The sequence below is a fragment of the Microbispora cellulosiformans genome (assembly GCF_008728085.1).
GTDB lineage: Bacteria > Actinomycetota > Actinomycetes > Streptosporangiales > Streptosporangiaceae > Microbispora > Microbispora amethystogenes.
In genome coordinates this window covers 1-57,289 of record NZ_VYTZ01000006.1, presented here as the reverse complement: position 1 = coordinate 57,289, position 57,289 = coordinate 1, and the positions used below count along the sequence as shown (strand labels likewise).

The following is a 57,289-nucleotide window of genomic DNA, read 5'->3' as shown; positions in this document are numbered from 1 at the left end:
GTGCGCCGGGCGCTCGCCGACCGGCTCGACCGCACGATCGTCGTGGTGTCGAGCAAGAGCGGCGGCACGGTCGAGACCGACAGCCACCGGCGCGTCTACGAGCAGGCGTTCCGCGACGCGGGCATCGACCCGGCCGAGCGGATCGTGGTCGTCACCGACCCGGGCTCGCCGCTGGAGCGGACGGCCAACGAGGCCGGCTATCCGGTGGTCCTCGCCGACCCGAACGTCGGCGGCCGCTACAGCGCGCTCACCGCGTTCGGCCTGGTGCCGAGCGCCCTGGCGGGCGCCGACGTGACGAAGCTGCTCGACGACGCCGCCGCCGTCGCGCCGCTGCTCGCCCAGGACGAGGGCAACCCCGGCCTCGACCTCGGCGCGCTTCTCGGCGCGCAGGCCCTGCGCGGGCGCGACAAGCTGATCCTGCGGGACGCGATGTCCGACATCACCGGCCTGCCCGACTGGATCGAGCAGCTCATCGCCGAGTCGACCGGCAAGGAGGGCAAGGGCGTCCTGCCCGTCGTCGGCGCCGAGGCGGCCGAGGCCGACGACCAGTTCCTCGTCTCGATCGGCCCCGACAGCGGCACGACCGTCGACGGGCCGCTCGGCGCGCAGTTCCTGGTCTGGGAGTACGCCACGGCGGTCGCGGGCCGGGTGCTCGGGATCAACCCGTTCGACCAGCCGAACGTCGCGGAGTCGAAGGAGAACACGACCCGGCTCCTGGAGGAGGCCGGAGACGGCCCCCTGCCGACCGGCACGCCGATGCTCACCGACGGTCCGGTCGAGGTGTACGGCGACGTCCCCGGCGACCTGAAGAATCTCGCCGACGTCCTCACCTGGCTGCTGCGTTCGATCCCTGAGCGTGGCTACCTGGCGATCATGGCCTACCTCGACCGCGAGGCCGCGTTCGACGCGGCGGTCGTCGGCGAGGCGTCCTTCGAGGAGATGACCGAGACGTGGGCCGGCGCCGACGTCGCCACCCTCCGGGCGCTGCTCGACTACCGGACCGACCACGCCGTCACGTTCGGCTGGGGACCGCGCTTCCTGCACTCGACCGGCCAGTACCACAAGGGCGGGCCGTCGGAGGGCGTGTTCCTGCAGGTCACCGGGGCCGTGACGGACGACGTCGAGGTGCCGGGCAAGCCGTACACGCTGGGCAGGCTCCAGCTCGCGCAGGCGCTGGGCGACCTGGGGGCCCTGACCTCCCGCGGCAGGCCGGCCGTGCGCCTGCACCTGACCGACCGCGTCGCCGGAGTCAGGCACCTGCTCTCCGTCGCCGAGGAGCTCTGACCATGCGATGCGCTACCGGCGACGGGCCCGTCCCCCGGGAGGAGACATGACGGAGCAGCAGGCGCCCCGGGCCGAGGACGACCGCGCGGCGCAGACCGAGGCGGCCTCCGCCGGACAGCAGAGCCAGGCTGTCGACCAGGTCCACGACGTGGCGCTGCCGGTGGCGGAGCACGCGGCGGTGACCGCCGCGCAGGCCGCCACCACCACCGCCACGACCGACCTGACCACCGAGGCCAACCCTCTGCGCGACCCGCGCGACCGGCGGCTGCCGCGGGTCGCCGGGCCCTGCGTGCTGGTGCTGTTCGGCGTCACCGGAGACCTCGCCAAGCGCAAGCTGCTGCCGGCGATCTACGACCTGGGAAACCGGGGGCTGCTGCCCCCGGGCTTCTCCCTGGTCGGCTTCGCCCGCCGCGACTGGGCGCACGAGGACTTCGCGCAGGTCACGTACGAGGCGGTCAAGGAGCACGCGCGGACGCCGTTCCGCGAGGAGGTCTGGAAGCAGCTCAGTGAGGGCATCCACTTCTGCCCCGGCGAGTTCGGCGACGACGGCGCCTTCGACGTGCTCTCCATGATGCTCAAGGAGATCGACGAGACCCGGGGCACGGGCGGCAACTACGCCTTCTACCTGTCGGTGCCGCCGAAGTTCTTCCCGGTCGTCGTCGAGCAGCTCAAGCGGACCGACCTCGCCAAGGCCCCCGACGGGTCCTGGCGCCGGGTGGTCATCGAGAAGCCGTTCGGGCACGACCTGAAGAGCGCCCGCGAGCTCAACGAGATCACCAGCGCGGTGTTCCCGGAGAGCTCGGTCTTCCGGATCGACCACTACCTCGGCAAGGAGACCGTCCAGAACATCCTGGCGCTCCGGTTCGCCAACACGCTGTACGAGCCGATCTGGAACCGCGGCTACGTCGACCACGTGCAGATCACGATGGCCGAGGACATCGGCATCGGCGGCCGGGCCGGCTACTACGACGGCATCGGCGCGGCCCGCGACGTGATCCAGAACCACCTGCTGCAGCTCCTGGCGCTCGTCGCGATGGAGGACCCCACGTCCTTCGACGCCGACGCCCTCCGCCGGGAGAAGGAGAAGGTGCTGCGGGCGGTCAGGCTGCCCTCCGACCTGTCCACCGGCACGGCCCGCGGGCAGTACGACGGCGGGTGGCAGGGCGGCGAACCCGTCGTCGGCTACCTTGAGGAGCAGGGCATCTCGCCCGACTCCACCACCGAGACGTACGCCGCGGTGAAGCTGGAGGTGGCCAACCGCCGGTGGGCGGGGGTGCCGTTCTACCTGCGCACCGGCAAGCGGCTCAGCCGCCGGATGACCGAGGTGGCGGTGGTCTTCCAGCGGGCGCCGCACCTGCCGTTCAGCCAGGACGACACCGAGATACTCGGTCACAACGCGCTGGTCATCCGGGTGCAGCCGGACGAGGGCATCACGGTGCGTTTCGGCTCGAAGGTGCCCGGCACGGCGATGGAGGTCAGGGACGTCAACATGGACTTCGCCTACGGCGAGTCGTTCATGGAGTCGTCCCCCGAGGCGTACGAGCGGCTGCTGCTCGACGTGCTCATCGGCGACCCGCCGCTGTTCCCGCACCAGCGAGAGGTGGAGCTGTCCTGGAGCATCCTCGACCCGATCGAGGAGTTCTGGGCCTCCCAGGGCAGGCCGGAGGGGTACGAGTCGGGCTCCTGGGGCCCCGCCTCGGCCGATGCGATGCTGGCCAGGGACGGACGCGCCTGGAGGCGGCTGTGACGACGTTCAACCTGACCGAGACGACCGCGTCGAAGATCTCTTCGACGCTGACCCGGCTGCGGCACCAGATGGGCGCGCCCGCCGTCGGCATGGTGCTGACGCTCGTCGTGGTGGTCGACGAGGCCGGGCAGTACGACGCCCTGCGCGCGGCCACCGACGCGGCGCGCGAGCACCCCTCGCGCATCCTGATCGTGATCAACCGCGACTCGGCCGAGCCCAACCGGCTGGACGCCGAGATCCGGGTCGGCGAGTCGGCGCCGGGCGAGGTCGTGCTGCTGCGCCTGTACGGCGAGCTGACCGAGCACGGCGACTCGGTGATCATGCCGCTGCTCCTCACCGACACGCCGGTGGTGGCGTGGTGGCCGGGCGGCTGCCCCGAGGTTCCCGCGAAGGACCCCATCGGGCACCTGGCCAACCGCCGGATCACCGACGCCAAGTCGGCGCAGGACGCCGTGGCCGCCGTCGCCTCCCGGGACGCCAGCTACGTCCCGGGCGACACGGACCTCGCCTGGACCCGGCTGACGCCGTGGCGGAGCCTCCTGGCCGCCGCCTTCGACCAGCCGGTCGGGAAGATCGAGCGAGGCGTCGTGGAGGCCTCTCCGGGCAACCCCAGCGCGCCGCTGCTGGCGGCCTGGCTCTGCGACCGCCTGGAGGCGCCGATCGAGGTCACCGACTCCGGCGGCCCCGGGCTGACCGGGGTGCGGCTGCTGATCGAGGGCGGCGGCGAGATGACGGTGAGCCGGGGCGACGCCCGCCTGGCCACGCTGTCGCGGCCGGGCCACCCGGACCGCAGGGTCGCCCTCGCCCGCCGCCCGACCTCGGAGCTGCTCGCCGAGGAGCTGCGCCGGCTCGACCCGGACGACATCTACGCCGCCACGATCCGCCGTCTGGCCCGGACGAACGAGCAGGCGGATCGTCACGCGAAGAAGGGCGGGCGGTCGTGACCGCCGTCCCCGGGGTCATCGTCCACCGCGACGCCGCGGTCCTGGCTCAGGCCGTGTCCGCCCGCCTCATCACGAGGCTGGTGGACACGCAGGCCGCCCGCGGCTCGGCGCACCTGGTGCTGACCGGTGGCACCGTCGGGATCGCGACGCTCGCGGCGCTGGCGGCCACGGCCGCGCACGACGCGATCGACTGGCGGGCGCTCGACATCTGGTGGGGGGACGAGCGGTTCCTGCCGACCGGCCACCCGGAGCGCAACGAGACGGGCGCGCGTGAGGCGCTGCTCGACCACGTCGACGTGGACCCGGAGCGGGTGCACGTCATGCCCGGCCCCGACTCGGGAATGACCGCCGAGGAGGCGGCCGACGCGTACGCGGTGGAGCTCGCCAAGGCGGCCAGGCCGGAGGACCACGGGCCGGTGCCGTCGTTCGACGTGCTGCTGCTGGGCATGGGACCGGACGGCCACGTCGCCTCGCTGTTCCCGGACAAGCCCGCGGTGTACGAGGAGGAGCGCTCGGTGGTGGCCGTGCACGGCTCCCCCAAGCCTCCCCCGACCCGGTTGTCGCTGACGTTCCCCGCGCTCAGGGCCGCCAGGGAGACCTGGGTCGTGGTGGCCGGCGAGGACAAGGCGCAGGCCGTCCACCTCGCGCTTTCCGGCGCGGGGCCGTTCCAGGTACCGGCGGCCGGGGCGCGCGGGCGGCAGCGCACGCTGTTCCTGCTCGACCGCGCCGCCGCCGCCAAGATCCCGCCCGGCCTCGGCCGGATCGCCTCACCCTGAATCCTGGTCCGCGAAAGGACGGCCGGGCCGGGCATCACGCCCCGCCCGGCCGCTTCTTTTTGCGGCGACCCACAAGCCGGGGGCTCGCTGAGCCGCCTCGCGGGATGTTCCTGACCGCCACCTCGATTGGTAATCTCACGGGGTGGCAGGGTTCGGTGAGGTCGGCGCGACGGGCGCGTCCGCCCTGCGTGACGGCGGCACACGGCGATGACGGCTCCCAGCCCACAGGGTCCGCACGGCTCGCCGGGTCCACATGGCTCGCAAGGTCCGCCGACACCGAGGGGCGGCCGGACCCAGGAGGAGATCCGCCGCAGCAACCTCGGCGCCCTGCTGCGGCACGTCCACCTGAACGGCCCCGTCTCCCGCTCCGCGCTCGCCGGCCGGATGGGGCTGAACCGCAGCACGATCATGGCGTTGACCGCCGAACTCACCGCCGCCGGCCTGGTCCGCGAGGAGCTTCCCGCCGACACCCGCCGGGCGGGCCGGCCGTCGCTGGTGGTGCGGCCCGAGTCGGGCCGGGTGTACGTGCTGGCCTTCGACGTCCGGGTGGACCGGCTGGTCGCCGCCAGGGTGGGGCTCGGCGGGGTCATCCTCGACCGCAGGGAGGCGGTCAGGCGGCGGCGGGCCGACGCCGACCTCGACGACGTGGTCGGCGTGCTGGCGGAGTTCGGCCGGGAACTGCGCCGCGAGACCGACCCGGGCTCGGTGTGCGCCGGTGTCGGCGCGGCCTATTGCGGCATGATCCGGCCTGCCGACGGGACGGTCCGGTACGGGCCCTACATGGGCTGGGTCGACCAGGCGTTCGGCGACGAGCTCGCGGCCGGGCTCGGGCTGCCGGTCTCGGTGGGCAACGAGGCCCACCTGGGCGCGCTGGCCGAGCACGAGCGCGGGGCCGGCGTGGGCTTCGACAACCTCGTCTACCTGCACGGCGACGTCGGGGTGGGCGGCGGGATCATCGTCGGCGGCAGGCTGCTCGGCGGTGACGGCGGCTACGGCTGCGAGCTCGGGCACATGGTGATCAATCCGTACGACGGGCGGCCCTGCATGTGCGGCTCGCGCGGCTGCCTGGAGGCGGAGGTCGGCGAGCACGCCCTGATCGACGCCGCCGGCCGGTCCGGCGAGCTCACCGGCCGCGAGGGGGTGCGGGCCGTGGTGGCGGCGGCCGGGCGCGGCGACGAGGCGGCCGCGGAGGCGCTGAGAAAGATCGGCGACTGGCTGGGCATCGGGGTGGCCAACCTGATCAACCTCTTCAACCCCGGCCTGGTGATCTTCGGTGGCATGCTCAGGGACGTCTACCCCGGCTCCGCCGAGCACGTCCGCCGCCGGGTGGAGGCCAACGTGCTGCTCATCTCGCGGGAGCGGGTGCGGCTGCGCGTCTCGGCCCTCGGGGACGACGCGACGCTGATCGGCGCCGCCGAACTGGCCTTCTCCTCCCTCATGGCAGGCCCCCTGGAAGCGCTCGCCCACATGCGATGACCCCGGGTCGTCTCGTCTCAGTCCTCGGCGGACCGTGCGGCGTCGAGGGCCTCACGTGCCTCGTCGGCGTGGAGGCGGGCCGAGCGGGCGGCGCGTTCCGCGCCCGTCTCCTCGCGCCGGGCGACGTCGAGCCGGTGGGAGGCGGCGTCCAGCTTGTCCTTCGCCTTGGCGAGTCTGGCCGTCAGCGTCTCCACCTTCTCCACGCGCCGCTCGTGCTCGCGTACGGCCTCGGCGCGCTCGGCCGCCCAGCCGGCACGGCTCCGCTCCGCCTCGGCCGCCGCCTCCTCGGCCTCGGCGAGCGCGCGTCCGAGGTCGTCGACCCGTCGCTCGCGTTCCGCCTTCGCGCGCCGCCGTTCCGCGTCCCGGCTCTCACCCGCGGCCTTCCCGCGCGCCTTCGCGGCGGCGGCGGGCTCTTCCCCTCCGGCCGAGGGCGCGGGGCGTACGACGGGGGCCGGGGTGAAGCCGCTGTAGCTGAGGGGGCGGGTCAGCCTGCCCCGGCGCACCTGCTCGGCCGCGTCCTCGTCCACCACGGCGGCGTCGAGGGTCTGTTCGATCTCCAGGGCGGCCCCCGGAGCCAGCGGACGCCCGGCCGCCTCGGCGTTCTCCCGTACGGACCGGACGGCGCGGGCGACGAGCCGGGTGCGTTCGCGGCCGGCCTCCGCGAGCGCCTCGGCGTCCTGGGTCCGCCACGCCTCGCGCAGCCGCCGTCCGAGGTCGAGCAGCGGGTCGAGCAGCCCCTCCCGCCGGGCGGCCTGGTTGACCGCCCAGGCGACGACGGCCGGCCTGCGCAGCCCCTTGATCTGCTTGGCCAGCGCGGCGTCACCGGCGGCCCTCGTCTCCTTCGCCAGCGCGTCCCGGGCCGTGGTGAACTCCTCGGGCACCATGCCGTAGAGCCGGTCCGCCGCCTCGTCGAGGTCCACAGACCACCTCTACCTCAGTTCCCTCCTGCATTCAAAGGTGCCGGCCTCCGGTGCGAGGCGTCCGTCCGGTCGGCGGGACGGACGCCTCTCACCGGGAGTGTCAGTACGGCCAGCCGGGAACGTTCAGCCGGACGCGGTAGAGGCCGAAGTTGCCGGTGTTCCCGCCGCGGGAGGGCGTGCCCGAGGTGATGTACAGCGTCTGGCCGTCGGGGCCGCCGAAGGCGACGTTGGTGGTGTTCTGCCCGGCGGAGATGGTGCCGAGCTGGACGCCGGACGGCGCGTACACGTGGATCTTGCCGTCGTTGAAGGAGGCCTGGTAGAGGTTGCCGGCGCAGTCGATGGTCACGCCGTCCGAACCGTTCAGGGACGCGAAGTCGGAACGGGCGCCGACGCTGCCGTCGGAGTTGACGGGCCACTTGTAGATCTTGCCCGTGCCGTTGCCGCCGACGTAGAGCGTCTTGCCGTCAGGGGAGAGCGCGACGCCGTTCGGCTCCCGGATGGTGTCGTCGATCAGCGAGACGACGTTGTTCTTGACCCGGTACACACCGGTGCGGCCGGACATCTGGTCGGCCCGGTTGGCGCGCTGGAAGTCCGGGTCGGTGAAGTAGACGGTGCCGTCCGGGCCCACGGTGAGGTCGTTGGGCGAGTTGAAGGCGCGGCCCTGGTAGTTGGAGGCGACCACGCCGCGGGTCCGGTCGGGCAGGTGGAAGGAGGAGACACTGCGCTGGTCGTGCGTCGCGGCCAGCAGGGTGCCGCCGTCCCGGGTGAGGGCGAGGCCGTTGCTGCCGGAGCCGGAGATGAAGGTCTGGAAGGTGTTCGGCTCGGTGAACCGCAGCACGTCCGAGGGCTGGACGTTCTCCGACCCGGTGCCGTCGCGCATGAGCGACAGCAGCAGGGTCTGGGTGGCGGAGTCCCAGACCGGGCCCTCCAGGAAGTTGAACCCGTCCCGGATCTTGGTGGCGGTCACCGACGACGACGGCAGCGGGTTGGGGTAGCTCGCGCCCGGCGTGCACGGTCCGACGCCGGGGCGCGGCGTGCCCGATGTGGGGGTGACGGTCGGCGTCGGCGTCGGGGTCGGTGAAGGCGAGACCGTGGGGGTGGCCGAGGGCGTGACCGTGGGCGTGGCCGAGGGCGTGACCGAGGGCGTGGGGGTCGGGCTGAGGGTCACGGGCCCGCTGCACATGGCGCCGTTGAGCCAGAAGGTGGTGGGTATCGGGTTGGCGCCGGTGATGGTCGCCGTGAATCCCATGCCACTGGCCGTGCCGTTGGTGGGGATGGAGCCGTTGTAGGACAGGCTGGTGGCGCTCACACGCGTGCCGGACTGCGTCCAGGTGGCGTTCCAGCCGGACGCGATCTTCTGCCCGGAGTCGGGGAAGTCGAACTCCAGCTTCCAGCTGCTGACCGGGTCGCCCAGGTTGGTGATGGCCACGTCGCCCTGGAAGCCGCCGCCCCACTGGTTGGTGATCTTGTAGGTCACCTTGCATCCGGCGGCGGCCGCGGCCGGCATCGTCACCGTCGCGACTCCGCCGGCGGCGACCAACGCGGCGGCGAGCCCCGTGGCCGCGGCGGTGGCGAGACTTCGTCTCATCTGGAAGTCCTTTCGGGAACGACGACGGGCGGTTGCCGCCGCGAGTCAGAGTGCCGTCCCGAAATTAGGTCACTGAGCAGGCGGTCGCGATCGGCCGACCGGTGCGGCGTTCGCCCTGTGAGACGCGGTGTCGTCGGCCGCGTCGCGCCGGCCGGTCACGCGCCGCGCCGACGGCCGCCTCAGCCTGGGTGAACGCGGTCGCCGGCCCGTCCGGCGAGCCCGTCGCCGGCCCGAAGGAGCCCAGGCCACGGCGTTGAAACGTTCAGCCCGCGCCGAGCGCTCCGGGCCGTGCGCCGACGCCGGAAAGCGGCTGATCCGCCGTACGCCCGGCGACGGCGGCGACCGTCCTGGTCCGGTGCCCTGAGCAACACCGGACCAGGAGGACCACCCGTGAAAGCGTCAGCTCGGGGATGCCGCCGCCATCACGCCCACGGCGATCCGCCCCTCCATCACACCGGGGTCCTCGGTGTGGGTGAGCGACGCGCCGAGGGAGCTCAGCAGTCTGCGCAGGCGCATGTTGTCGAACAGCAGGGTGACCCGCACCTCGGCGAAGCCGAGGTCCCGCGCCTGGGTGAGGAGCATGCGGGCGAGCGTGCCGCCGAGGCCCCGCCCCTGCCAGCGGTCCTCCACCAGCAGCGCGATCTCGGCGATGCCCGGGTCCGCGGTGAACAGCAGGCTCGCGAGGGCCACCACCTGCCCGTCGTGACCGGCGACGAGCGACTGCCCGCGGGCCCGGTCGCACAGCCGGTCGAGCATGCGCGGCGGCAGGTTGGGGTTCGAGGTGAAGTAGCGGAACCGGCGCGTCTCGGGCGAGCAGCGTTCGTGCAGGTCGCGCAGCGCCTCGCGGTACAACGGGGTCAACGGCTTGACCTGCACCTCCGCGCCGTCGGCGAGCCGCACCGGCCCCTCGGCCGCGGACGGCTCGGCCGGCGGCTGCGCCAGCCTCACCATCGCGGCGGCGCGGGCCGCCTCCGTCAGGGTGAACGGGAGCCCGGCACGGCGCAGCCGGATCGACCGGCGCGGCGCCACGGGCACCACCAGCAGCGTGGGATCGGGAAGCTCCGGCGTCTCCCCCTCGTTCCGGTCGCCGGGGCGCGCCGCCGCCGCGCCGTACACCCAGCGGGCGTCGTCGGCGCGCAGCAGTTCGCCCAGGATCTCCGGCAGGCGCCAGGGCGCCGACCGCAGCCGGGCGGCGAGCAGCAGCGTACGGGTCGGCTCGTCGGTCAGCTCGTGCGCGGTGGCGGGGACGATCCGCACGCGCCGCCCACCGGCCGCCTCCAGCGCCTCACGCACGGCCTCGGGGGACGCCGGGATCTCCGTGACGAACTCGTCGACCGTGCCGTCCGTGTCGGGCTGCACCGAGAGGCCGAGTATGTTCCCGCCCTTGTCGGCCAGGGCGGCCGCCAGCGACGCCAGCCGTCCCGGCCGCTCGTCCACGGTGGTCCGGATCCGGAAGAACCCCATCGGTGCCACTCCCTCCGTTGCGCTGACCCTCAGCCTGCCGGAGCGCTGTTACACGCTTGCTACACGGCGGTGAGCCGAGCGTTTCCGTTCGGTACGGCACGTTACGACCATGGTTATCCGCATGACTCCGCCCGATCCACCACGACATCCGTCGCCTAATGGCGACAATAGAACGGATATAGCAGGATATGTCGCATGAGCGCTCCCCTGTCTCCTGGCTTCGTCAACGGTGAGGTGTCCTTCTGGTACCGGTCGTCCGGGGTCCCGGCGCCCGGCGAGCGCCTCGACGGCGACACGCGGGCCGACGTGGCCGTGGTCGGCGCGGGCTACACCGGCCTGTGGACCGCCTACTACCTGAAGAAGGCAGATCCCTCGCTGCGGGTCGTCGTGCTGGAGAAGGAGTTCGCCGGCTTCGGGGCGTCGGGACGCAACGGGGGCTGGCTGACCGGAGCACTGGCCGGCTCTCCCGAGCGCTACGCGAAGACGCACGGCGCGGACGGCGCCCGGCGGCTGCAACGCGCGATGTTCGAGTCGATCGACGAGGTGATCCGGGTCGCCGCCGAGGAGGGCATCGACGCCGACATCGTCAAGGGCGGCCTGCTCACCGTCGCGCGGGGCACGGCGCAGGCGCTGCGGCTGCGCGAGGAACTGGCCGGTCAGCGCGAGTGGGGCTGGGGCCCCGAAGACGTCCGGCTGCTGTCCGGCGACGAGATGGACGACCGGCTCAGGGTCGCGGGCGCGGTCGCCGCGACCTGGACCCCCCACTGCGCCCGGATCCAGCCGGCCAAGCTCGCCCGCGGGCTGGCCGCGGCCGTACGGAACCTCGGCGTGGACGTCTACGAGGGAACCCCGGTGACCTCGATCGCCCCCGGCCGGGCGGTCACGCCGTACGGCACGGTGCGGGCGGACCACGTGCTGCGCTGCACCGAGGGGTTCACCGCCGGCATCGACGGCCACCACCGCGACTGGCTGCCGATGAACAGTTCCCTGATCGTCACCGAGCCGCTGCCGCCGGAGGTCTGGGACGAGATCGGCTGGCGGGGCCGCGAACTGCTCGGCGACATGGCGCACTACTACATGTACGCCCAGCGCACCGCCGACGACCGCATCGCGTTCGGCGGGCGGGGCAGGCCGTACCTCTACGGATCGCGGATCGACGAGCGCGGGCACACCCACGCCTGGACCGTGGACGCCCTGTGGGACCTGCTGGTCGCGTTCTTCCCCGCCGTCGCCCGCTCGCGGGTGGCGCACGCCTGGTCGGGCGTGCTCGGCGTGCCGCGCGACTGGTGCTCGGCGGTCCACCTGGACCCGGCGACCGGCCTCGGCTGGGCCGGCGGCTACACGGGCCACGGCGTGACCACCACCAACCTCGCCGGGCGCACGCTGCGCGACCTCGTGCTGCGCCGCGACACCGGCCTCACCCGGATGCCGTGGGTGGACCGGCGGGTGCGCGCCTGGGAGCCCGAGCCGCTGCGCTGGCTCGGCGTCCACTCGATGTACCGTCTCTACCGGCTCGCCGACGCCCGCGAGAGCGCGGGCATGACGAGGACGTCCGTGCTGGCCCGGATCGCCGACCGGATCACCGGCCACTGACCGGCGTCCCGCCCGGCTGTGCACCAGTCACCAGAAAGAAGGACACGACACCCGTGAGTTCCACCCTCCTCTTCCGCGGCGGCCGCGCCTTCACCACCGGTGGCTTCGCCGAGGCGGTGCTCGTGCGCGACGGCGTCATCGCCGCCGTCGGCGCCGAGGCCGACCTCGTACGGCTGGCCCCGGGCGCCGAGCCGGTCGACCTCGGCGGCGGCCTGCTGGCGCCGGGGTTCACCGACGCCCACATCCACCCGGTGCAGGCCGGGCTGGAGCGGGCCAAGTGCGACCTGTCCGAGGTGTACGGCCTCGACGCCTACAAAGCCGCGATAGGCGCCTATGCCGCGAAAAATCGGGAGAAGGAGTGGATCGACGGCGGCGGCTGGGACATGGCCGCCTTCCCCGGCGGCCTTCCCCACCGGTCCCAGCTCGACTTCCTCGACCGGCCGGCCTACTTCGTCCAGCGCGACCACCACGCGGCGTGGGTCAACACCCGGGCCCTGGAGCTCGCCGGGATCACCGCGGACACTCCCGACCCCGCCGACGGCCGCATCGAGCGCGACCCCGACGGCACGCCGAGCGGCGTGCTGCACGAGGGCGCGATGGACCTCGTCGGCCTGCTCACCCCCCGCCCGACCCCGGCCGACGTCGACGCCGCCCTGATGGACGCGCAGGCCCACCTGTTCTCCCTCGGCATCACCGGCTGGCAGGACGCCATCGTCGGCTCGTACGCCGGGTCGGACGACCAGCTGCCCGCCTACCTGTCCGCGGCCTCCTCCGGGCGGCTGAAGGCACGGGTGGTCGGCGCCCTGTGGTGGGACCGCGCCCGGGGGGCCGAGCAGATCCCCGGCCTGGTCGAGCGGCGGGCCATGGCCGAGGGCCTGGACCGGTTCCGGGCGACCTCCGTGAAGATCATGCAGGACGGCATCCCGGAGAACTTCACCGCCGCCGTCATCGAGCCCTACTGCCGCTGCGGCGGAACCGGCCTGTCGTACGTCGACCCCGCCCTGCTCGGCGGGTACGTCAAGGAACTGGACGCCCAGGGCTTCCAGGTGCACTTCCACGCCATCGGCGAGCGGGCCGTACGGGAGGCGCTCGACGCGCTGACCGGCACCGACCCCGCCAACCGCCACCACATCGCGCACGTGCAGATCATCACGCCGCAGGACGTGCCGCGGTTCGCCGAGATCGGCGTGACGGCCAACCTCCAGCCGCTCTGGGCGACGCACCACCTGCAGATGGACGAGCTGTGCATCCCCTACCTGGGCGAGGAGCGGGCGTCCTGGCAGTACCCGTTCGCCGACCTCGTACGGCACGGCGCCCGCCTCGCCGGGGGCTCCGACTGGCCCGTCTCCTCGGCCAACCCGCTGGAGGCGATGCACGTGGCGGTCAACCGCACCGAGCCGGGCAGCTCGGTCCACGCGACCTACCCCACCGCGCAGACGCCGTTCCTGCCGGAGCAGAGCCTCGGCCTGCGGACGGTCATGACCGCCTACACCGAGGGATCGGCCTGGATCAACCGCTCCCCCGCCGGGGTGATCGAGGCGGGCCGCCCGGCCGACCTCGTCGTCCTCGACCGCGACCCCTTCACCCTCGACCCGAAGGACATCTGGACGGCCAGGGTCGTCATGACCTTCCTCGACGGCGAACAGGTGCACGGCTGACGGGACGGGCGGCCCGCGTGCGTCACGCGGGGTGCTCGGACGCGGAGTGCTCGGACGCGGAGTGCTCGGACGCGGAGTGCTCGGCGCACAGGCAGCCGACGCCCTTCTCGATCCACTCCCGGCCGTCCCACTCCGGGTGCCGCTCGATCATGAGCGCCCGCACCTCCTCGGCGATCGTCTGCTCGCTCACGGCGGAGTCCCGGCGCGCCCAGGTCTCGTCGCGCAGCAGTTCGAGGTAGTCGCGCACGTCGGCGAGCAACTCCGGGCCGCCGAGGTCGCCGTGGCCGGGCACGACCACCCGCGGCGACGCGTCGGCCAGCCGCCGCATCACCGCGATCCAGCGGATGCCGGACACGTCGGTGTCGTGCGGCGGGAACCAGGGAAAGATGGCGAACTGCCCGGCCTCCACGAGATCGCCGGTGAACATCACCCCCGCGTCGGGGACCGTGACCACCTGGTCGCCCCTGCTGTGCGCCCGGCCGGTCGCCCGCAGCCGCACCGTCCGCCCGCCCAGGTCGAGGTCGTACGCGTCGTCGTAGACGACGTCCGGGACGGCGATCTCGACGCCCGCGAGCTGCCGGGCCACCGGTTCGCCGAGGCCCCTGAACATCTCCAGGTAGGCGGCGCCCTTCGTGGCCAGGTCGTCGGCCTGGGCCCGGTTGACCAGGAAGGTCGCCTCCCCGGCGAACACCTGCGCGCCGAACGCGTGCTCCGGGTGGAAGTGCGTCGTGGTCAGATACAGTCTGCGGCCCGCCGCGTACTCGGCCGCGAACCCGAGCACGGTCTCGGCGTTCCGCGGGCCCATCCCGGTCTCGACGACCAGCACGGAGTGCGTGCCGCCGATCACGCCGATGTTGGGCACCAGCTGGACCCGCCGGTTGGGGATCACCACCAGGTCGCGGGCGAGCTCCCGCACCTCCTCGATCCGCACGACGGGCTCGGGCAGCGGGCGTTCGGATCGCATGGGTTCGGACGGCGAGTATGCGGGCATGGCGTTCACTCCTCGGAGAGCCTGACAACCGGGCCGCACCAGTCCAGTACGGGCCGCTCCGGCGGGTCCAACACCGGTTGCGCACGCCCGATACCGTGCCGGTATCGTCGCCGGTGATGGACCTACGCTCGCTGCGCTATTTCGTGGCCGTCGCCGAGGAACGGCACTTCGGGCGGGCCGCCGCCCGGCTGCACATGACCCAGCCGCCGCTGAGCCGCGCCGTGAGGCAGTTGGAAACCGACCTCGGCGTCCTCCTGCTGCACCGGTCACCGGCGGGCGTCACGCCGACCGCCGCCGGCGCCGCGCTCTACGACGAGGCACGTGCGCTGCTGGAGCAGGCGGAGCGGGCGCGTGCCCGGGTCGCCGCCGCGGCCGGCGCCGCCACGTTGACCGTCGGCACACTCGCGGACAGCGCCGAACAGGCCGGAGCACGGCTCGCCGCGGCCTTCCGCCGGCGTCACCCCGGAGTCCGGGTCCGCGTCCGCGAAGCCGACTTCACCGACCCGACCACGGGCCTCCGGGCGGGCCTCGTCGACGTCGCCCTCACCAGGGCGCCGTTCGACGACTCCGGGATCACCACCCGCCTGCTGCGCTCCGATCCCATGGGGGTGGTCCTGCGGGCCGACGACCCGCTCGCCCGCCGCGAGACCGTACGGCTGAGCGATCTCGCCGGTCGCCGGTGGTTCCGGCTGCCGGAGGACACCGACCCTGTCTGGCGCGCCTACTGGAACGCCTCCACGCCCGGCGACGAACTCCGGGACGGCCCGGTGGTGCGCACCGTCCACGAGTGCCTGCAGGCCGTCCTGTGGAGCGGCACGGTCGGGCTGGCGCCCGCGGCCCACACGCTGCCCGAAGGGCTCACGTCGGTCCCGCTGGCCGACATGCCGCCCAGCCGCCTCGTCCTGGCCTGGAACAGCGCCGACGCCAACCCGCTGGTGCGTTCGTTCGGCCACATCGCCGCGGCCGTGTACCGCTCCGCGCACGGGGAACCAGCGCTGTGAAGGGCCGTACGGCCGGGAGAGCGGCCGTGTGCCATCGCCGGTTCAGCCGAATCGGCGGGGCATGAACGGCTGGTCGCGGGAGGCGGCGACGGCCGCGAAGCCGTACCGGAGCATCTCCCGCTCGTATTCCGCCAGGGCGGCGGGCACCGGCACGTCCCGGGCGGCGGCCTCGGCCAGCGTGCGGGTGAGCAGAGCGGCGTCGCGGAGCGTGACGTTGGCGCCCTCCCCCCGCCCGGGAGACATGCTGTGGATCGCGTCACCGAGCAAAGTGACGTTCCCGGTGGTCCAGGGCTCGACGGGCCGGGCGGTCCGCGGGGCGACGGGGAAGGTGGCGGACACGTCGGCCCCCTCGACGATCCCCCGGGCCGCCGGGTGGAAGCCGGCGATCGCCTCCAGGGCCGCTCGGTGCAGGGTGGCGGCATCGGCCTGCCGGAGGTCGGCCGCGCTCCCCCAGCCGCCGTCGCACGACACCTGCCAGGCGAAGTAGGCCGGCACCGGAGTGAGTCGTACGGCGGGAGACCCCGGTGGCGCTTCGCCGGCCCGGCAGGTGGCGACCGAAAGAGCCGGGCCGGCGGGATCGATAAGCCGGTTGAAGGTGTCCACGAGGATCGCGGGCACCCGCTCCAGCATCCCGGGCGTGATCGGTGTGCGGCCGTAGACGAACACGCCGGCGTCGTCGACCACCGCCTCGGGCAGCAACTGGCGGCGCACCCGGGAGCCGGTCCCGTCCGCGCCGACGAGCAGGTCGCCCACGGCGGAGGTCCCGTCGGCGAAGTGCGCGCGGACGCGGCCGTCCGGCAGATGGTCGTACCGGACGAACTCCGCGCCGAAGTGGACGATTCCGTCCAATCCGGCGAGGAGGATCTCCCGCAGCGTGAGCCGGTTCACCCCGAAGAACCGGTCCCCCGGGAGGGGCGGGATGGGCTTTTCGAACTTGGGGACGAGGCGGTGGTCGAGGAACGCCATCCGCGTGGCCGGGCGCAGGGACGTCGCCACGCACAGGTCGAACAGGTCGTCCGGCAGGCAGGCGCGCAGGCCCGCGCTGCCGTCCTCCTTTATGGAGATGCGCCAGCCCTGGCCGCGGAAGAACGGCGAGCCGTCGCGTTCGTAGAGGGCGACCCCGACGCCGGCCTTCCTGAGCCCCTGGGCGAGGGACAGGCCGCCGATGCCGCCGCCGATGATCAGTACCTGCATGCGGGTCCTTTCGGTGGGCCGGTCCAGCGTACGACAATAGCTGTCGCGACAGCAACAGTCGCGTCAGTTATCATGCGGGGATGACGAACGACCGACGGGTGCCCGGGGGCGACGGCGTCCCGATCCAGCTCGTGCTCGGGGGCGGGTCCCTGCTCAACCAGGTGGGGCGCGAACTGCGCACGGTGGTGGACGGCATGCTGGCGCCGTACGACCTGACGGCCCAGCAGGCGGCGCTGCTGCTGAGCGCGGCGCGGCAGGAGACCAGCCCCAACCGGCTCGCGCCCGAGCTGGGCACCGACACCGCGGGCATGACGAGGCTGCTCGACCGCCTGGAGGCGAAGGGCCTGGTGCGGCGGCGCCGGCACCCGGACGACCGCCGGTCGGTCGTCGTCGAGGTGACCGGGCAGGGCCGCGCGCTCGTGCCGCGGCTCGCGCCCGTGTTCGGCAGGGCGAGCGCCCGGCTGCTCGCCGGTCTCTCCGAGGAGGAGGTGCGCCTGCTCACGGCGTTGCTGGAGCGGATGCTGCGCAACCTCAGACAGGACGCCTGAACGGCCCGCCCGCGAGGGCCGGCTGCGTGCGGGACCGGCGTGGGCGGAACTGCGGTGGGCGGGAACGGCGGTGTGGGCAGGAACGCGAAAGCCCGGAGCCGTGAAGGCTCCGGGCCTGCTCAGGTTGCCGGGACCGCTCTCGCGGCCCCGGGCACCCGGCTACTTCCTCGTCGTCCGCGGATCGATGACCCCCGCGGACGCCGTCCGGGCGACCTCGCCGGTCAGTAGATCGGGCGGGAGGAGGAGCGCAGCCGCTCCAGCGCCTCGGCGAGGATCTGCGCGCCGTCCTTGTCGCTGCGGCGCTCCTTCACGTACGCGAGGTGCGTCTTGTACGGCTCGTTGCGCGGCGGAGCCGGAGGGTTCGACTGGTCCTGCCCGGCCGGAAGCCCGCACCGCGGGCAGTCCCAGAACTCGGGGACGGCCGCGTCACTGGCGAAGCTCGGGCGCGTCTCGTGCATGTTGGCGCACCAGAACGGGACCCGCACACGGGGGGCGGCCTCGCCGCGTTCGGCCTCTCCCATGGGGCCGGCGCCGACTCGGCTGCCACGGATCGCGTTGCCACTACCCACCGATGAACTCCTTGCTCGATCGCCCCGCGGACGGGGGAAGGTGAATCTCTGTCACGCGTGGCCGGAGACCGTCTACGGCTTGAGCAGCAGGCCCAGCGCGATGATGCAGACGAACCAGACGGTGCCCGTGATGACGGTCAGGCGGTCCAGGTTGCGCTCGACCACCGACGATCCGCCGAAGGACGACGAGAAGCCGCCGCCGAACAGGTCGGACAGGCCGCCGCCCTTGCCCTTGTGAAGCAGCACGAGCAGCACCATCAAGGAGCTCGCCAGGATGAGGGCGATGGAGATTCCGATTATCACCGTAGACCTGTTCCTAATATCCGGGCGTGCACGACGCGGTGCACGGCGTCATCAACGTGCGAGTGCACGATGCCGTCAGCGTTGCGGATGCACGATGCCATCAGCGTGACGATTCATTTGTGTCCTTCGAGGGTACGACTTGTTGTCAAGTCGCACCCCCCGAACGGCACAGCTAGCCGGAGACTTCGCCGAAACGGCAGATCTTGACGTACTCCCCCGCATCGAGGCTGGCCCCTCCGACGAGGGCGCCGTCGATGTCGGCTTCCGCCATGATCCCGGCGACGTTGTCCGACTTCACCGAGCCACCGTAAAGGATACGGACAGCGGCGGCCACATCGTCACCGTAGAGCTCGGCGAGTCGCGTCCTGATGGCGCCGCACACCTCCTGGGCGTCCTTCGGGGTGGCGACCTCGCCGGTCCCGATCGCCCAGACCGGCTCGTACGCGACCACGATCGACTTCACCTGGTCGGCGGGCACGCCGTCCAGCGCGCCGTCGAGCTGCGCCAGCGTGTGCTCGACCTGGCGGCCCTCCTGGCGCACCGGCAGCCCCTCGCCCACGCACAGGATGGGCGTCAGCGAGTGCCGGTAGGCGGCCTTGACCTTGGCGTTGCACAGCGCGTCGTCCTCGCCGTGGTACTGCCGCCGCTCCGAGTGACCCACGAGGACGTAGGCGCAGCCGAGCTTGCCCAGCATCGCCCCGGAGATCTCCCCGGTGTACGCCCCGGAGTCCTGCGCGGACAGGTCCTGCGCGCCGTAGGCGATACGCAGCTTGTCGGCGTCCACCAGCGTCTGCACGCTGCGCAGGTCGGTGAACGGCGGGATGACCGCCACCTCCGCCCTGTCGTGGTCGCGGTCGTTCAGCGAGAACGCCAGCTTCTGCACCAGGTTGATGGCCTCGAGGTGGTTGAGGTTCATCTTCCAGTTGCCGGCGAAAAGCGGCTTGCGCGCCATCTAGTCCTCCAGCGCCGCGAGTCCGGGCAGCGTCTTGCCTTCGAGGTACTCGAGGCTGGCGCCGCCACCGGTGGAAATGTGCGAGAAGCCGTCCTCGGGCAGCCCGAGCCTGCGTACGGCCGCGGCGGAGTCGCCGCCGCCGACCACGGTGAACGCCTCGGACGCCACCAGCGCCTCGGCCACCGCGCGGGTGCCGCCGGAGAACGCGTCGAACTCGAACACGCCCATGGGGCCGTTCCAGAACACGGTCCGCGCGTCGGCCAGCTTGGAGGCGAACAGCTCACGGGTGCGGGGGCCGATGTCGAGGCCCTCGCGGTCGGCCGGAATCGCGGTGGCCTCCACGACGTCGTGCGGGGCGTCGGCCCCGAACTCGGTCGCGGCCAGCACGTCGACCGGCAGCACCAGCTCGACCCCGCGGGAGGCCGCCTCGTCGAGGAAGCCCTTCACCTGGTCGATCTGGTCCTCCTGCAGCAGCGACTTGCCCACCTCGTGGCCCTGGGCCTTGAGGAAGGTGTAAGCCATGCCGCCGCCGATGAGCAGGCGGTCCACCTTGGCCAGCAGGTTGGCGATCACGCCGAGCTTGTCGGAGACCTTCGCGCCGCCCAGGACGACGACGTACGGCCTGGCCGGGTCCTCGGTGAGCCTGCGCAGCACGTCGACCTCGGCGAGGACCAGGTCGCCCGCCGCGTGCGGCAGCCGCTTGGGCAGGTCGTAGACGCTGGCGTGCTTGCGGTGCACGGCGCCGAAGCCGTCGCCGACGTAGACGTCGGCGAGGGCGGCGAGCCGCTCCGCGAACTCGGCCCTGACCGCGTCGTCCTTGGACTCCTCGCCCGGCTCGAAGCGCAGGTTCTCCAGCAGGGCGACCTGCCCGTCCTGGAGGCCCGCGACCACGCTCTGGGCCGACTCGCCGACCGTGTCGGAGGCGAACGCCACGTCCTCGCCGAGCAGCTCGGCCAGCCGCCGGGAGACCGGGGCGAGCGAGTACTTCGGCGTGACGGAGCCCTTGGGCCGGCCGAGGTGCGCGGCGACGACGACCTTCGCGCCGCGCTCCAGCAGCTTCCTGATCGTCGGCACCGACGCGCGGATGCGCCCGTCGTCGGTGATCGTCTCCCCGTCGAGGGGGACGTTGAGGTCGGCGCGCACGAACACGCGCCGGCCCTTCACGTCGAGCTCGTCGATTCCGATCATCAGAGGGAGGCGCCCACGAACTCGATGAGGTCACCGAGGCGGTTGGAGTAACCCCACTCGTTGTCGTACCAGCCGACGACCTTGACCTGGTTGCCGATGACCTTGGTGAGACCGGCGTCGAAGATGCAGGACGACGGGTCGGTGACGATGTCGCTGGAGACGATCTCGTCCTCGGTGTAGGTCAGGAAGCCCTTGAGCGGGCCCTCGGCGGCGGCCTTCAGCGCGGCGTTGACCTCCTCGACGGAGGTCTCGCGGCCGACCTCGACGGTCAGGTCGGTGGCCGAGCCCGTCGGGATCGGCACCCGCAGCGCGTAGCCGTCGAGCTTGCCCTTGAGCTCGGGCAGGACCAGGCCGATGGCCTTGGCGGCGCCGGTGGAGGTCGGGACGATGTTCAGCGCGGCGGCGCGGGCGCGGCGCAGGTCCTTGTGCGGGCCGTCCTGCAGGTTCTGGTCCTGCGTGTAGGCGTGGATGGTGGTCATCAGACCCTTCTCGATACCGAAGGTGTCGTTGATGACCTTGGCCATCGGGGCCAGGCAGTTGGTGGTGCAGGAGGCGTTCGAGATGATCGTGTGAGCCGCCGGGTCGTACTTGTCGTGGTTCACGCCCATGACGATCGTCACGTCTTCGTTCTTCGCCGGCGCGGAGATGATGACCTTCTTCGCGCCGTTGTCGGCGTGCACCTTGGCCTTGGTGGCGTCGGTGAACAGACCGGTCGACTCGACGACGACGTCGACGCCCAGGTCGCCCCAGGGCAGCTTGGCCGGGTCGCGCTCGGCGAAGGTCTTGATCGCCTTGCCGTCGACGGTGATCTCGTCAGCCGAGGACTTGACCTCGTACGGCAGGCGGCCCAGGATGCTGTCGTACTTCAGCAGGTGGGCCAGCGTGGCGTTGTCGGTGAGGTCGTTGACGGCCACGACCTCGATGTCCTTGCCGCTGGCCGCCACAGCGCGCCAGAAGTTGCGGCCGATACGGCCGAAGCCGTTGACGCCTACGCGGATGCTCACGGATCCGATCTCCTCGTACGTCGTGCGCCGGTGTACCGGCGCCAGGGCTGTGTTAAACCTCAATGACAGACCCTATCGGACCCAAATTGGTGTAGACCACGGGGCCGTGTTTTGGCGGCGTGTCCGGCCCCGCGAGCCGGTGAACGGCTCCGTTCTCCCAGGCGGCGGCCCCGGAAACCCTCCCGGCGGCGGCCGGGAGCGGGTCAGTGCGCGAGCATGTCGGCGGTGAGGTTGGCCTCGGTGTTGGCGATGCCGAGGTCCTGGGCGCGCTTGTCGGCCATGGCGAGCAGCCGCCGGATGCGCCCGGCGATGGCGTCCTTGGTCAGCGGCGGATCGGCGATCTGGCCCAGCTCCTCGAGGGACGCCTGCTTGTGATCCACCCGGAGCCGGCCCGCGATCACCAGGTGCTCGGGGGCGTCGTCGCCGAGGATCTCCAGCGCGCGCTGGACCCTCGCCCCCGCCGCCACGGCCGCCCGGGCGGACCTGCGGAGGTTGGCGTCGTCGAAGTTGGCCAGGCGGTTCGCGGTGGCCCGCACCTCCCGGCGCATCCGCCGCTCCTCCCAGGCCAGCACACTGTCGTGCGCGCCGAGCCGGGTCAGCAGCGCGCTGATCGCGTCGCCGTCGCGCACGACCACCCGGTCGACCCCGCGCACCTCACGGGCCTTGGCGTGGATCTTCAGGCGCCGGGCGGAGCCGACCAGGGCCAGCGCCGCCTCCGGCCCGGGGCAGGTCACCTCCAGCGACATCGACCGGCCCGGCTCGGTCAGCGAGCCGTGGGCGAGGAAGGCTCCCCGCCAGGCGGCCTCGGCGTCGCAGGTGGCGCCGGACACGACCTGCCGGGGCAGGCCGCGCACCGGCCGGCCGTGGTTGTCGATGAGACCGGTCTGCCGGGCGAGCGCCTCGCCGTCCTTGTAGACCCGTACGACGTAGCGCGAGCCCTTGCGCAGCCCGGCCGGGGCCAGCACGAGCACCTCGGCCTTGTGGCCGAAGACCTCCCCGATGTCCTTGATGAGCCGGCGGGCCGTGGCGTTGGTGTCGAGCTCGGCCTCGATCACGATCCGCCCGCCCACGAGGTGCAGCCCGCTGGCGAACCGCAGCAGCGTCGACACCTCGGCCTTGCGGCAGCACGGCTTGAGCACCGGAAGGCGGCTCAGCTCGTCTTTCACCACGCCCGTCATGGCCATCTGCGCGTGTCCTCCCCCAAACAGACTCTGCCCGTCAGTCTCTCGCACCTTGGGAGCAGGCAATCACCGCTTCACGCGGAAAATCTCGGCCAGGACAGCGGCAAGTCGTGGTCCGTCGTGCCGGGCAGATCCGTCAGACGCTGCCACATCGGCCAGAACGACCCGGGCGCCCATCGCCCCCGCGGCCTTCTCCAGCGCCCTCGCGTCGCCCACGACCGCACGGTCGGCGACCACCGCGTCGAGGAGCAGGGCGGGGGCGTGCTCCCTGAGCACCTCCAGGTGCCGTTCGGGGGAGAAACCGTCGGTCTCGCCGGCCTGCGGCGCCAGGTTGAGGATCAGCAACCGGCGGGCGCCGCTCTCGTGCAGCGCCCGGGCGAGCTCGGGCACCTTGAGGTGCGGCAGCACGCTGGTGAACCACGACCCCGGCCCGAAGACCACCCAGTCGGCGGCCTCGATGGCCTCGATCGCCTGGGGGCAGGCGGGCGGGTCGGGCGGCAGCAGCGAGATGGAGCGCACCCGGCCGGGCGTCAGCGCGCAGGCGACCTGCCCGCGCACCGTCGTGACGGCGCCGTCCAGCTCGACCTCCGCCTGGATGTCGAGCGGCACCGACGCCATCGGCAGCACCCGGCCGTGGGCTCCGAGGAGCCGGCCCACCCACTCCAGGCCGACGACGGGGTCCTCCAGGAGCTCCCACAGGGCGACGATGAGGAGGTTGCCGACGGCGTGCCCGTGCAGGTCGCCCTCGCTGCGGAAACGGTGCTGGACCACCTCGCTCCAGGTCCTGCCCCACTCGTCGTCGCCGCACAGGGCCGCGAGCGCCATCCGCAGGTCGCCGGGGGGCAGGACGCCGAGCTCACGCCTGAGACGGCCGCTGGAGCCGCCGTCGTCGGCGACGGTCACCACGGCCGACAGATCATCGGTGACGGTCCTGAGGGCCGACAGGGAGGCGTACAGGCCGTGACCGCCGCCGAGCGCGACAACCTTGGGCCCGCTGCCCGCGGGTGCCGCGTCGTTCCGGGGGTCGTTCCGGGGGCCGCTGAGGGGGTCGTTCAGCATCCAGTCACCGTACGCCCCTTCCGGCGTGATTCGCCCTACATGCGTCGTCACGCGAGCACGGCGGGGGACGCCGTGCCGGGCGGGCGGGGTCTACTCGCGGCCCACGTCCCGGTGGCTGACCTGGACGTCCATGCCGCGGTCGCGGAAGCGGGCGCCGAGTTGCTCGGCCATCGCCACGCTGCGATGCTTGCCGCCGGTGCAGCCGACCGCGAGAGTGGCGTAGCTCTTGCCCTCGCGGGCGTATCCCGCGGCCACCACGCCGAAGACCTCCTCGTAGCCGTCGAGGAACTCCTTGGCGCCGGGCTGGCTGAGCACGTAGTCGCGCACGGGCGCGTCGAGGCCGTTCATCGGCCGCAACTCCGGCACCCAGTGGGGATTGGGCAGGAACCGGCAGTCGACCACGAGGTCGGCGTCGACCGGCATGCCGTACTTGTAGCCGAAGGACACCACGTTCACCTTGAGCCCCGGACGGTCCTCGCCGCCGAAGAACGAAACGATCTTCTTGCGCAGCTCGTGGACGTTCAGCAGGGACGTGTCGATGACCAGGTCGGCGTTGGCGCGGATCTCGCGGAGGATGCCGCGCTCACGGTCGATCCCGTCGACGAGCCGCCCGTCGCCCTGCAGGGGGTGGGGCCGCCGCACGTTCTCGAACCTGCGGACCAGCCCCTCGTCGCTGGCTTCGAGGAACACCACCCGGACGCCGACGCCGCGCCCGTCGAGTTCCTTGATCGCGGCGTTGAGGTCGGTGGTGAAGGCGAGGCTGCGCACGTCCACCACGGCCGCGACCCGGTCGGCGGCCACGTTCACCCGGCCCGCCTCCTCGGCGAGCGAGGACAGCAGGCCGGGCGGCAGGTTGTCGATGACGAACCAGCCGAGGTCCTCCAGGGCCTTCGCAGCGGTGCTGCGCCCCGCGCCCGACATACCCGTGATCACCACGAATGCCGGCTCAGTCGTGCTCATCGCCCGCTCACCGCCTTGCCGCCCGATGTCCAGCCCAACCTATCAACCGGCCGTCCCGCGGCACCCCGCGACGCACCCGGGCATCGCCCGTTCACGACCCCTGCCCGGCGGGTGACGGGCTCTGCCCGCGCAGCGCCGCCACGATGGCCTCGGCGGTCGCCGGCCCGATGCCGGGGACCGTCTGGATCTCCTCCGCGCTGGCCTCGCGCAGCCGCTTCACCGAGCCGAAGTGACGCAGCAGCGCCTGCCGTCGCGCCGGGCCCAGGCCCGGCACCTGGTCGAGCGCGCTCTCCCGGAGCGGTTTCGACCTCTTCGACCGATGGTAGGCGATGGCGAACCGGTGCGCCTCGTCCCGGACACGCTGCAACAGGTACAGTCCCTCGCTGCTGCGCGGAAGGATCACCGGCTGGTCGTCGCCGGGCAGCCAGACCTCTTCCAGCCGCTTGGCCAGGCCGCAGACCGCGACGTCGTCGACGCCGAGCTCGTCCAGCGCCCGCCGGGCGGCCGCGGCCTGCGCCGGGCCGCCGTCCACCACGACGAGGTTGGGGGGATAGGCGAACTTCCGGGGACGGCCGGTCTCCGGGTCGATCGGCGTCCCCACCGCCGGTTCGCGCGCGCCGTCGTCCGAGGCCGGCTCGGCGTCCAGCTCCCCGGTCGCCACGCGCTCTTCCAGATAGCGCTTGAACCTGCGGCAGATGACCTCGTATATCGAGGCCACGTCGCCCTCGCCGCTCCGGATGGAGAAGCGGCGGTACTCGCTCTTGCGGACGAGGCCGTCCTCGAAGACCACCATCGAGGCGACCACGTTCTCCCCCTGGATGTGGGAAACGTCGTAGCACTCGATCCGCAGCGGCACCTGGTCGAGGTCGAGGGCGTCGGCGATCTCCTGCAGGGCCCGGCTGCGCGTGGTCAGGTCGCTCGCCCGGCGCAGCTTGTGCTGGGCCAGCGACTCCTTCGCGTTGCGCTCGACGGTCTCCATGAGGCTCTTCTTGTCGCCCCGCTGGGGGACCCGCAGGTCCACCCGGGAGCCCCGCTGCTCGCTCAGCAGCTCGGCCAGCGCCGTCTCGTCCGGCGGCCGGGCGGGCACGAGGATCTCGCGCGGGATCGCCGCCTCGCCGTACATCTGCAGCAGGAACTGCTCGACCAGCTCGCCGGGGGTGGTCTCCTCGACCTTGTCGACCACCCAGCCGCGCTGGCCGCGGATGCGCCCGCCGCGCACGTAGAAGACCTGGACCGCCGCCTCCAGCGGATCCTCCGCGAGGGCGATCACGTCGCAGTCGGTGTCGTCGCCGAGCACCACCGTCTGCTTCTCCAGCGCCCGCTGCAACGCCTGCACGTCGTCGCGGAGCCGGGCGGCCCGCTCGTACTCCTCCACGGCGGCGGCGTCGCGCATCTCGCGCTCCAGCCGCTTGATGAACCGCCCGGTGTTACCGGCCATGAAGTCGCAGAAGTCCTCGGCGAGGGCGCGGTGCTCCTCGGGGGTGACCCTGCCGACGCAGGGCGCGGAGCACTTGTCGATGTATCCGAGCAGGCACGGCCGCCCGATCTGCCCGGCCCGCTTGAACACGCCCGCCGAGCAGGTGCGCACGGGGAAGACCCGCAGCAGCAGGTCGACGGTCTCCCGGATGGCCCAGGCGTGCGAGTAGGGGCCGAAGTAGCGGGTGCCCTTCCGCTTGGCCCCCCGCAGCACCTGCACCCGGGGAAAGTCCTCCCCCATCGTCACGGCCAGGAAGGGATACGACTTGTCGTCGCGGTACTTGACGTTGAACCGCGGGTCGAACTCCTTGATCCAGGAGTATTCGAGCTGGAGCGCCTCGACCTCGTTGCCGACCACGGTCCAGTCCACCGAGGCCGCGGTCGTGAGCATGGTCTGCGTCCGGGGGTGCAGGCCGGCGAAGTCCGCGAAGTAGGAGTTGAGCCGCTGTCGAAGGCTCTTCGCCTTGCCGACGTAGACGACCCGGCCGTCCGGGTCACGGAAGCGATAGACGCCTGGCGATTCGGGGATCGATCCGGGCGCCGGTCGGTAGGTTGCCGGGTCCGCCACAACCCAAAGACTACTGGCCCCCACCGACATTCCCGCCGCCTCCGCGATCGTTCCGGGAGACGGCCTTTACGTCGTAGATCAAAAGCCCGGAAGGACGTGCGCGTCCCGGGTACGCCGCGGGCCGGTGGCGGCCGTCGCGATCTCGCGCGACGGCCTCCACCGGCCCGCGGGCGGCTCAGGCGAGGGTGATGCTGTCGCCGCTGACCGTGATCTTCTTCTCCGGGAGGGGCTTGCTCGCCGGAGGGTTGGTCACGGACCCGTCCTTGGCGCTGAACTTGCTCTTGTGGCACGGGCAGACGATCTCGTTGTCCGCGACGCTCCCGACCGGGCAGCCCTTGTGGGTGCAGGTCGCGCTGAACGCCTTGAACGTGCCGGCCTCGGGCTGGGTGATGACGACGTCCTGGTCCTTGAAGACCTTGCCGCCGCCGACCGGGATGTCGGAGGTCTTCGCGATCTCCCCGCCGCCGCCCGCCGCGGCCTGACCGTCCGCCGGAGCCTGCTCGGACGTGGCCGTGCTGTCACCGCCCGAGCACGCGCTCAGCACGGCCGCCACCCCGGCCCCTCCGGCACCGAGGATCACGGCCCGGCGTGTCGATTCCGTCATGCTCTTCCTTCCCTCGTACCGCGGCCCGGGACGGATGTCCGTCCCGGGTTCTCCCCTTGCGTGACGCGTCACCCCTGTGTGTCCAGGTACGGCCTTCACCCGTGGCCGGTTCAGCCGGCCCGTTCGGTGAGCCGGTTCAGTGCGACATTGCGGGGGACGCCGCCCGAGCGGAAAGAGTAGGGAGAAATCATGAGACGAACTCTCATACAGCCAGGATTTTCCTGAGGAACGCGCCGGTGTGGCTCTCCTCGGCCTTCGCGACCTCCTCGGGGGTGCCGGTGGCGACGACGGTGCCGCCCCCGGACCCGCCCTCGGGTCCCATGTCGACGATCCAGTCGGCGGTCTTGATGACGTCGAGGTTGTGCTCGATGACGATGACCGTGTTGCCCGCGTCCACGAGCCGGTTGAGCACGCCGAGCAGCCGCCGGATGTCCTCGAAGTGCAGGCCGGTGGTGGGCTCGTCCAGCACGTACACCGTGCGGCCGGTCGAGCGCCGCTGCAGTTCGGAGGCGAGCTTGACCCGCTGGGCCTCGCCGCCGGACAGCGTCGTGGCCGGCTGGCCCAGCCGTACGTACCCGAGCCCGACGTCGTTCAGTGTCTGCAGGTGGCGGCGGATGGCGGGGATCGCCTCGAAGAACTCCAGCGCCTCCTCGATCGGCATGTCGAGGACCTCGGAGATCGTCTTGCCCTTGTAGTGGACCTCCAGGGTCTCCCGGTTGTACCGGGCGCCGTGACAGACCTCACAGGGGACGTAGACGTCCGGCAGGAAGTTCATCTCGATCTTGATGGTGCCGTCGCCCGAGCACGCCTCGCAGCGCCCGCCCTTGACGTTGAAGCTGAACCGGCCCTGCAGGTAACCGCGGACCTTCGCCTCGGCCGTGGCCGCGAACAGCTTGCGCACGTGGTCGAAGACGCCGGTGTACGTCGCGGGGTTGGACCTCGGCGTCCGGCCGATCGGCGACTGGTCGACGTGGACGACCTTGTCGACCAGGTCGGTGCCGGCCACCCGGGAGTGCCGTCCGGGCACGGTCTTCGCGCCGTTCAGCTCCTTGGCCAGCGCGGCGTACAGGATGTCGTTGACGAGCGTCGACTTGCCCGAGCCGGAGACGCCGGTGACCGCGGTGAACACGCCGAGCGGGAACTCGACGTCCACGCCCTTCAGGTTGTGCTCGCGGGCGCCCTTCACGACGAGCTGGCGCTTGCGGTCGCGCGGGCGCCGGAGCTCCGGCACGATGATCGCCTTGCGGCCCGACAGGTACGCGCCGGTCAGCGACTCCTCGCTGGCGAGCAGTTCCGGCACGGTGCCGGACACGACGACCTGGCCGCCGTGCTCGCCCGCGCCGGGGCCGATGTCGACGACCCAGTCGGCGGCGGCGATGGTGTCCTCGTCGTGCTCGACCACGATCAGCGTGTTGCCCATGTCGCGCAGCCGGATCAGCGTCTCCAGCAGGCGCTGGTTGTCGCGCTGGTGCAGGCCGATGGACGGCTCGTCCAGCACGTAGAGCACGCCGACCAGGCCCGACCCGATCTGGGTGGCCAGCCGGATCCGCTGCGCCTCGCCGCCCGCCAGCGTGCCGGCGGCGCGGTCGAGCGTCAGATAGTCGAGGCCGACGTCGAGCAGGAAGCCCAGCCGCGCGTTGATCTCCTTGACCACCCGCTCGGCGATGTGCATGTCGCGCTCGGAGAGGCGCAGGCCGGTCAGGAACCTCGCGCAGTCGGCGATCGACATCCCCGAGACCTCGGCGATCGAGGCGTCCCCCACGGTCACGGCCAGTGAGACCGGCTTGAGGCGGCGGCCCCGGCAGGCCGGGCAGGGCACCTCGCGCATGAAGCCCTCGAACCGCTCCCGGCTGGCGTCGCTCTCCGACTCGGCGTGCCGGCGCTGCACCCAGGGGATCACGCCCTCGAAGTCGGTGTAGTAGGAGCGCTGCCTGCCGTACCGGTTGCTGTAGCGGATGTGCACCTGCTCGTCGTGGCCGTGCAGGATCGCCTTTCGCGCCTTCTTCGTCAGGCGTTCCCAGGGGGTGTCGAGGTCGAAGCCGAGCGTGTTGCCGAGCGCCTCGATCAGGCGGACGAAGTAGTCGCTGGTGTGGCCGTTCGCCCACGGGCTGATCGCGCCGTCGCCGAGCGTGCGCTCGGGGTCGGGCACGAGGAGGTCGGGGTCGACCTCCATGCGGGTGCCGAGGCCGGTGCATTCGGGGCACGCGCCGAACGGCGAGTTGAAGGAGAACGACCGGGGCTCCAGCTCCTCGAACGACAGGTCGTCGTAGGGGCAGTAGAGGTGCTCGGAGTAGAAGCGCTCGCGGTTGGGGTCGTCGTCCGGGAGGTCGACGAAGTCGAGGGTGATCGTGCCGCCGGACAGCTGCAGCGCGGTCTCCACCGAGTCGGTCAGCCGGCGCCGCGCGCTCTCCTTGACCGAGAGCCGGTCGACGATGACCTCGATGTCGTGCTTCTCGTACTTCTTGAGCGTCGGCGGCTCCTCCAGCCGCACGATCGTGCCGTCGACGCGGGCCCGCGCGTATCCCTTGGTCTGCAGCTCGCGGAACAGCTCGGCGTACTCCCCCTTGCGCCCGCGCACGATCGGGGCGAGCACCTGGAACCGGGTGCCCTCCTCCAGTTCGAGCACGCGGTCGACGATCTGCTGGGGCGTCTGGCGGGCGATCGGGCGACCGCACTGGGGACAGTGCGGCTTGCCGATGCGGGCCCACAGCAGCCGCAGGTAGTCGTAGACCTCGGTGATCGTGCCGACGGTGGAGCGGGGGTTGCGGCTGGTCGACTTCTGGTCGATGGAGACGGCCGGCGACAGGCCCTCGATGAAGTCCACGTCGGGCTTGTCCATCTGGCCCAGGAACTGCCGGGCGTAGGCGGACAGGGACTCCACGTACCGCCGCTGCCCCTCGGCGAAGATCGTGTCGAAGGCCAGGCTGGACTTGCCGGACCCCGAGAGCCCGGTGAATACGATCAGAGCGTCTCGCGGGAGGTCGAGCGAGACGTCCTTCAAATTGTGTTCGCGTGCGCCACGCACGATCAGGCGGTCAGCCACGGTGGTCCCGATAAGTCGATGAGGTTGATGGAGGTGCACGGGCAGGCTATCCAGAGCCACCGACAATTCCAGGGGACGTCGTCCGGCGGCCGGAGGGGGCGATCCCGGGTGCTGTCCGGAGACACGCTCCGTCACCAGGGTATGAGCTTCGTCAAACCCTCGCCCGCGTTCCGCGCGAAACCCCTGCTCATACAACCGCCGGAGACGTCCTGCTCTTCCCGGCGGGCCGTGGGGAGCAGCCGGAGGCGCCAGGGGCATGATTTCCTCCATGTCCGTCATCGACGAAATCGAGCGGGAGCTGGCCGAGGCGACGGAGCGTCTGCTGGCGACCGCCACCCGCCTCACCGACGAGGATCTCCGCGCGCCGTCCCCGCTGCCCGGCTGGACCCGGGGGCACGTGCTCACCCACATCGCCCGCAACGCCGACAGCTGCGTCAATCTGCTCACCTGGGCGCGTACCGGGGTGTACACGCCGCAGTACCCCTCCGCGGCGGCTCGCGAGGCCGGCATCGAGGCGGGCGCCGCGCGCCCGGCCGGGGAGCAGGTCGCCGATCTGCGGGACAGCGCCGAGCGGTTCGCCGCGGCGGTCACGGCCATGCCCGCCGCCGCCTGGACCGCGCCGGTCTCCGCGATGACCCCGCCCGAGCATCCCGCCTGGTACGTCCCCGTCCGCCGGCTCAGGGAGATCGAGGTGCACCACGCCGACCTCGGGGCAGGCTACGGATGGGCCGACTGGCCCGAGGCGTACGTGCGCCGGGAGCTCCACGACACACTGCGCTGGCTCGGCGGAACCTGCCCGGTGGGCGTGGTCGTCGCGCGGGACCCGGAGACCGGCGAGATCGCGGGTGTGTGGACGGACCTCGGCGACGGCCCCTCGGTGGAGGGATCGCCCCGCGAGCTGCTCGCCTGGCTCGCGGGAAGGACCACCGGCGAGCGGCTGCGGATCGCCCCGGCCGGCACGCTCCCCGGGGCGGACGGCGCGCTGCCCGGTCGGATCCCGGACGGGAGACCGCCGGCCGCGCCGCCCTGGCCGGAGTCCGCCCCGGAGGGACTGCCCGCCGAGCCCCCGGCGACCTGGCCGCCGGCAGAGCCGGTCCACCGTTAGAGAGGAACGACGATGAGCTACACCGGAAACGTCACCAAGGGCGGGGCCGCCGACGTGCGGGAGGTCCCCGGGCTGACGATCTCCAAGATCGAGGTCGGCGACTTCGGCAACAACGCGTACCTGCTGCGCTGCACGGACACGGGCGACGGGCTGCTGATCGACGCGGCGGCCGAGCCGCACCGGCTGCTCGGCCTGATCGGCGACATGCCGATCAGCTCCATCGTGACCACCCACCGGCACCCGGACCACTGGGGAGCGCTGGAGGAGGTCGCCCGGGCCACCGGCGCGCAGACCGTCGCCCACCCTCTGGACGCCCCCGAACTGCCGGTGGAGACGACCCTGGAGGTGGAGCACGGCGACCGGGTGACGGTCGGGGTGGTGACACTGGACGTCATCCACCTGCGCGGCCACACGCCCGGCTCGATCGCGCTGCTCTACCAGGACCGCCACCTGTTCACCGGCGACTCCCTCTTCCCGGGCGGCGTCGGCAACACGCAGAAGGACCCGGCGCGGTTCGAGCAGCTGTTCACGGACGTGGTGGAACGGATCTTCGACCGGCTGCCGGACGACACGTGGGTCTACCCCGGTCACGGCCGCGACACCACGCTCGGCGCCGAGCGGCCGCACCTGCCCGAGTGGCGGGCCCGCGGCTGGTGATTGATTCGGGGGGCTCCTGCGGGGCAGCGGTGACCGCACGGACCGTCTGAGGAGCCCCCGATGACTTCCCCCACAACCAGCCTCCTGTCCACCCCTCCCGAGGCGACCCTGCGGGCCGCGGCCGCGTGGAGCGGCCACGACACCCGCCTGATCCTCGCCGCGCTGGCCGGCATCGCGGTCATCGTGCTGCTGATCACGAAGCTGCGCGCGCATCCGTTCCTCGCCCTGGCGATCGGCTCCGGGACTCTGGGGCTGGTGGCGGGCATGGCGCCGCAGAAGCTGATCGACAGCTTCTCCGCGGGCCTCGGCTCAACGGTGGCCGGGGTCGGCGTGCTGATCGCGCTCGGCGCCATGCTGGGCAAGCTGCTGGCCGACTCGGGCGGAGCCGACGAGATCGTCGACGGGATCCTCCGCCGCACCGGCGACCGCGCCCTGCCGTGGGCGATGACGCTGATCGCGGTGCTCATCGGGCTGCCCATGTTCTTCGAGATCGGGCTGGTCCTGCTGATCCCGGTGATCCTGCTGGTGGCCCGGCGAAGCTCGCGGCCGCTGCTGCTGATCGCGGTTCCCGCCCTGGCCGGGTTGTCCGTGCTGCACGGCCTGGTACCCCCGCATCCCGGGCCGCTGGTCGCGATCGACACGCTCAAGGCCGACCTCGGGCTCACGCTCGGGCTGGGGCTGCTGGTCGCGATCCCCACCGTGATCGTGGCCGGTCCGCTGTTCGCCCGGTTCGCCGCCCGATGGGTGGAGCCCACGCCGCCCGAGCGCCTCGAACGGGAGCAGACTCCCGAGCCGGAGGACGGGGAACGCCGGAGGCCGTCCTTCGGCGTCACGATGGCCACGATCCTGCTGCCGGTCGTGCTGATGCTCGGCCGGGCCGTCGCGGAGATCGTCCTGCCGGAGGGCGGTGCCGTACGCACCGCGCTGGAGGTCCTCGGCACCCCTCTGATCGCCTTGCTGATCGCGGTGATCGTGGCGATGTTCACGCTCGGCCGCCCGGCCGGCCTCGGCCGCGGCGGCGTCTCCTCGACGATCGCCGACTCGCTCCCGCCGATCGCCGGGATCCTGCTCATCGTCGGCGCCGGAGGCGGGTTCAAGCAGACCCTGGTCGACTCCGGGGTGGGCAAGGTCATCGGCGAGGCCGCGCAGGGCGCGAACGTGCCCGTGCTGGTGCTCGGCTGGCTGATCGCCGTCGGAATCCGGCTGGCCACCGGATCGGCCACGGTCGCGACCATATCCGCGGCCGGGATCGCCGCCCCGCTCGCCGCCGGGCTCTCCCCCGCCCACGTCGCGCTGCTCGTGCTCGCCATCGGCGCGGGGTCGCTGTTCTTCTCCCACGTCAACGACGCCGGGTTCTGGCTGGTCAAGGAGTATCTGGGCATGTCGGTCGGCCAGACGATACGCACCTGGTCGATCATGGAGACGATCATCTCCGTGGTGGCGTTCTGCTGCGTGCTCCTGCTCGGCCTGGTGGTCTGAAGCCCGTCACCGTTCCCGTTCCGGTCGCGTCCGTATAGTGGTCGGCGCACATCGTCCATCCCCTGGAGCCGGGCACCACATGGAGATCACCGGAATCGAGCTGCGCCGGATCGCGATGCCGCTCGTCGCGCCGTTCCGCACGTCGTTCGGCACCGAGACCACCCGCGACGTCCTGCTGGTGCGGGTCGTGACCCCGGAGGCCGAGGGCTGGGGCGAGTGCGTGGCGATGTCCGAGCCGCTGTACTCCTCCGAGTACGCGGACGGCGCGGCCGACGTGATGCGGCGCTTCCTGATCCCGGCGCTGCCCCGCACGGCGGACCCGCAGGCCGTCGGCCCGGCCCTCGCGCCGATCCGGGGGCACCGCATGGCCAAGGCGGCGCTGGAGGCGGCCGTGCTCGACGCCTCGCTGCGCGTCACCGGCGAGTCCTTCGGCCGCTTCCTCGGCGCCACCCGCGACCGGGTCCCGTGCGGAGTCTCAATCGGGATCACCGGGTCGGTGGCCGAACTGCTCGACACCGTCGAGGGGTACGTCGAGGAGGGGTACGTACGGGTCAAGCTGAAGATCGGGCCGGGCTGGGACGTCGCACCGGTGCGCGCGGTCAGGGAGCGTTTCGGGGAGGACCTGCTGCTCCAGGTCGACGCGAACGCGGCCTACACGCTGGCCGACGCCCGCCACCTCGCCCGGCTGGACGCCTTCGATCTGCTGCTGATCGAACAGCCGCTCGCCGACGACGACCTCGTGCAGCACGCCCGGCTCGCCCGCACCCTCCGTACGCCGATCTGCCTGGACGAGTCCATCGAGTCGGCGGCCCACGCGGCGGCGGCGATCACCCTCGGCGCGTGCTCGGTGGTCAACATCAAGCCGGGCCGGGTGGGCGGCTACCTGGAGGCGCGGCGGATCCACGACCTGTGCCGCGCCCACGGCGTCGCGGTCTGGTGCGGGGGGATGCTGGAGACCGGGATCGGCCGGGCGGCCAACGTGGCGCTGGCGGCGCTGCCGGGGTTCACCCTGCCCGGGGACACCTCCGCGTCCCGCCGCTACTTCGGCACCGACGTCACCCCGCCGTTCGAACTGAGCGGCGGGCACCTCGACGTGCCGGCCGGCCCGGGCCTCGGCGTGGAGCCCATCTCGGAAGTGCTCAACGAGGTCACCACCGCGACGGAGTGGATTTCGTTCTGAGTGGATTCCGTTCCGGACGGCTGATCTCAGGCGTCGCCCAGGGCCGGATGCGGCCTCGGCTCGCCGGTGGTGAACACCTTCACGATGCGGTCGGCCGCGAGGGCGGGCTCCTCCGCGCTCTCCACCACGTCGCCCCACGACCAGCGGTAGAACCAGCCGTCCGGCATCGCGACACAGTCCACGGTCTCGGAGAACAACGCCGCGTCGGGATCCCGGACCTTCAACGACGGCGGATCGGGGCGCAGGGACGCCTCCAGCCCGCGCAGCTCCAGCTCCCTGGCCAGCTTGCCGAGGAAGTATGTGCGGGTGTGCTCACGAGGCATGGCGACCGGGCTCCAATGGAATAGGCGTTGTATCCACGTGATTGGCCGGACCCGGATGAAGGGCCCCAGCCGACCGGGGCCCCTGTTCGTGCGACGACGTCAGCCCGCGTTCTCCGAGCGTCGTTCCCTGCGCCGCTGCTGTTTGAACATGAGGACGCGAAGCGGGATGGCGGACACGATCGCGATCTGCATGGTCGCGCCGACCCTGATGAGCTGGTCGCCCCCGGCGATCTGGGCGGCCCAGATCGTCAGGCAGGCCACGTTGATCAGCATCCAGGCCAGCACGACGGCGGCGAGGTTGCCCTTCGGCTTGGGATACTCGATGCGGCTGACCATGAGCCAGGCCACCGCCATGATGCCCGCGATCGTGAGGTAGTTGGGCTGGAAGAGCAGCACGATCGACACCACGGTCATGGCGCCCATGGGGATGGGCAGACCCATGAAGTCGCCGCTCTTGGTCTTCACGCAGGCGAAGCGGGCCAGCCGTACGACGCCGGCGAGCAGGACCGACCCGGCCGCGACCAGCACCAGCCACAGCGGGAGCTTCCCGGAGAAACCGGCCCAGATCATCACCATGAAGGCGGGCGCGAAGCCGAAGCTGATCACGTCGGCGAGGTTGTCCAGCTCGGCGCCCATCGCGGACGCGCGGAACTTCCTGGCCACCAGGCCGTCGAACAGGTCGCAGGTCGCGCCGACGAGCAGCAGCACGACGGCGGTGCCGAAGAAGCGGGGATCGGGGGCGAACTTCACGTTGGCCTGGAGGCTGCTGATCGCCGACCAGGCGAGCACGCAGACGGCCAGGAAGCCGCTGAGCGCGTTGCCCAGCGACAGGGAGTCGGCGGCGGACAGGCGGAAGGCCTTGCCGACGGGCCCGCGTGGCTCGTCGTCGTCCTCCTCCACCTGCCAGGTGGCTCCGGCGCCGAATCCGGAGCCGAGATCAGACGTGGTCAAGGCGAGTCACCCCCGCGATGGTCCTGGTGCCGACGGTGACCGCCGGCGCGATGCCCTCGGGCAGGTAGAGGTCCACCCGGGAGCCGAAACGGATCAGCCCCACCCGCTCGCCCTGGACGACCTTCGCGCCCGCGAACAGGTACGGCACGATGCGGCGGGCGACGGCGCCGGCGATCTGCACCATCTCGATGTCGCCCAGAGCGGTCTCGAAGTGCCAGACGACGCGCTCGTTCTTGTCGCTGTCCTTGTTGAAGGCGGGCACGAAGCCGCCGGGCACGTGCTCGACCGAGGTGATGGTGCCGTCCGCGGGAGCCCGGTTCACGTGGACGTTCAACGGGCTCATGAAGATCGCGACCCGGGTGCGGCCGTCCGGCCAGGGATCGATGCTCTGCACGACGCCGTCGGCGGGCGAGATGAGCCGGCCCTCGCCGGGCGCGCGCTCGGGGTCGCGGAAGAACCACAGCATTCCGCCGGTGAGCGCGGCCAGCGGCGCCGCCGCCAGCGCCCAGCGCGGCGACCTGCGGGTGAGAACGGCGGTGACGGCCGCCGCCGCGGCGGTCGGAGCCAGCCACGGGGACACCCCGCGGGCGAGCCGGACCCGGCCGCGGGGACTGTCCGCGGGCCCGGATTCAGGGCCGCGGGGCAACGATTCGTTGGACACAGGTGACCTTTGTACTCTTCCAGGCGACTATGAACCGGCGTGCGAGCTAACGATCGATATTACCGATCCGGCCGTGAATATGCGGCACAACGAGAACAAGCAAACAGGGTTATGTACCCGTTTCGCTAGCCCTGGGGGGCCTCCGCCTGGGAGGCCTCCGCCGGGGAGCCGGTCGCCGGAGTAACCGCTTTCTCATCGCGACGGGCCTTGACCAGACTGGCCAGAGTGGTCACGGCCATCGTCACGCAGATGACCGCCAGAGACACCCAGATGGGGATCTGCGGAGCCCAGGAGACCTCGTTCTCATGGAGCGCTTCAAGAATCAGCTTAACCCCGATGAAACCGAGGATGAACGCCAAACCATAGCTGATGTAGACCAGCCGCCGGAGCAGCCCGCCGAGCAGGAAGTAGAGCTGACGCAGTCCCATCAGGGCGAACGCGTTCGCGGAGAAGACGATGAAGGCCGCCTTCGTCAGACCGAAGATCGCCGGAATTGAGTCGAGAGCGAACAACAGGTCCGTGGTGCCGATGGCGATCATGACGATCAGCATGGGCGTCACCATGCGCCTGCCGTCCACCCGCACGGTCACCCGGGAGCCGACGTAGTCGGAGGTCGTGGGGAACACCCGGCGCGCCCAGCGCAGGAGGATGTTCTCGTTGAACTCGTCGTCGTCCTTCTTGTGATCCCTGAGCAGCGTGTACGCGGTGTAGAGGAGGAAGGCCCCGAACGCGTAGAGCAGCCAGCCGAACCGGAGCAGGGCGGCGGAGCCGACGGCGATGAAGATACCGCGCATCACGAGCGCGAGGACGATGCCGACCAGCAGCACCTTGTGCTGGTAGATGCGGGGCACCCCGAACCGGCTCATGATGACGTAGAAGATGAACAGGTTGTCCACGCTGAGGCTGTATTCCGTCAGGTAGCCCGCGAAGAACTCACCTCCGGTGCCGGCACCGGCCCACACCGTGAGCCCGATGCCGAACAGCGCCGCGAGGCACACGTAGAAGCCGACCCAGATGCCGGCCTGGCGCATCGAGAACTCGCGGGGTTCGCCACGGTCGACGATCCACAGGTCGACGGCGACCACGACGAGCAGACCCACGATGACCAGGGCCCACAACCACCAAGGGGCATGTACCACATCAACCTCCGGCACGCGCGCTGAACACACTGCCGGAGGTCTCTCCCGCCCGCACGCGCTCAGCGGACCGACGGCCCCGGATGCTTACACCGTGATGACGGAACCGCCGCGAAGGGATACTCCCCCCCAACCGGTCCAGTATATGAATCAGGCTTGGTGTCGCCTAATCCTCGCCCCCTCACCGTGATCGTCCGGGAGGCTCCGTCCTCACGTTCGCGCCAGTCTCCTTTGGCCCGCGGGTGGGGCAGGTCTCACCCTGGCGCCACCCTGGAAAAGCCGCCGGCAGCGTGCCGACATGACAGAGTGCCGCTACTCCGACGGCGGCAGCCCGTAGGCGGTGAGGACCGACCGGAGCGCCGCGTCCTCGTCGGGCAGTTCCCGTCCCCGCCGTACGGCGGCCTCCGCGAGGCGGGCGGCCAGCGCGGGATCGCCGAGCAGGCGGCCGATCTCCCTGCTCAGCGCGCCCGCGTCCTGCGGGGGCACCAGGAGAGCGGCGTCGCCCACCATCGCAGGCACCCCGCCCACACTCGTGGCGATGACGGGCCGTCCCGCCCGCAGCGCCTCCTGCACGCTGAGCGGCTGCCCCTCCCACCGGCTGGGCACGATCACCGCCGTGGCGACCTGGAGCAGGTCGGCCGTCTCGGCCCAGCCGTACAGGACGACGGGCAGTTCCTCGGCGTCCACCCGGGCCTGGAGTTCCTCGCGCAGCGGCCCGTCACCCGCGATGACGAAGACCGGGTCGCCCTTGTACGGCCCGGCCGCCGCGTCGAGCAGCGTCTCCAGGCCCTTCTGCTGGGCGAGCCGGGCGACGGTGAGCAGGATCGGCCGCAGCGCCACATCAGCCGGATCGGCCCGGTCGGGAAGGCCGGCCGGGCCGGGCCCGGCGGTGGCCCGCAGGCGGGCGGCGATCTCGGCCCGCACCTTCCCCGGAGTCCGGCCGGGCTCGGCGAGCGGCGGCGCGGGCACCACCGCCGGGTCCACCCGCCCCGCTCCCCCGGCCCGCATGCGCTCGCCGATGTCGGGTGACACCACCAGCACGCGGTGGGCCCGGCGGGCGACGATCCGTTCGAGGGCCCGGTAGACCCCTCCGACCGCGCCACCCGCCGTGACGGCGTTGTGCAGGGTGACCACCAGCCGGGGCCATCCCCGCGAGCCGGTCAGGGCGAGCCCGGCCAGCGCGCCGGCCCGCAGGCCATGGGCGTGCACGACGTCCGCGCCGCGCGTCAGCTCCCGCAGGCGGACGACGGTCCGCAGGTCACGGGCGGGGTGCGGCCGGTCGGAGATCCGGACCTCGGTGAAGTCGGCCCCGGTCCCGGTGAAGCCGAACGCCTTCTCGGTGTCGAGCGGCCCCGCCACCAGCACCCGGTGGCCCCGGACGACGAGGCCGCCGGCGAGCATCCGCACGTGCCGGGCCACCCCACCGGCGCTCGATCCCAGCACGAGAACGATGCGGCTCACGTCGTCTCCTCCCGCCGATGAGCGTCCGGATGAGCGTCTGGACGAAGGCCCGGGTGAGGGTCCGGGCCGGGTTCCGCCCCGCGCCGGCGCACCGCCGACAGGGCGGCGGTCACGTCGGCGCGGTCCACGAGCGCGGCGACGGCGCCCCCCGCGGCCACGGCCGCGAGGCCCGCCGGGACGGCCGTCAGCAGGCCGCCCCACGGTCCGCCGTCGCCCAGGGGGAGCCGGGCGGCCGCCGCTCCGGCGAGGAAGCCCGCGCCCCCGCCCAGCAGGGCGGCGAGCCCGGCCCGGGCGACGCCGCGTACGGCCTCCGGGCCGCGGGCCCGCACGACCGAGACGAGCAGCAGCGCGGCGCCCACCGTGATGCCCGCCGCCTGGCCGAGCGCCAGCGCGCCCAGCCCCCAGCCGCGTGGGAGCACGAAGACCAGCACCACCTGGGCCACGGCCACGAGCAGCCATCCGGCGACCGTCCCCCGGGCCGCCGCCCTGCCCTGCCCGGTGGCGTACAGGACCCTGCTGAGATGGGCTGTCAGCCCGTATCCGATCAGGCCGGGCGCGAACAGCGCGATGCTCCGGGCGAACTCCGCCGGGCCGACGGCGGCGTCGGCCCGGGCGAGGAACACGTGCGCGACCGGCTCGGCGACCGCGGCGAGCGCGCCCGCCGCCAGTCCGCACACCAGCACGACCGCCCGGGTCGTACGCGCGGACAGCGCCGCGAAGCCCGCCCGATCGCCCGCACCCTCGCCGCCGCCGTGGGCCCGGGCGGCGAGCACGGGAAACGCGCTGGTCGCGATGGGCACCGCGAGCACGGCGTACGGCACCTGGTAGACGGCCCACGCGTAGTTGTAGGCGGGCAGGGCGCCCCCGCCGATCCGGTTGGCCAGCGGGATCACGACCAGTGCTGCGACCTGCTGGGCGACCAGCGCGCTCAGCCCGGCGAGAGCCAGCCGCCGCACCTGCGCGGCGACGCCCTCCGGGAAGCGGAGGGTGGGCCGCCACCGCAGGCCGAGCCGCCAGGCCGGCCACACCACGGTGACGACGAGGGCGAGCACGCCGAGCGTCGTGCCCGCCGACAGCGCGATCTCGGCCGGGCGGGGCACGGTGGCGGGCTCCCGGTGGCCGCCGCTGAGCGGGCCGAAGGCCAGGTAGGCGATGACGACCACCACGCTCGACACCAGAGGCGCGAGCGCCGGGCCCGAGAACCGGCGATGTGCCTGCAACACGCCGTACAGGACGACGGCCATGCCGTACAGCGGGATCTGCGGGGCGAAGACGACGAGCATGCGCGCGGCGACGGCGGCGACCTGGCCGGTGTCGCACCCGTCGACCTGGGCGAGCAGCCGCGCCACCGGGCCGGCGACCAGCGCCGTCAGCACGCCCAGGGGCACGAGCAGCACCAGCACCCAGGACATCAGCGCCGAGGCGATCCGCCCGGCCTCGTCCCGGGCCCGGTCCTCGGCCGTTCCGATCGCCGTCACGTTCGCTGTGACAGTCGCCCTGCCGCTCCCCCTGCCGGTCACCGTGGCGCTTGCCGGGCTGCCCGCGGGGCCGTCACCGGCGGCGCGGGCCGCCGCTCCGGCGAGCACGGGCACCACCATGCCCGCGAGCGCGCCGCCCACGACGACCTCGAAAATGATGTTGGGCACGTTGTTGGCCGTGTAGTACGCACTGGCCAGGCAGTTCGTGCCGACCGTGCGTGCGAAGGCCAGTTGCTTGGCGAACCCCGTCACCCGCGCCAAAACCGTGATGACCCCGATGAGGACCGCGGCCCCCGCGATCCCCGCTCCGAGCCGTCTGCTCACGGCCCGGTCGCCGTACGTCGCGCCGGGCGGCCCGGCCGGTAGGTGGCGCTCCAGGTCACCCGAGCGGCCTCGGCGTGCCGGGAGCGGGCTGCGGAGCACGGCGGCCGAGCATGTCCAGGCGGTTGAGCACCGGGTTGCCCGCGATGACCTTGGTGAAGCTGATCTTCTCGGACGCTGCGGTGAGGCCGGCGACGGCGGCGAGGGCGGCCAGGCGTGCGGGCCGGTTCAGCCGGGCCGTGGCGGCGAGCCCGAGCAGCGCGCCGAGCGCGTTCGCCCCGGCGTCGCCGAGCATCGCCCGCTCGCCCAGGTCCTCCGGCAGCAGCGCCACCGCCGCGCCGAGCGGCACCGCGGTCAGCGCGGCGGCCTGCCGGGATCGCGGGCCGTACGGCGCGGCGATCGAGGCGGCCAGCAGCGGGACCCCGGCGAGCAGGCCCACCTTGATGGCGCGGCCGGGCCGCAGGTCGAACAGGTTCGCCAGGTTGGCGCTGCCCGCGATCAGCGCCCCGTCGACGAGCGTGTCGGCGGACCGGCCCAGCGCTCCCCGCGTGGAGCGCGCCGGGACGCCCGCCGGACCGGCGGTCCCGCCCGGCCCGCCCGCGCGGGACGGGGCGAGCGCGGCCGCCGCCAGGCCGGTGACGCCGATCCCGAGGATCTTGACGGCGCCGCTGGTCACCTCGCCCCGCGCGAGAGCGGTCAGATGACCCTTGAAGCCCTTGGACGAGGTCGTGCCGAACAGGTCGTCGTAGGCGCCGAGCACGCCGCTGCCCGCCCCGGCGAGCACCGCCGCCGCGCGGGCCCGTACGGAGAGGCCGGGGGCGAGAGCGGCCGCGGCGACGGCGCCGGCCGCGAACGCCGGGCCCTCCAGCAGCGTGACCGGCTCGCCGCGGTGGTTGACCCGCGTCCAGTACTCGTCGGCGGTCTTCTCGTCGCCGATGGGCGGCCTGCGCCGGAAGGCGGCGAAGGCCGCACGGGCCGCGACGGCGCCGAGCACCGCACCGACGGCGGCGCCCGCCGCCGCGGCGGCGCGGGTGCCGGCCTGGGGACGTAGGGCCACGGCTGTTCCCCTTCTCTGCGTACTGGCTCTGTGCTGGTCGTGCTGGTTCGTACGTGGGTCGTGCCGGTCGCTCGGGCTTCCGGCGCCGGCCTTCCTCGCCCCCGCCCGGCGTCCGGACGGTGCGCGGGCGGCGGCTCAGCCCCGGCTGCCCGCCGGGGTGGGGGTCGGGCTCTGGCTGGACGGCGCCGCCGAGGGCTCGAACGCCGTGGCCCCGCTGCCGATCCCGTACGCGCCCGAGCGGCCGGCCAGTTGCTCCCGCAGAGCGTAGACCACCACGACCCGGCCCGCGGCGAAATCGAGAGTGTCCACGGTCGAGACGGCGGAGGCCACCCCTCCCGTGTCGTGCAGGGCCTCGATCACCCCGCCCGTGGCGGAGGCGTTGGCGGTGCCCGCGAGGACGGTGCCGAGAGCGCCGCTGTCGAGGCCGGCGGCGACCGAGACGACGGCGTTCGTCTCCCGCTCGGCGTCCTCCCCGTCGTACGGCTGGGCCGGCGCGAGCACGATGGCCATCGTCGCCCGCTCCTCGGGCTTGCCGCTCAGGGTCAGGAAGTCGCCGGACTGGAACGCCTCCAGGACTCCGGCGGCCGCCGCGTTGGGCCGGCCCGCCTGCCCGCGGTCGTTGGTCACGACCGCGCTCGCGAGTATCGCGGCGGCCTTGTCGTACGGCGAGGCGCCGTCGGGAAACGCCGTGCCGGGCGGGGCGAGGGTGGTCGCCAGCCCGTCGACGAGACTCGCCTGACCGGCCTCGACGAACTTCTCGGTGAGGCTGATCCTGCCGCTGTAGACGCCGCCCGCGCTGGTCACGAGCTTCTCGATCGCGTCGCGCATCGCGGCGGGCGCGCCGGGCGCCTCGACGAGCAGGACGTGCTCCCCCACGAGCTGGCCGCGTACGAGGTCGGCCAGGTGCGCGGTGATCAGCGAGTCGGAGCCCTCCTCGCGGGTCTGCAGCTGCGAGATCTGGGCCAGGTTGCTCTCGTTGGCCTTCCGCAGGGACGCGGTCATCTCCTCGGCCGACTTGAAGAACATGGGCTCCAGCACGGTGCTGCCCAGCACGATGCCGACCGTGAGCGCGAGGAAGATCGCCACGATGGAGACGAGGTGATAACGGAAATCGATCACGAGAAGAGTCCGACCAACCAGAAGATGAAGCCGTTCCAGGCCACGCGCAGGCCGTTCAGCCACACCTGGCCGATCGGCGAAACCGAGATCACCACACCGATCGTGACCAGGGTGGTGGCCACGAGCAGCAACAGGGAGGGGGTCGAGATCCGGCTGCGGTAGAGCCGGCTCACGCCCTTGGCGTCCACGAGCTTGCTGCCCACCCGCAGCCGGGTCAGGAAGGTGCTCGCCGCGCCCGACCTGCCCTTGTCGAGGAACTCGTCCAGCGTCCAGTGCGTGCCGACCGCGACGATCAGCGTCGCGCCCTTGTCGTCGGCCAGGAGCATCGCGATGTCCTCGCTGGTCCCGGTCGCGGGGAACACGACCGCCTCCTGGCCCAGCCGGTGCACCCGCTCCAACCCGGGCGCCCGGCCGTCCCGGTAGGCGTGGACGACCAGCTCGGCGCCGCAGCGCAGCGCCTTCTCGGAAACCGAGTCGAAGTCTCCGACGATGATGTCGGGGACGTAGCCCGCCTCCAGCAGGGCGTCCGCGCCGCCGTCCACCCCGATGAGCACGGGACGGTACTCGCGGATGTACGGCCGGAGCGTCGCGATGTCCTCCTTGTAGTGGTAACCGCGGACCACGATGAGCGCGTGGCGGTTCTCCAGGGAAGTGCGGATGTCCGGCACGCCGACGCCGTCGATGAGCAGGTCGCGCTCGCGCCTGACGTATTCCATCGTGTTCGCGGCGAACGCCTCGATCTGGACGGCGAGGCCCGCCCGGGCCTCGGTCATCGCCGCCTCGATACTCTCGGCGGTCTGCGGCTCCCCCTTGCCGACCAGCTCGTCGTCGAGATAGACCATGCCGTCGTGGACGCGGATCACGTCACCGTCCGCGATCCGCTCGAAGAGCTCCGGCGACGCGTTGTCGATCAGCGGGACGCCCGCGTCGATCAGGATCTGCGGCCCGAGGTTGGGATAGCGGCCGCTGATACTGGCGGCCGCGTTCACCACAGCGGCCACGCCGCACGCGACAAGGGCCTCCCCGCTGACCCGGTCGATGTCGACGTGATCGATAATCGCGATTTCACCGGGCTTGAGGCGCTTGGTCAGCCTCTTCGTCCGCCTGTCGATTCTCGCCACTGCCGACACCCCGGGAAGGCCCTCGACCTTCCTGCGGCGGAGGCCCGGAACGTTCAAGCTCGGGACCTTCATCATGACCATCCTGCCAGAGGCGGAGACCGCCACGCTTCCACACCCCAAGGCTCGTCTGAATTGTCACCGCAAGTCAGGGATGTTGCCGAGGTGCGGGACCGGGGGCGTCCTGGCCCGCGCACCTGTCTCGTGACGACGTCCGTCCCCCGTTCCTCCGCCCCCTCGTGCCCCGGGGCTTGACTGCTTCCCGGCGCGCCCTGATCCAAACGCCACCCCCCGGCGCGCTCCGCAGAGTGTACGGGAATGCCCAGGTCAGCGCATACGGGATGCCAGGTGGGCACGTGCGGGATGCCAGGTCAGCCGGTGACGGCCCGCCGGCCGGACCCCCGGGCCGCCTTCGACGTCTCCTTCTCCCAGGCGCCCTTGTCCGCGGCGGCGATGGACAGCAGCTCCGCCGCGTGCGCCCGCCCGAGCTCGGAGTCCTCCAGGCCGGCGAGCATCCGCGACAGCTCCCGCTCGCGCCCCTCCCGGTCGAGCGCCACCACGCCGCTGCGTACCACCCGGCCGTCGCTCGCCTTCTCGACCACGAGGTGCTGGTCGGCGAACGCCGCGACCTGCGGGAGATGGGTGACCACGATCACCTGGGCGGTGCGGGCCAGCTTGGCCAGCCGCCGGCCGATCTCCACGGCCGCCTTGCCGCCCACGCCCGCGTCGACCTCGTCGAAGACGAACGTCGGGACGGGGTCGGCCCCGGCGAAGACCACCTCGATCGCCAGCATCACCCGGCTCAGCTCACCGCCCGAGGCCCCCTTGGTCAGCGGCAGCGGCGGCGCGCCGGGATGGGAGGCCAGGCGGAGCTCGACCTCGTCGACGCCGTGCGGCCCGAACTCGCCGGCGGCGGTGATGGCCACGCTCACCCGCGCGTGCGGCATGGCGAGAGCCGTGAGCTCGCCGGTGACCGCCTCGCCGAAACGCTCGGCCGCGGCGGTCCGGATGGAGGTCAGCTCCCCGGCCAGCTCTCCGAGCCGCCCGCCGAGCTCGCCGTGCTCCCGGGTCAGCTCCTCGATGCGGTCGTCGTCGCCGTCGAGCTCCGTCAGCCTGTCGGCGGCCCGCTGCGCCCAGGCGAGCACCGCGGAGACGTCCTGACCGTACTTGCGCATGAGGCCGTTCAGGGCCGCCCTGCGCTCCTGCACGGCGGCGAGCCGCGCCGGGTCGGCCTCGACCGACTCGGCGTACGCCGCCAGCTCGGTCGCCACGTCGGAGACCAGATAGCCGGCCTCGGCCAGTCGTTCGGCGAGCCCGGCGAGCGCGGGGTCGAAGTCGCGCACGGACTCCACGGCCGTCTTGGCGTGGCCGAGCAGCGACACGGCGTCCTGCACGTCCTGCCCGGTCGTCATGGGGTCGCCGAGCAGCGCCGCGTGGGCGGTCGTGGCGGCGGTGCGCAGCGCGTCGGCGTGGGAGAGCCGCTCGGCCTCCTCCTTGAGCTCGACGTCCTCCCCCTGCCTCGGCTCGGCCTTCTCGATCTCCTCCAGGCCGAACCGCAGCACGTCGGCCTCCTGCGCCCGCTCCCTGGCCTTCTCGGTCAGCTCGCGGAGCAGGTCGCCCACCTGCTTGTGCCGCTTGTACGCCTGCTCGTAGGCACGCAGCGGCTTGACCAGCTCGTCTCCGGCGTAGCGGTCGAGCGCCGCGCGCTGCCTGCCGGGTTGCAGCAGCCGCTGCTGGTCCATCTGCCCGTGCACGGCCACGAGGTCGTCGGCGATGAAGGTCAGGGTCCCGACCGGTACGGCCCGGCCGCCGAGCCAGGCGCGGGAGCGGCCCTCGGCGGAGACCGACCGGGAGATGATGAGCTGCCCGTCCTCGACCTCGCCGCCGACGTCGGCGACCTGCTGGGCCACCCGCCCCTCGGCCTCGATCACGAGGGTGCCCTCGATGAGCGCCTTGTCGGCGCCCGGGCGCACCCTGGCGGGGTCGGCCCGCCCCCCGAACAGCAGGCCGAGACCGGTCACGACCATCGTCTTGCCCGCGCCCGTCTCACCCGTGACGACGGTGAATCCGGGTGACAGCTCCAGAACGGCCTCGTCGATCACGCCGAGCCCCTGGATGCGGACCTCCTCGACCCTTGGCCGCACTGGTCCCTCCCGTAATGCCGACCGAACCCGCCAGAGATCCTACGCGTAACTCGTCAAGATTTTCGAGGACGCCGGGTCGAGATCGCGACCCGAACGAGAATCTGTGGACAAGGAACCGCTGGTCAACGGGCAAATCACCATCAACCGCCACGACTCCGTCGCCGATCTGTGGTCGGCCGGCCTGGAGCCGGCCGGTCCAGAGTCGGCCGGTCCAGAGTCGGCCGATCTAGGGTGAGCCGGCCAGGGGTCAACCGGCCTGGGGTCAACCGGCCTGGGTCAGCCGGCCTGGGTCAGCCGGAGCGCACCCGGCCGCGCCAGCCCTGAACGGGCAGGTCGAACTTCGCGACCAGGCGGTCGGTGAAGGGCGCGCCGGTGGTCTCCACGCCGAGCAGCCGGGCGAGCCGTACGGGCACCTCCCCCTTGCGGACCTCCACCCGGGCGCCCGGCGGCACGTCGAAGCGGCGGCGGCCGTCGCACCACAGCACCCCGGCGCTGGTGTCGGGCAGGATCTCCACCGCCAGCGTGGACTTCGGCGACACCACCATCGGCCGGGCGAACAGCGCGTGGGCGCTGTTGGGCACCAGCAGCAGCGCCTCCACCTCGGGCCAGACGACCGGGCCGCCCGCCGAGAACGCGTACGCCGTCGACCCCGTCGGCGTCGCGCAGATCACGCCGTCGCAGCCCCACCGGGACAGCGGGCGGCCGTCGATCTCCGCGACGACCTCCAGCATGCGGTCCTTCTTCTCCACCGACGCCTCGTTGAGCGCCCAGGTCCGCGCGAGCACCGAGCCGTTCAGGCGCACGACGACCTCGATCGTCATGCGCTCCTCGACCTCGTAGCGCCCCTCGGCCACCCGGTCCACCACGGACGCGAGGTCCTCCATCTCGGCCTCCGCGAGGAAGCCCACATGGCCGAGGTTCACCCCCAGCAGCGGCACCCCTGCCGGACGGGCCAGTTCCGCGGCCCGCAGCAGCGTGCCGTCACCGCCCAGGACGATGATCAGCTCGGCCTCCTGGGAGGCGGCCCCGTTCTCGGGGACCACCTCGGCCAGGGCGCAGCCGAGCTCCTCGGCCTCGTCGTCCAGCACCCGGACGTTGACGCCCGCCGCGATCAGCCGTTCCATGACCAGCCGGGCGCTGTGCACCGCCGCCTCCCGGCCCGTGTGCGCGGTGACCAGGACGGTCCTCTTGGCGTCCGCCCGGTCGTCCACCACGCCTCCCGTAACCCCGATGTCCCCGGTGCCGCTCCCCATGCCCCCTGGGCCGCCTGCTGTGCCGCTCACCGTGCTCGTCGTCTCCACGCCTCGCCGCCCGCGTCCGCTCTCGGGCCCACTCTCCTGCCCGCGCCCGCTCTCGCCGCCCGCGCTCATTGGGGCCCCTCCGCGACCGCCGCGCCGATGGCCGCGTCCAGGTCGGGGACCGGGTCGTGTCCCGGTCCCTTCCCCAGCCACAACAGGTATTCCACGTTGCCCGACGGCCCGGGCAGCGGGCTCGCCGTCACTCCCTTGACCGTCAGGCCCAGCGAACGGGCGCTGACCGCGACGTCCCGCACCGCCTCCGCCCGCAGAGCGGGGTCCCGTACGACGCCGCCCGCGCCCACGCGGTCCTTACCCACCTCGAACTGGGGTTTGACCAGCATCGCGAAGTCCGCCACCCCGGCCGCGCACGCCGCCAGCGCGGGCAGGACCAGACGAAGGGAGATGAAGGACAGGTCTCCGACGACCAGCGTCGGGGGCTCCCCGACCATCTCCGGGGTCAGCTCCCGGACGTTGACCCGCTCCATCACCGTCACCCTCGGGTCGGTCCGGAGCGACCAGGCGAGCTGGCCGTACCCCACGTCGACCGCGAGCACGTGCGCGGCGCCGTGCCTGAGCAGCACGTCGGTGAACCCACCGGTCGAGGCACCGGCGTCGAGGCACCGGCGCCCCTCGGCGCTCAGGCCAGCGAAGGCGCTCAGCGCGCCGAGCAGCTTGTGCGCCCCTCTGGACACGTAATCAGGGCCCTCCGGCGTCTCCACCACGACGATGGGCGCGGCGGTGTCCACCTGGGTGGCCGCCTTGCCCGCGACGCGGCCGCCGACACTCACCCGGCCCGCCTCGATGAGCTGCGCCGCCTGCTCACGGGACCGGGCGAGCCCGCGGCGCACGAGTTCGCTGTCCAGCCGGACGCGCTTCACGCGTCCCCCGCCGCCCGCCCGGGGGAGTCCCCCGCGCCGGAGCCCTCTCTGCCGGATCCTTCTCCGCCGGAGTCCTCGACGGACGCGAGCACCGTCTCAAGGCCGGTGAGAACCCGTTCGAAGACTCCCACGTGCCCGGACACCGGTGTCTGCGCCAGCTCTCCGAGCGGCGACAACGCGGCCCGCACGCCGTCGGCGCCCGAGGCGGGTCGCTCCCCCGGCGCGATATCGCTGTCCGTCATGGTCCCTTCCTGCTCCGATCAGCTGCCCGAGACCGCCGCCTGCGGCTACCGGGTCGTCCCGACGCTATCGGACGCCACCGACGATCGCGTCCCACCCGGCCGTTCCACGGGGACCTGGCGGTGCCGCCCACCGGCGACTCGGCCCCGATTCCGCGCGGGCAGCCGGTGAAGGGCCTACTGTCGGTGGTAGGGGGAATCGCATCAGCGACCCGTGGTCCGCGCGCGGCCCACCGGGGAACACGGACCGTGAGGAGAAAGGCAGGCGCATGGCGACCGTCGAGGAATGCCGGGCGGCGCTGGACAAGCTCGTCGAGCACTTCGACGGCATAAGCCAGGAGGACCGCGCCAAACACGTCGTCGAACGCAGGCTCGCCTGCCACATCTCCGACCTCGGCGTGACCTTCTTCGGCCGCCTCCACCGGGGCGGCCTCGACCCCTTCAAAGAGGTGCCGCCGGAGGACGGCAGGCCCGCCGAGGTCAAGCTCACGCTGAAGAGCGAGGACCTGATCTCCATGGTGAACGGCGAACTCGACATGGGCCGTGCGCTGTTCGGCGGCCGTGTCAAGATCGATGCCAGCCTCGGCGACCTGCTCCGTCTCCGCAAGCTCCTCTGAGGCTCCGCCGGCACTCCCTATCCCGCGTCCCCCGGACCCCGTGCTTCCCCAACCGGCGGCGTCCGGAACGCGGCCTTCCCGGCTCGGCCTTCTCGTCCGGGATCTTGCGGGGTCACCGGCCGAGTGCCGTCAGCGCAGCCTTCACAGCGTCCTCGTCCGCCTGCCCGTCGCCCACCGCCTCCCATGTGGCGGCGCACGCCGCCCGGAGACCGTCGACCGAGTCGCCCTCTCCGGTGAGCGCGAGTTCGCCGTCCTCCCACGCGGCCGTCCAACCGCCGCAGGTCCACCCGGCTGTTCCGCGCCTTAAGCCGGCCGCGGGCCGGTGCAGCCCCGACAGGTCGGCCGCGATGTGCGTCGGCCGGTGGTGGGGCGCGGCGGTGAGCACGTCGAGAGGACCGGCGACGCCGGTGAGCACGAGCAGGCTGTCGACGCCGGCCCGGCTCGCGCCCTCGATGTCGGTGTCGAGCCGGTCGCCCACGACGAGCGGCCGCTGTGCCCGGGTCCTGATCATCGACTCGCGGTGCAGCGGCGGCTCCGGCTTGCCCGCCACGGCGGGTTCGACGCCGGTGGCGGTGGCGATCACCCGGCTCAGCGAGCCGTTGCCGGGAAGCGTGCCCCTGTCCGTGGGCATGGTGGTGTCGCGGTTGGCCGCGACGAACCAGGCTCCCCGGCTGACGGCGAGCGCTCCCTCTGACATCAACCCGTAGGACAGGTTGTCGGCGAAGCCCTGCACCACGGCGGCGGGCTCGTCGAGGGCCGTTGTCACCGGGCGCAGCCCGTGCTCACGCAGCGCCATCCGCAGGCCCATCCCGCCGACGACCAGGACGGCCGCGCCCGCCGGCACGTGCTCGGCCACCAGCCGGGCGGCCGCCTGCGCGGACGTCACCACGTCCGACGCGGTCGCGGGAGCACCCAGATGGCTCAGGTGCTGGGCGATCGCGCCGGGCGTGCGCGACGCGTTGTTCGTCACGTACGCGAGCCGTACGCCGAGGTCCCGCGCCTTGCGCAACGCCTCCGGCGCACCGGGGACCGCGTGCCTGCCGAGGTAGACCACGCCGTCGAGATCGAGCAGGAGCGTGTCGTAGGCGTCCACGAGCACGCCGGGCGCCTGCGGCGCGGGGGAAGAGGCCGGGGAGGAGGTGCCCATCGTCACGCCCGCCTCGCCCGCAGCGTGGCCCGGACCTGCTTGAGCGCCGAGACGTAGTGCCGCAGAGGCCGCATCGCGACCGCCATCGCGAGCGGCTCCTGCGCCGCCTCGATGTCGCCGCTGCGCCACAGCGCCATGCCGAGACCGAAGTAGGCGTAGTCCTCCGTCGGGTTGGCGTCGACGATCCAGCGGAAGCTCCCGGCCGCCTCGTCGTACCGGCGGGAGTTGAACTGGGCCCTGGCGAGCGCCTCGCGGATGCTGCGCGAGCCGGGCTCGGCCTGGGCGGCGTGCTCCAGAATGGCCGCCGCGGCGGCCGGGCTCCCCTCTTCGAGCAGCTTCATGCCACGCCTGAACCACTCGTAGACGCCGCCTGAAGGCGCACCGCCCGGATCATTCGAAGAAGCATAGGACTCGTTTCGTCCTTCGATCATCGGGTAAGCCTTCCTGCACTCCGTTTCGTATGAACCGGGCACCGCAGCGTCGAGGAGTCCGGGCCTTATGGCAACATGCCCGGTATGGAGAGTTCTGAACGGGCGGGACTGGTGCTGCGTCCGTTCCACGGCGTCCGTTACGCGGTGGACGACCTGGCCGCTGTCACCTCGCCTCCGTACGATCTCATCTCCCCTGAGGAACTGCGGGAACTGCTCGGTCGTCATCCGAACAACGTGGTGCGGCTGATCCTTCCCGGCGTCAGCCACTACGGCGAGGCGAGCGCGGCGCTGACCGCCTGGCTGGCCGACGGAGTGCTGACGGTCGACACCCTGCCCGGCCTGTACGTGTACGAGCAGAGCGGCGTCGGCTTCCTGCAGCGGGGCCTGATCGGTGCGGTGGGCGTCGGGTCGGCCGCCGTCCTCCCGCACGAGAACGTGCTGCCCGAGCCGGTCGCCGACCGCCTCGCGCTGATGCGGGCGACCCAGGCCAACCTGGAGCCGATCTTCCTTCTCTACGAGGGCGGCGGCACCGCCTCCCGGCTGGTCGACGACGTGGCGACCCAGCGCTTCCCGTCGATGGACGTCCGGACGCGTGAGGGCGTGCACCACCGTCTGTGGGCGGTGACCGACCCGAACGAGATCGAGGCCGTCGCCGAGGACCTGCGCGAGCGCCAGGCGCTCATCGCCGACGGGCACCACCGTTACGCGACGTACGAGGCCCTGCGGAAGGATCACCTCGGGCCCGGGCCCTGGGACTACGGCCTGGCCTACCTGGTCGACTCCACGGTGTATCCGCCCGATCTGCAGGCCATCCACCGGGTCGTTCCGGGGCTGCCTCTGCAGGAGGCGGCCGCGCGGGCCAAGGGCGCGTGGCAGGTTCACGAGTTCGCCTCCGTCGAGGACGCCCTCGCGGGGCTCGCCAGGGCGACCGGACCCGCCTTCGTGCTCGCCGGCGAGGGCCCCGCCCATCTGCTGACCGACCCGGACCCGCTGCAGGTCGAGCACGCCATGCCGGCCGAGCAGTCCGCGCGGTGGCGGACGCTCGACACCTCGGTGCTCACGATGTTCCTCCTGCCGAAGGTGTGGGGGATCAACGACAGCGAGCAGTCGGTGATGGTCGTGCACCACGACCCGCTCGCCGCCGTGGAGAAGGCCCGCCGTGTCGGCGGCACAGCGGTGCTGCTCAAGCCGCTGGCGACCGACGACGTGCTCACGGTCGCGGCGCAGGGCGAACGCGTGCCACGCAAGTCGACCTCGTTCGGCCCCAAGCCCCGGACGGGGCTGGTCATGCGGACTTTCGCCGCTGACTGACCTCCTCGCCGTCCACCTGCCCGGGGCCGGACGCTCCGGTCCCGGCATCGGCGGCGTCAGGCTCGATGCCCGTGCCGGGATCCCGGGCCTCGGCCTCCGCGCGGGCCCTGCCCGTACGGGACCTGCTTCGCGGGGGCGCCTGCTGGAGGCGGCGTGCCGTCCGGACCTCGATCTCGTAGCGGCTGCCGCCACGCCACCAGCGGCGGCGCAGGGCCCCTTCCACCTCGACCAGGTCATCGAGTTGCCAGCCACTGACGGAGTCCCGCACTTCGTCGTCGAACGTCGCGCATTCGATCGCGTCGGAGCGCTGGAAGCCCGGCCTGCCGCCCGGTCTGCGGACCGCGAGCCGCCACTGGGTCAGCAGGGCCCCGCTCGGCAGTTCCCGGTGCGCCGGCTCCATGGACAGCCGACCGGCCAGCACGACCTCGTTGCGGTGCATGTGATCTCCTCTCTGTCAGGGATCACTGTGCGTGACTAGGCTGGGCCCATGAGGACCTGAACGTCGTTCTGTGAATATCGGTTCTAGTTCCAGGGGTAGCTGTGGACAACGTCACTCCGCTCGGCGGCGACGTGTACGAGATCGACACCCGGATGGCCGGCTATTCGGGCATCACGGCGGGTTACCTGATCCTCGGCGACCGGCCCTGCCTGGTCGAGACGGGCACCTCGACCTCGGCTCCGGTGGTCAGGGACGCGCTGTCCTCTCTCGGGGTCGGGCCGGACGACCTCGCGAGCGTCGTCGTGACGCACATCCACCTCGACCACGCCGGTGGCGTGGGGGACATCGCGGCCTACTATCCCTCGGCCGAGATCGTCGTACATGAGAAGGGCGCCCGCCATCTCGCCGACCCGTCCCGGCTGATGGCGAGCGCCAAGATGGTGTGGGGCGACAAGCTCGACGTGTTGTTCGGAGCCCTGACGCCCACGGACGCGGCGCGCATCAGGGCGCTCGGCGACACCGGGACGGTCGACCTCGGCGGTGGCCGCACCCTGTCCAGCCACTACTCTCCCGGCCACGCCAAACACCACGTCGGCCTGCTCGACTCGCTCACCGGCGACCTCTACGTGGGCGACGCCGCGGGCGTGTACCTGCCCGAGACCGGAGACCTGCGGCCCGCCACGCCACCTCCGGATTTCGACCTCGATGTCGCCCTCGACTCGATCGCGTTGTTCTCCGCCCTCACGCCGCAGCGACTGCTTTTCAGCCACTACGGCCCCGTAGGGGACGTCCCGTCGATTCTGGAGAGGTCGGCCGAGGAACTGCGCGTCTGGGTCGACCTGACCAGGCGCGCCCACGCGGAGGGCATGGAGTTCGACCACGCCGTGGCGATGGTGCGCGATCGGACGCGGGAGCGGTACACCGCGCTCCGCGGCGACGACGCCACCGCCGAGCGGTTCGAGCTGCTGAGCGAGGCGGCCTCGAACGTGGCGGGAATCATCCACTGGCTGGACCGCCCCGCGCGGTGAATGGCTGAGCGGTGAATGGCTGAGCGGTGAGCGGCCGAGCGCGCGACGGGCGCCGCCGCCCGGGGCAGGACCCCGGCGACGACGCCCGTCGTACGGACGATCAGTGCTTGCCGTGCTCCCCGGCGTCCTCCGGGTCGTCGAGCACATCCCCGAAATCGGGCTCGATGAAGGCGGGGCCGAAGGCGGACACCTCGCCTCTGCTCTCCTTCGCCGCGGACGGCTCGCCCGGCTCCGCGCCGCCCTGCCCCTGCCCGGCGGCCGGTACGGACGCCTCGCTCGCGGTCGTCGCCTTCTCCGAGGTCGTTCCGGTCACCGCAGGGGCCGTCGAGGCTGCCGCGGAGGGAGTGCCGTCGCCGGAGAGATCGGCGTCAGGCCGGTCGTCACCCGCGAGATCGCTCTCCGCGGGGCCGTCCGCCGCGCGATCCCGCTCCGCGAGGTCGTCCTTCGCCGAGTCGCTCGTCTCCGAGCCCTTCTCCGAGTCGTCCGCGGCGAGATCGTCGTCATCGTCGTCCGGAACGTCCTCGTCGGCGAGGTTCTCCGGAAGACTCGCCTCGTCGTCCTCGTCCTTGACCGCCTCCTGGATCTCCTCGTCCTCGGGGAGACCGCCGTCCTCGCCGGAGTCGGAGTCCTCGGACTCGTCGGACTCGTCGTAGTCCTCCTCCAGGTCCTCGATGAGCCCGCCGGTCAGCTCCGCGTACCGCTCGGCCGCGTCGGTCTCGCCGTCCTCGTCGAAGCCCATCGCACGGGCGAACCAGTCGGTGGCCGCCTGCTCGTGCCCGGCCTCCGCCAGGGCGTCGGCGTAGGCGAAGGCCAGCCGGGCCGACCACGGCTTCGGCTGCGGATCGCGCAACTCGGGAACACGCTGCAGCGTGATCACGGCGGCGTCGTGCTGGCCGAGGTCGCGGCGCGCTCCCGACTCCACGATCGCGAGCTCGATCCTGCCCGCGCGGTCCAGCCGTTCGGCCTCACTGGAGCGGACGAGGTCCAGCGCCCGCTCCGGTCGCCCGAGACCCCGCTCGCAGTCCGCCATGATCGGCAGATACTCGTCGGATCCGGTCATCCGCCGGGCGGCGCGCAGGTCACCGAGCGCCTCGGCGTACTGCCCCGCGTGGTAGGCGGCGATCCCCGTCGCCTCGCGGACCACCCCGATCCTGCCCGCGAACCGGCGCGCCACCTTGGCGTGCTCGTACGCCTTCTCCGCGTCCTCCGCGCTCAGCGCGCGGGCGGCCGCGACGAGGTGACTGGCCACGAGGTCCGCCAGGTCGTTCGGCAGTGAGCCGAGCTCCGCGCGTGCCTCCCGGTCGAGTTCGTCAGGCGTGATGTCGGGGTCCAGCGCGGGCAGCTGCTCACGCGCCGTGTTCTCCCTCTCGTCGTCCGGCCGGCCGTACCGGGTGCGGCTGCCGCCCCGGTCGTCCCGGTCGTCCCGGTTGAACGGCCGCGCCCCGCCCCGGTCGTCCCGGTCGCCCCGGCTGAACGGCCGCGCGCCGCCCCGGTCGCCGCCGGACGGCCGCGACTCGTCGCGGTCCCTGCTGAAGGGGCGGGGACCGCTCCGGTCGCCTCGGAACGGAGGCCGCGCCCGATCGTCGGAGGAGCCGGAGCCCGGCCCGCGTCCGCGGAACGTCCGCCCGCCCTCCTCACGGTCACGGCCGGGGCGCCTGTCGTCGCGGTCCCTGAAGGACCCCGTGTTCCTGTCGTCCGGCGAGCGGCGCGGCCGGCCCCCGAAGGAGTCGCGGTCGCGATATCGGGGCTCGTCGCCGCCATCCGGCCGATTCCCGTACGGACGGCTCGGCCTGTCCTGGCTGCCGCCGGCGTCGCCACGGTCCCGGTCGCCGAAAGAGCGCCGGGGCCGGTCCTCGCCGTACGGACGTCGCGGGCGATCCTCCCCGTAGGGACGCCGAGGCCGGTCCGGCCGCTGGTAGCCGCCCGCGCCTCTGTCCTCGCGCCCGCCCGGACGGCTGTCCTGACCGCTTTCCCGGCGGCCCTCCTGGCGGCCGTGGTCACGGTCCTGGTCGGAACGGCGCGGCGGCCGGGCGTCGTATCCGCCCCGCTCGTCGCGATCGCGGCGAGGCCCGAACGGGCGGTCTCCACGGTTGTCCCGGTTCTCGGAGGAGTCACGGTCGCGGAAGCCGTAGCGCCCCCCGAAGCCACCGCCCTGACGCTGCGGACGGTCCTGGTAACCGCCGCCTTCACGCCGGGGACGGTCCTGGTAGCCGCCGCCTTCGCGCCGGGGACGGTCCTGGTAACCGCCGCCGCCCTCGCGCCGGTCAGGACGGCGGTCTCCGTACGGCCGGCTGCCGCGGTCGTCCGAGCGGAACGGCCGGCCGCCCCGTTCGTCACGCTCCCGGGCGCCGTATCCGCCTCGGGCGTCGTCACGATCGCCGTACGAGCGCCTCGGCCGGTCCGCGCGGAAGGAGTCGCGGTCCTGGTAGGTACGGCCGCCCTGGCGCCCCTCGGAGCCCTCGGTCCGGCGAGCGCCCTCTCCGCCCTGCTCTGCCCGGTCGCGCCCGAAGCCACGGCCGCCATCGCGATCACGGTAGCCGCCGCGGTCCGTGCCACGGTCTCCGGCGCCGGTGCCAGTGCCAGTGCCAGACGGGCGGCGATCCCGGTCGTTCCTGTCGTCGCGGTCGCGGTAGCCGCCGCGCCTGTCGCGGTCACCGTAGGAACCACCGGGCCTGTCATCCCGGCCACGCGACTCGAACCGACCACCGGACGACGGCCTGTCCTGGGGGCGGGAACCCTGCCTGTCTGAACGGAACGGGCGCTCGCCGCGCTCTCCACGGTCGGTTCGGTCGGTGCGACCCCCACGGTCGTCGCGGTCGCTGCGGAAGCCTTCCCGCCGCTCGGCGTAGCGGCCGCCGAAGCCTCCGCTTCCCCTGTCGCCGCGGAAACCTCCGGTGCGCTCCGCCCGGTCTCTGTTCTCTTCGCGGTTGTCTCCGCCACGGCCCGCGCCGTCGCGCCCGTCTTCTCTGTTCACTTCTGTCCTCTGTTGCTTGCTCACCGCGTCCGGTTCGCCGGCCGCAGGGCTCCTGTCTTCCCTTGTGTCCTGACTGACTGCTGGGGCTTCATCCTGTACCCGAGGAGTTCCAGGGAAGACGTCATGTCTGTCGCGACTCCGCTGAGATCGCGTCTGCCGCAGCCTTGGCCTTCGCTTCTCGTTCTACGCGACGAAGGCCACCGCGTGGTGGGTGGCCCGGCACCTGTCAGCCTAGCGCGCCGGTGCCACCGCGTGAGCCCCGACGAGGGCCTTCCTCATCCGGGGAGATCTCGACTGGTGATGATCCGAGGTTCGGGAAACAAAAAAAGGGGGGCCATCCCGACCGGGATGGCCCCCCTCAAAAAATTGTCCGGCGGCGTCCTACTCTCCCACACCGTCCCCGGTGCAGTACCATCGGCGCTGGCGGGCTTAACTTCCGGGTTCGGAATGTAACCGGGTGTTTCCCCACCGCTATAACCGCCGTAACCCCATGAAACACACAACCACCCACACCCCTACGGTGCGGAACCGGTTGCTGTCTCTGAGATCACATAGTGAACGCGAGCATAATATGGTCAAGTCCTCGGCCTATTAGTACCGGTCAGCTCCACGCATTACTACGCTTCCACTTCCGGCCTATCAACCC

50 protein-coding genes and 2 rRNA genes (1 of these 52 cut by a window edge) are annotated in these 57,289 nt (G+C 72.5%); 17 read left to right on the top strand and 35 right to left on the bottom strand.

Annotation, left to right across the window (positions count from 1 at the left end; genetic code table 11):
* From F5972_RS17425 to F5972_RS17405, 5 genes are all read left to right on the top strand, one after another.
* Positions 1-1,284, top strand: partial view of a glucose-6-phosphate isomerase gene (locus F5972_RS17425; protein ID WP_150934628.1) — the 3' portion only. The gene continues 342 nt to the left of window position 1, outside the view; the window shows 1,284 of its 1,626 coding nt (coding positions 343-1,626); its start codon lies off the left edge, out of view; its stop codon occupies positions 1,282-1,284.
* Between the two features lie 46 nt (positions 1,285-1,330).
* Positions 1,331-3,031, top strand: a complete 1,701-nt coding sequence (zwf, locus tag F5972_RS17420; protein WP_225311588.1) for a glucose-6-phosphate dehydrogenase — start codon at positions 1,331-1,333, stop codon at positions 3,029-3,031.
* Entirely contained in the window at positions 3,028-3,975 is a 948-nt protein-coding gene (locus F5972_RS17415) for a glucose-6-phosphate dehydrogenase assembly protein OpcA (RefSeq protein WP_150934627.1), read from the top strand. Before zwf ends, F5972_RS17415 begins: the two co-directional genes overlap by 4 nt.
* Positions 3,972-4,751, top strand: a complete 780-nt coding sequence (pgl, locus tag F5972_RS17410) for a 6-phosphogluconolactonase (RefSeq protein WP_150934626.1) — start codon at positions 3,972-3,974, stop codon at positions 4,749-4,751. Before F5972_RS17415 ends, pgl begins: the two co-directional genes overlap by 4 nt.
* 207 nt (positions 4,752-4,958) lie before the next feature.
* A complete protein-coding gene (locus tag F5972_RS17405; RefSeq protein ID WP_150934625.1) occupies positions 4,959-6,227 on the top strand; it encodes an ROK family transcriptional regulator in 1,269 nt (422 codons plus the stop codon).
* 17 nt (positions 6,228-6,244) lie between these two features.
* On the opposite strand, the gene F5972_RS17400 is transcribed toward F5972_RS17405, so the two are convergent.
* From F5972_RS17400 to F5972_RS17385, 3 genes are all read right to left on the bottom strand, one after another.
* The gene (locus tag F5972_RS17400) at positions 6,245-7,147 is read right to left on the bottom strand and encodes a hypothetical protein (protein ID WP_150934624.1); all 903 of its coding nucleotides are present in this window, start codon (positions 7,145-7,147) and stop codon (positions 6,245-6,247) included.
* 100 nt (positions 7,148-7,247) lie between these two features.
* The gene (locus F5972_RS38180; protein WP_225311587.1) at positions 7,248-8,735 is read right to left on the bottom strand and encodes an SMP-30/gluconolactonase/LRE family protein; all 1,488 of its coding nucleotides are present in this window, start codon (positions 8,733-8,735) and stop codon (positions 7,248-7,250) included.
* Between the two features lie 399 nt (positions 8,736-9,134).
* Entirely contained in the window at positions 9,135-10,199 is a 1,065-nt protein-coding gene (locus tag F5972_RS17385) for a GNAT family N-acetyltransferase (RefSeq protein WP_150934623.1), read from the bottom strand.
* A gap of 195 nt (positions 10,200-10,394) precedes the next feature.
* Here F5972_RS17385 and F5972_RS17380 point away from each other — a divergent pair, with 195 nt between their 5' ends.
* Together F5972_RS17380 and F5972_RS17375 are read left to right on the top strand one after the other, a co-directional pair.
* Positions 10,395-11,792: an NAD(P)/FAD-dependent oxidoreductase gene (locus F5972_RS17380; RefSeq protein ID WP_150934622.1), complete on the top strand. Its 1,398-nt coding sequence runs from the start codon at positions 10,395-10,397 to the stop codon at positions 11,790-11,792.
* A 53-nt stretch (positions 11,793-11,845) separates the two neighbouring features.
* Positions 11,846-13,450, top strand: a complete 1,605-nt coding sequence (locus F5972_RS17375) for an amidohydrolase (protein ID WP_150934621.1) — start codon at positions 11,846-11,848, stop codon at positions 13,448-13,450.
* A 22-nt stretch (positions 13,451-13,472) separates the two neighbouring features.
* Here the strand turns inward: F5972_RS17375 and F5972_RS17370 are convergent, their stop codons facing one another.
* Positions 13,473-14,414, bottom strand: a complete 942-nt coding sequence (locus tag F5972_RS17370; protein ID WP_150934620.1) for an MBL fold metallo-hydrolase — start codon at positions 14,412-14,414, stop codon at positions 13,473-13,475.
* Between the two features lie 143 nt (positions 14,415-14,557).
* On the opposite strand from F5972_RS17370, the gene F5972_RS17365 reads away from it, so the two are divergent.
* Complete coding sequence (locus F5972_RS17365; RefSeq protein ID WP_150934619.1) at positions 14,558-15,442, top strand: LysR family transcriptional regulator; 885 nt, start codon at positions 14,558-14,560, stop codon at positions 15,440-15,442.
* A gap of 42 nt (positions 15,443-15,484) precedes the next feature.
* Here F5972_RS17365 and F5972_RS17360 read toward each other — a convergent pair whose 3' ends face one another.
* Entirely contained in the window at positions 15,485-16,636 is a 1,152-nt protein-coding gene (locus tag F5972_RS17360; protein WP_150934618.1) for an FAD-dependent oxidoreductase, read from the bottom strand.
* Positions 16,637-16,716: 80 nt separating this feature from the next.
* Here F5972_RS17360 and F5972_RS17355 point away from each other — a divergent pair, with 80 nt between their 5' ends.
* Positions 16,717-17,184, top strand: a complete 468-nt coding sequence (locus tag F5972_RS17355) for a MarR family winged helix-turn-helix transcriptional regulator (protein WP_150934617.1) — start codon at positions 16,717-16,719, stop codon at positions 17,182-17,184.
* Between the two features lie 221 nt (positions 17,185-17,405).
* Here F5972_RS17355 and F5972_RS17350 read toward each other — a convergent pair whose 3' ends face one another.
* The 11 genes from F5972_RS17350 to uvrA form a co-directional block, all read right to left on the bottom strand.
* The gene (locus F5972_RS17350) at positions 17,406-17,753 is read right to left on the bottom strand and encodes an RNA polymerase-binding protein RbpA (protein WP_111699330.1); all 348 of its coding nucleotides are present in this window, start codon (positions 17,751-17,753) and stop codon (positions 17,406-17,408) included.
* Positions 17,754-17,825: 72 nt separating this feature from the next.
* Complete coding sequence (gene secG / locus F5972_RS17345; protein ID WP_150934616.1) at positions 17,826-18,056, bottom strand: preprotein translocase subunit SecG; 231 nt, start codon at positions 18,054-18,056, stop codon at positions 17,826-17,828.
* Positions 18,057-18,228: 172 nt separating this feature from the next.
* Positions 18,229-19,008: a triose-phosphate isomerase gene (gene tpiA, locus F5972_RS17340; protein ID WP_111699332.1), complete on the bottom strand. Its 780-nt coding sequence runs from the start codon at positions 19,006-19,008 to the stop codon at positions 18,229-18,231.
* A complete protein-coding gene (locus tag F5972_RS17335; RefSeq protein WP_150934615.1) occupies positions 19,009-20,196 on the bottom strand; it encodes a phosphoglycerate kinase in 1,188 nt (395 codons plus the stop codon).
* Positions 20,196-21,200 carry a type I glyceraldehyde-3-phosphate dehydrogenase gene (gene gap, locus F5972_RS17330; protein WP_150934614.1) on the bottom strand — a complete coding sequence of 335 codons (1,005 nt, stop codon included), beginning with the start codon at positions 21,198-21,200 and terminating at the stop codon, positions 20,196-20,198. The genes F5972_RS17335 and gap overlap by 1 nt, the downstream gene beginning before the upstream one ends.
* A gap of 203 nt (positions 21,201-21,403) precedes the next feature.
* Positions 21,404-22,384, bottom strand: coding sequence for a DNA-binding protein WhiA (whiA, locus tag F5972_RS17325; RefSeq protein ID WP_150934613.1), 981 nt, complete (start codon positions 22,382-22,384; stop codon positions 21,404-21,406).
* Between the two features lie 63 nt (positions 22,385-22,447).
* The gene (locus tag F5972_RS17320; RefSeq protein ID WP_150934612.1) at positions 22,448-23,440 is read right to left on the bottom strand and encodes a gluconeogenesis factor YvcK family protein; all 993 of its coding nucleotides are present in this window, start codon (positions 23,438-23,440) and stop codon (positions 22,448-22,450) included.
* Positions 23,441-23,530: 90 nt separating this feature from the next.
* A complete protein-coding gene (gene rapZ, locus F5972_RS17315; protein ID WP_150934611.1) occupies positions 23,531-24,400 on the bottom strand; it encodes an RNase adapter RapZ in 870 nt (289 codons plus the stop codon).
* A 91-nt stretch (positions 24,401-24,491) separates the two neighbouring features.
* On the bottom strand, positions 24,492-26,444 hold the full coding sequence (gene uvrC / locus F5972_RS17310) for an excinuclease ABC subunit UvrC (protein ID WP_150934610.1): 1,953 nt from the start codon (positions 26,442-26,444) through the stop codon (positions 24,492-24,494).
* 175 nt (positions 26,445-26,619) lie between these two features.
* Positions 26,620-27,048: a Rieske (2Fe-2S) protein gene (locus F5972_RS17305; protein WP_150934609.1), complete on the bottom strand. Its 429-nt coding sequence runs from the start codon at positions 27,046-27,048 to the stop codon at positions 26,620-26,622.
* 202 nt (positions 27,049-27,250) lie between these two features.
* The gene (gene uvrA / locus F5972_RS17300; protein WP_150934608.1) at positions 27,251-30,091 is read right to left on the bottom strand and encodes an excinuclease ABC subunit UvrA; all 2,841 of its coding nucleotides are present in this window, start codon (positions 30,089-30,091) and stop codon (positions 27,251-27,253) included.
* Between the two features lie 268 nt (positions 30,092-30,359).
* Between uvrA and F5972_RS17295 the strand changes: the two genes are divergently transcribed.
* The 4 genes from F5972_RS17295 (at position 30,360) to menC (ending at position 34,512) form a co-directional block, all read left to right on the top strand.
* The gene (locus tag F5972_RS17295; RefSeq protein WP_150934607.1) at positions 30,360-31,196 is read left to right on the top strand and encodes a maleylpyruvate isomerase family mycothiol-dependent enzyme; all 837 of its coding nucleotides are present in this window, start codon (positions 30,360-30,362) and stop codon (positions 31,194-31,196) included.
* A gap of 12 nt (positions 31,197-31,208) precedes the next feature.
* Positions 31,209-31,853: an MBL fold metallo-hydrolase gene (locus F5972_RS17290; protein WP_150934606.1), complete on the top strand. Its 645-nt coding sequence runs from the start codon at positions 31,209-31,211 to the stop codon at positions 31,851-31,853.
* Between the two features lie 60 nt (positions 31,854-31,913).
* Entirely contained in the window at positions 31,914-33,332 is a 1,419-nt protein-coding gene (locus F5972_RS17285; protein WP_150934605.1) for a GntT/GntP/DsdX family permease, read from the top strand.
* 79 nt (positions 33,333-33,411) lie between these two features.
* Complete coding sequence (gene menC / locus F5972_RS17280) at positions 33,412-34,512, top strand: o-succinylbenzoate synthase (RefSeq protein WP_150934604.1); 1,101 nt, start codon at positions 33,412-33,414, stop codon at positions 34,510-34,512.
* Between the two features lie 26 nt (positions 34,513-34,538).
* On the opposite strand, the gene F5972_RS17275 is transcribed toward menC, so the two are convergent.
* The 10 genes from F5972_RS17275 to recN form a co-directional block, all read right to left on the bottom strand.
* The gene (locus tag F5972_RS17275; protein ID WP_150934603.1) at positions 34,539-34,835 is read right to left on the bottom strand and encodes a hypothetical protein; all 297 of its coding nucleotides are present in this window, start codon (positions 34,833-34,835) and stop codon (positions 34,539-34,541) included.
* Positions 34,836-34,934: 99 nt separating this feature from the next.
* A complete protein-coding gene (gene pssA, locus F5972_RS17270) occupies positions 34,935-35,786 on the bottom strand; it encodes a CDP-diacylglycerol--serine O-phosphatidyltransferase (protein ID WP_225311586.1) in 852 nt (283 codons plus the stop codon).
* Positions 35,773-36,447: a phosphatidylserine decarboxylase gene (locus F5972_RS17265; protein ID WP_204285659.1), complete on the bottom strand. Its 675-nt coding sequence runs from the start codon at positions 36,445-36,447 to the stop codon at positions 35,773-35,775. Before F5972_RS17265 ends, pssA begins: the two co-directional genes overlap by 14 nt.
* A 125-nt stretch (positions 36,448-36,572) precedes the next feature.
* Positions 36,573-37,586 (bottom strand): TerC/Alx family metal homeostasis membrane protein, encoded by a 1,014-nt coding sequence (locus F5972_RS17260; protein WP_191910175.1) that lies wholly within the window; start codon positions 37,584-37,586, stop codon positions 36,573-36,575.
* A 309-nt stretch (positions 37,587-37,895) separates the two neighbouring features.
* On the bottom strand, positions 37,896-39,044 hold the full coding sequence (locus F5972_RS17255) for a glycosyltransferase family 4 protein (RefSeq protein ID WP_225311585.1): 1,149 nt from the start codon (positions 39,042-39,044) through the stop codon (positions 37,896-37,898).
* The gene (gene murJ / locus F5972_RS17250; RefSeq protein WP_150935014.1) at positions 39,041-40,846 is read right to left on the bottom strand and encodes a murein biosynthesis integral membrane protein MurJ; all 1,806 of its coding nucleotides are present in this window, start codon (positions 40,844-40,846) and stop codon (positions 39,041-39,043) included. Before murJ ends, F5972_RS17255 begins: the two co-directional genes overlap by 4 nt.
* A 55-nt stretch (positions 40,847-40,901) precedes the next feature.
* Positions 40,902-41,900, bottom strand: coding sequence for a hypothetical protein (locus tag F5972_RS17245; RefSeq protein WP_150934602.1), 999 nt, complete (start codon positions 41,898-41,900; stop codon positions 40,902-40,904).
* Between the two features lie 135 nt (positions 41,901-42,035).
* A complete protein-coding gene (locus tag F5972_RS17240; RefSeq protein ID WP_150934601.1) occupies positions 42,036-43,019 on the bottom strand; it encodes a copper transporter in 984 nt (327 codons plus the stop codon).
* Positions 43,016-44,212, bottom strand: a complete 1,197-nt coding sequence (gene steA / locus F5972_RS17235) for a putative cytokinetic ring protein SteA (RefSeq protein WP_225311658.1) — start codon at positions 44,210-44,212, stop codon at positions 43,016-43,018. The genes F5972_RS17240 and steA overlap by 4 nt, the downstream gene beginning before the upstream one ends.
* A 296-nt stretch (positions 44,213-44,508) precedes the next feature.
* The gene (gene recN / locus F5972_RS17230; RefSeq protein WP_150934599.1) at positions 44,509-46,281 is read right to left on the bottom strand and encodes a DNA repair protein RecN; all 1,773 of its coding nucleotides are present in this window, start codon (positions 46,279-46,281) and stop codon (positions 44,509-44,511) included.
* A gap of 103 nt (positions 46,282-46,384) precedes the next feature.
* Here recN and F5972_RS38870 point away from each other — a divergent pair, with 103 nt between their 5' ends.
* Positions 46,385-46,516 carry a hypothetical protein gene (locus F5972_RS38870; protein ID WP_263641839.1) on the top strand — a complete coding sequence of 44 codons (132 nt, stop codon included), beginning with the start codon at positions 46,385-46,387 and terminating at the stop codon, positions 46,514-46,516.
* Positions 46,517-46,571: 55 nt separating this feature from the next.
* On the opposite strand, the gene F5972_RS17225 is transcribed toward F5972_RS38870, so the two are convergent.
* From F5972_RS17225 to F5972_RS17215, 3 genes are read right to left on the bottom strand one after another with little or no spacing between them, the layout of a single operon-like run.
* A complete protein-coding gene (locus F5972_RS17225) occupies positions 46,572-47,651 on the bottom strand; it encodes an NAD kinase (RefSeq protein WP_404803062.1) in 1,080 nt (359 codons plus the stop codon).
* On the bottom strand, positions 47,648-48,457 hold the full coding sequence (locus tag F5972_RS17220; RefSeq protein ID WP_150934598.1) for a TlyA family RNA methyltransferase: 810 nt from the start codon (positions 48,455-48,457) through the stop codon (positions 47,648-47,650). Before F5972_RS17220 ends, F5972_RS17225 begins: the two co-directional genes overlap by 4 nt.
* Complete coding sequence (locus tag F5972_RS17215; protein ID WP_150934597.1) at positions 48,454-48,699, bottom strand: hypothetical protein; 246 nt, start codon at positions 48,697-48,699, stop codon at positions 48,454-48,456. The genes F5972_RS17220 and F5972_RS17215 overlap by 4 nt, the downstream gene beginning before the upstream one ends.
* A gap of 266 nt (positions 48,700-48,965) precedes the next feature.
* Here F5972_RS17215 and F5972_RS17210 point away from each other — a divergent pair, with 266 nt between their 5' ends.
* Positions 48,966-49,313: an SCP2 sterol-binding domain-containing protein gene (locus F5972_RS17210; protein WP_150934596.1), complete on the top strand. Its 348-nt coding sequence runs from the start codon at positions 48,966-48,968 to the stop codon at positions 49,311-49,313.
* A gap of 112 nt (positions 49,314-49,425) precedes the next feature.
* On the opposite strand, the gene F5972_RS17205 is transcribed toward F5972_RS17210, so the two are convergent.
* Positions 49,426-50,460 carry an HAD-IIA family hydrolase gene (locus F5972_RS17205; protein WP_150935012.1) on the bottom strand — a complete coding sequence of 345 codons (1,035 nt, stop codon included), beginning with the start codon at positions 50,458-50,460 and terminating at the stop codon, positions 49,426-49,428.
* Between the two features lie 2 nt (positions 50,461-50,462).
* The gene (locus F5972_RS17200) at positions 50,463-50,801 is read right to left on the bottom strand and encodes a tetratricopeptide repeat protein (protein WP_225311584.1); all 339 of its coding nucleotides are present in this window, start codon (positions 50,799-50,801) and stop codon (positions 50,463-50,465) included.
* Positions 50,802-50,975: 174 nt separating this feature from the next.
* Between F5972_RS17200 and F5972_RS17195 the strand changes: the two genes are divergently transcribed.
* A complete protein-coding gene (locus tag F5972_RS17195) occupies positions 50,976-52,202 on the top strand; it encodes a DUF1015 family protein (protein WP_225311583.1) in 1,227 nt (408 codons plus the stop codon).
* Here the strand turns inward: F5972_RS17195 and F5972_RS17190 are convergent.
* The gene (locus F5972_RS17190; RefSeq protein WP_150934594.1) at positions 52,177-52,641 is read right to left on the bottom strand and encodes a single-stranded DNA-binding protein; all 465 of its coding nucleotides are present in this window, start codon (positions 52,639-52,641) and stop codon (positions 52,177-52,179) included. The genes F5972_RS17195 and F5972_RS17190 overlap by 26 nt on opposite strands.
* Before the next feature lie 101 nt (positions 52,642-52,742).
* On the opposite strand from F5972_RS17190, the gene F5972_RS17185 reads away from it, so the two are divergent.
* The gene (locus F5972_RS17185; protein WP_225311582.1) at positions 52,743-53,669 is read left to right on the top strand and encodes an MBL fold metallo-hydrolase; all 927 of its coding nucleotides are present in this window, start codon (positions 52,743-52,745) and stop codon (positions 53,667-53,669) included.
* Positions 53,670-53,769: 100 nt separating this feature from the next.
* Here F5972_RS17185 and F5972_RS38175 read toward each other — a convergent pair whose 3' ends face one another.
* The 3 genes from F5972_RS38175 to F5972_RS39610 form a co-directional block, all read right to left on the bottom strand.
* Complete coding sequence (locus F5972_RS38175) at positions 53,770-56,643, bottom strand: hypothetical protein (protein ID WP_225311581.1); 2,874 nt, start codon at positions 56,641-56,643, stop codon at positions 53,770-53,772.
* A gap of 368 nt (positions 56,644-57,011) precedes the next feature.
* Positions 57,012-57,128, bottom strand: a 5S ribosomal RNA gene (gene rrf / locus F5972_RS17175).
* A gap of 86 nt (positions 57,129-57,214) precedes the next feature.
* Positions 57,215-57,289, bottom strand: a 23S ribosomal RNA gene (locus F5972_RS39610); the annotation flags it as partial.

Coding starts and splice junctions, on each gene's coding strand:
- F5972_RS17195 (WP_225311583.1), top strand. CDS start 50,976: ATGGAGAGTTCTGAACGGGCGGGACTGGTGCTGCGTCCGTTCCACGGC.
- F5972_RS17225 (WP_404803062.1), bottom strand. CDS start 47,651: ATGAGCGCGGGCGGCGAGAGCGGGCGCGGGCAGGAGAGTGGGCCCGAG.
- F5972_RS17285 (WP_150934605.1), top strand. CDS start 31,914: ATGACTTCCCCCACAACCAGCCTCCTGTCCACCCCTCCCGAGGCGACC.
- F5972_RS17405 (WP_150934625.1), top strand. CDS start 4,959: ATGACGGCTCCCAGCCCACAGGGTCCGCACGGCTCGCCGGGTCCACAT.
- F5972_RS17295 (WP_150934607.1), top strand. CDS start 30,360: ATGTCCGTCATCGACGAAATCGAGCGGGAGCTGGCCGAGGCGACGGAG.
- whiA (WP_150934613.1), bottom strand. CDS start 22,384: ATGGCCATGACGGGCGTGGTGAAAGACGAGCTGAGCCGCCTTCCGGTG.
- tpiA (WP_111699332.1), bottom strand. CDS start 19,008: ATGGCGCGCAAGCCGCTTTTCGCCGGCAACTGGAAGATGAACCTCAAC.
- F5972_RS17290 (WP_150934606.1), top strand. CDS start 31,209: ATGAGCTACACCGGAAACGTCACCAAGGGCGGGGCCGCCGACGTGCGG.
- rapZ (WP_150934611.1), bottom strand. CDS start 24,400: ATGAGCACGACTGAGCCGGCATTCGTGGTGATCACGGGTATGTCGGGC.
- F5972_RS17190 (WP_150934594.1), bottom strand. CDS start 52,641: ATGCACCGCAACGAGGTCGTGCTGGCCGGTCGGCTGTCCATGGAGCCG.
- F5972_RS17365 (WP_150934619.1), top strand. CDS start 14,558: ATGGACCTACGCTCGCTGCGCTATTTCGTGGCCGTCGCCGAGGAACGG.
- steA (WP_225311658.1), bottom strand. CDS start 44,212: ATGAAGGTCCCGAGCTTGAACGTTCCGGGCCTCCGCCGCAGGAAGGTC.
- F5972_RS17320 (WP_150934612.1), bottom strand. CDS start 23,440: ATGCTGAACGACCCCCTCAGCGGCCCCCGGAACGACCCCCGGAACGAC.
- F5972_RS17385 (WP_150934623.1), bottom strand. CDS start 10,199: ATGGGGTTCTTCCGGATCCGGACCACCGTGGACGAGCGGCCGGGACGG.
- F5972_RS17360 (WP_150934618.1), bottom strand. CDS start 16,636: ATGCAGGTACTGATCATCGGCGGCGGCATCGGCGGCCTGTCCCTCGCC.
- F5972_RS17215 (WP_150934597.1), bottom strand. CDS start 48,699: ATGACGGACAGCGATATCGCGCCGGGGGAGCGACCCGCCTCGGGCGCC.
- F5972_RS17380 (WP_150934622.1), top strand. CDS start 10,395: ATGAGCGCTCCCCTGTCTCCTGGCTTCGTCAACGGTGAGGTGTCCTTC.
- F5972_RS38180 (WP_225311587.1), bottom strand. CDS start 8,735: ATGAGACGAAGTCTCGCCACCGCCGCGGCCACGGGGCTCGCCGCCGCG.
- F5972_RS17205 (WP_150935012.1), bottom strand. CDS start 50,460: ATGGGCACCTCCTCCCCGGCCTCTTCCCCCGCGCCGCAGGCGCCCGGC.
- F5972_RS17370 (WP_150934620.1), bottom strand. CDS start 14,414: ATGCGATCCGAACGCCCGCTGCCCGAGCCCGTCGTGCGGATCGAGGAG.
- F5972_RS17275 (WP_150934603.1), bottom strand. CDS start 34,835: ATGCCTCGTGAGCACACCCGCACATACTTCCTCGGCAAGCTGGCCAGG.
- F5972_RS17335 (WP_150934615.1), bottom strand. CDS start 20,196: ATGATCGGAATCGACGAGCTCGACGTGAAGGGCCGGCGCGTGTTCGTG.
- zwf (WP_225311588.1), top strand. CDS start 1,331: ATGACGGAGCAGCAGGCGCCCCGGGCCGAGGACGACCGCGCGGCGCAG.
- F5972_RS17200 (WP_225311584.1), bottom strand. CDS start 50,801: ATGAAGCTGCTCGAAGAGGGGAGCCCGGCCGCCGCGGCGGCCATTCTG.
- F5972_RS17210 (WP_150934596.1), top strand. CDS start 48,966: ATGGCGACCGTCGAGGAATGCCGGGCGGCGCTGGACAAGCTCGTCGAG.
- menC (WP_150934604.1), top strand. CDS start 33,412: ATGGAGATCACCGGAATCGAGCTGCGCCGGATCGCGATGCCGCTCGTC.
- F5972_RS17355 (WP_150934617.1), top strand. CDS start 16,717: ATGACGAACGACCGACGGGTGCCCGGGGGCGACGGCGTCCCGATCCAG.
- F5972_RS17305 (WP_150934609.1), bottom strand. CDS start 27,048: ATGACGGAATCGACACGCCGGGCCGTGATCCTCGGTGCCGGAGGGGCC.